This is a genomic window from Helicobacter saguini (genome assembly GCF_000762875.2).
GTDB lineage: Bacteria > Campylobacterota > Campylobacteria > Campylobacterales > Helicobacteraceae > Helicobacter_A > Helicobacter_A saguini.
The window spans coordinates 57,672-115,342 of the sequence record NZ_JRMP02000004.1; the positions used below are offsets into that span (position 1 = coordinate 57,672).

The following is a 57,671-nucleotide window of genomic DNA, read 5'->3' on the forward strand; positions in this document are numbered from 1 at the left end:
GCAATAGCTGCTTTAAACTCGGTCACGGTGTCCATCGCAGCGCTAACAAAGGGGATATTTAGCGGGATGTTTTTGGTTAGCATTGATTGCGTTGCGACTTCTTTTGGCAGGACTTCTGAGTAGGCTGGGATTAGCAGTATATCTTCGAATGTTAAACATTTTGCGATTAGATTCATGGCGTTACTCCTTGTGTTTTAGATTCTAAGATTCTACTAAATCTTTTTTAGAATCTAACTAATAAAACTATACCAATACCAAGAGGAGAATAGGGTCACAAAAATCATTCCTACGATTGTTAGGGCAAGACCGAATTTAAACATATCCATAGCTTTTACATCGCCTTGCGCAAACACGATAGCATTTGGCGGCGTAGAAATGGGTATCATAAATGAAAAACTCGCACAAATTGTGACTACAAGCATTAGCAAAATGCGTTGATTATCCCCTAAAAAGTGGCTAGTGGCGACATCAATTATAGGCAGGACAATGGCAATCAACGCAGTCGTGCTAAGGAAACTTGTCGCAATAACCGCGAAAATACACGCAAAAAACATAATGAGAATAAAAGGCATTCCGCGAAAAATCTCAAAAAACTTCGTAAATGCCCCGCCAAGCTCAGCCTGCGAAAACGCCATCGCAATGCAAAATCCAGCCCCAAACAAGAAAATAATCTCATAAGGTATGCTCTTAGTATCGCTCCAGTCAAGAAAGCCGATTTTAGGAATAAACATCATAAGCCCAAATGCGAGTAGCACGACATTTTCATTTAGCCCCAAGCCATTATAAATAGGCTTTATAGGCGAGTTTAAAAGCAGCAAGGCAAGGAGTGCGACGATAAAAACCAAAAGCCGCTTTTGCTCACCATTAATATGTATAGATTCAAACGCGCTCAAATTCAGCTCATGCCCTTTAATGTTAAGGCTTAGAATCTTAATCATCGCAAGCAACATCAAAATCGTAAGCGGCAACATCATAAAAATCCAAGTCGTAAAAGAGATTCCATGCAAGCCTTTGGAGCTTAAAAAGCCCAAATATATAAGGTTTGGCGGACTACCTATCGGGGTCGTAATACCGCTAATTGAAGCGCCAAAGGCAACGGCAAGTAAGAATCTTGTTTGTAAAAATTTGTCATTTGTAATGCTTAACGCCACAGGGAGCAAAAGCAGGGCAACGGTTGAGTTAGATAACGCCGTGCCAAGCACGACAGATGCCACGCCAAGACCGCTAATTACGCCTTGCGGTGTTTTGGGGAATTTGTCAATAAAAAATTTGGCGATGATTCTATGTAAGCCGATTTTTTCAGTCGCTGCTGCTATCATAAAGCCGCCTAAAAATAGGTAAATAATGGGGTGAGCATAGTTTGAAGTAGCCGCTTTTGTGTCGAGTATGCCAAAGCTAGGGAACAAAATGATGGGCAGGAGCGAAACTACACCCATCGGCAGGGCTTTATTAGTCCAAAGCGTGACTAAAAGGGCGATAATGCCGATAAGCACGGAAACCTTGAGACTTGCCTCAAGATAGAATCTAGCTAGTAAAAACGCGATTACACCTAGCAAAAACGCCACGCCTAAGCCTATCATAATTTTTAGCGTTTTATTTTCGTCCTTAATTTCGACGTTTTCTTTGTTTATTTCGGTGTTTTTTTCCTCGATTTGTTCGAGTTTTTCCTCCATTTTTTGTATTTTTGCTTTGTTAGATTCTATATTTTGGGCGTTTTTTGCGATATTTTCTTTATTTTGCGTGATATTTTGAGCGTGGATATTTAGCTTTTCTTTGTTTGCTTTGATAGATTCTATATGGTGGGAAATGTCGGTATTTGCGGCATTTTCTTTAGAATCTTGTAAAATATTAGAATCTGTGTTATTAGAATCTTGCGTATTTTTAGAATCTATTTTATTAAAATCTTGTGAAATGTTGGAATCTTGCGATGTAGATTCTATGTTATTTGAGATTGTATTATTAGAATCTTGCGTAGTTTTAGAATCTTCAGCCATAATTTTTCCTTAAATTTTTTGTGAAATTTTAATAGAAAATTGTTAGATTTTCTAAATAGATTCTGTAAATTTTGCATATAAACTACAAATAACAATTTTATGTTACAATACATTTTTTTAACACAAAAGGATTTAAATGACCCAAGTGCTTAGCTTTTTTCAAACAAGTGGGCTAATTACGCTAATTGTAATTGGTTGGCTCTCGATTTATATGATTTTTACGATTTGGATTTTTATTTATAAATGGTTCGTTATCCGCGCACTGCAAGATAGGGAAAATTACTCGCTTGAGCTGCTGCTTTCAAAGGATATTTCCGTGCCGCAAAGTGCGGTATTTAGCCGCTCCAAAGGGCATAATATCCTGTCAAAAGAAATGCTTGCTGTCTGGAAGGCGCAGATTCTAAAAAGTGCGAGTAGCGGGCTAACTTTCCTTAGCATTGTGAGTTCGACTGCGCCTTTTATCGGGCTTTTTGGGACGGTTATGGAGATTTTGGATGCGTTTGCGCACTTAGGACAGCAGGGGCAAGCGACTTTTGAGGTCATTGCGCCCATTATTTCTAAGGCGCTCGTTGCTACTGCGTGGGGGATTTTGTGTGCGATTCCTGCGTATTCATTTTATTTAATTTTAAAGCGGAAAATTGCGGTGCTTAGCGTTTGTTTGCAAGCTGAAGTCGATATTGCGTTGTCAGCAAATGAGGCAAAAAAGGATGGTTTCAAGGAGACGCAAAATGTGTTCCAAGACCAAAAAAACGACAACTTAGTATGGGGTGGAAAAGCGAATGGATGACTTAGAATTAGACGAAAAGCCCGAGCTAAATATCACGCCGCTTGTGGATATTATGCTTGTTTTGCTGGCGATTTTAATGGTGACAACGCCGGCTATCACATACAAAGAGGATATAAATCTGCCTGATGGCTCAAAGTCCCAAAAGGCGGAGCTAAACCCTATGATGAATGTGCGGATTGACAAAAATCGCGTGATTTACATTGATAAAGATGTGTATAATTACAAGGATTTTAGGGAGAATTTTCATCTGAAATCTAGCCGCTATGATAAAAGCAAGGCGGTGTATATTTACGCTGATAAGGGGCTATTATATGGCGATGTCGTGCCGATATTTGCAGAGCTTAAAAAGGCTGGTTTTAGCAAAGTCTCACTTGGCACGCAGTAGGGCGAATCTAAGATTCTAAAGAGTAAAAATGACAAAACAAGCCCTTGATAAATACTTACAAAATGCCACACCACGCGCGATTTTGCTTTATGGTGAATGTGAATTTTTGATAAATTTTTACGCACAAATTGTGCTTAATCGTTTGCAAGGTTTCGCTTTAGATTCTAATCAAAATTCAACGCAAGATTCTATAAAAGTTTCTACGCAAAATTTAGGGCAAAATTTCGCACAAGATTCTATAAAAGATTCTATGCAAAGTCCGCAAAATCCGCCCTTTAGAATGGATTTTACCTACAATCATTTTGAGGCGACTAACGCACTTGGCTTAAATAGCCTTTTTGGTGGGAAAAATGTGCTGCATTTGCGGCTTGATGATTTTAAGGCAGTCGCTTCAAAAAGTAGCAAAAGCGTAAAATCAAAGGCAAAGCCCAAAGAGGATTCTAATAAAAAATTTATCAGTAGTAGCGAAGTTAGCGAGCTTTTAGAGATTTTGGAACGCAATAAAAATAGCTTTTTGGTGGTTGAGTTTTTAAAAAATCCAAGCAATTCTGCGGCTGATTACGCTAAAAAATTTAAAGCTTTAAGCGCCCTTTTTAAGCCTACGCAAAACCTTAAGGATGTCCTTGAAATGCGATGTTTTGAGCCTTTTTATGAGGAGAAAATTAAGATTTTGACAAATCGCTCTAATGAGCTAAATTTGAGCTTTACACAGCCCTTGCTAGAACATTTGCTAAACGCCCAAAATGGCGATATTGCGATGGCTTTTGGCGAGCTAAATAAGTATGTTTATTACCCGCAAATCACGCATAAATTAATTGATTCGCTAAGCTATAATCTGGGCGCGTTAAAGATAGAATCTTTGCTAGATTCACTCTTTGATAAAAAGGGGCATTTAGTTATGATTTTAGAAACTCTAAGTGATGAAGGGTTAGATAATATGGAACTTTTACGCGAAATAAATCGATATTTTTATATTCTATTCAAACTTTACGCGCACTCAAAATCTTTTGGCAATATGAACGCCCTAGAAGTGCTAGGATACAAGCCGCCACCGCAGATTTTCAATGTGTGGAGCAGGCGAAGCTTAAAAATCAAAACGCAGACATATTTAGAGCTTTTTGACATCATAAATGAGTGGCGAGTAAAGCAAATGCGCGGCATAAACGCCACTCTCCCCTCCCTTATCGCCATCCAACAATTATTATAATGAATGAAGTAGTTATATTTTTTCATATCATTAACCACACAATTTTACAAAAAACCAAGTTTTTTATCCCCACCAAATTCGCCCTTTAGCTCTTTTGCTATTTCTTCTTCAAAATCAGCCTTGCTAAAAGTAGGATTCGCCCTTGTAGCGACCTTGTAGCAGGTATTTTCAATGATTAGTTTTATCTGCCCACCACTTAGCTCAAAACTCGCCAAAGTTTCCGCTAAAACCGCAGGAGATTCCACAAATTCCGCATTTTTAGGCAGGTGCAGATTCCATATTTTTACACGCGATTTAAAATCAGGCTTAAGAAACTTTATTTTATAATGAAAACGCCGCGAAAACGCGCTATCTAGGCTATCCACAAGGTTAGTCGTGGCTATCAAAATCCCATCAAATTTCTCAATTTGCTCTAAAAAAATATTTTGCATTTGATGATACATACGAGACGCGCTACTTGCCACATCGCTACGCGTGCCTAGTAGCTGGTCAGCCTCATCTAGTAGCAAAATAGGCTTTTGTCCCACACGTTGCGTGATTATGCGGTATTCATCAAAGATTTTCCGCACATTTTTTTCACTTTCCCCAACATACATACTTAGAATCTTGGAGCAATCAAGGCTTAAAATTTTCTGCTTCAAATCCTTCGCCAAAGCGTGTGCCGCACTCGTTTTCCCCGTGCCAGAATCCCCAAAAAGCAAAATCTTAGAATCAATCCCCGCATTTTCCTTTATCCCCCACGCACGCAGCCTTTTATGCACTTTTGGGTCTAAATGCTGCAGCAAAATCTCAAATCGCTCCCTTAAATCAGCGGGCAAAATGACAGAATCTAGCCCCTTTTTAGGCGTAATTAGCTCAAAAATTTCACTTCGCTCAACCTCATCTTCAAGCTTATTTTTACTCACATTTTTCTCAAAAATAAGCGAGTCAAGCACATTTTGTGGTATGCAAAACTCCTGCTCCATAAAAGAAAAATCCACATAAGAATCCGCTAACTGCACAAATCCATCCTTTAATAATCGCGATTTTTGGCTTAAAAGATTCTGTATCGTGATTTTTTCCTCCTCGCTGCTACCTAGCAAAATGATGTCTTGCAAACACAAGCCATACGCGCCTTTGTATTGCGCCTGTGCGAGTAATAGGAAAATTGATTTTTCATATTTATTGAAATTATTTTTACTAAAATATTCTAATATTTTGAATTTCTTTTTATTATTAGTTAGATTTTTAGTAATTATTTGCTCCAAATTGTCAATATAGGAATTACACGAGCTAGAAAGGTGCGAATTTAGCGCAATGCTAGGCGTTTTATTCCGCTGCAGCACGAGATTTATGTATTCCCACTCATCTTGCAAATATTCAAGCGAATTTTTGTATTCTTTCTCTTTAATCGGCGAAGTTAGAATCTGCCCATCATCAAGGATTTTTAGCAAATTGTTACCTAAAGTAACAATATTGTTTTTTAGTTCCAAAGAAGATTCTATCCTATTTATCGTGCGAAGCCAGCCTAAATCAATCAAACGTTTGATTTCTTTCAAATATGGCAAAGTCTCAAAACCACGTGCAAAATAGCACTTTTCAAGGAACATATCAATCTCAATATCGCCCTCACTTTCCATATAAAAATACACCATATCACGCAGCAAATTCGCCTCGTGCGGACTGCAATTTAGCATAGGAAAAATCCGTGACTTCGCCACATCATAACTCTCTAAAAAATCAATTAAAAAATTCACTTTTTATGCCTTTTGGTGCTTAGATTCTAAGATTCTACAAAAAATATGTGATGTTTTTGCAATTTTTGGTGCGTTTTTTATAAATTTTACGCAAATTTTTCACACAAATAATGCCAAAGAATCGCCCAAAAAGTAGTCGTTTGCATAGATTTTTTCGCCCTTTTTAAAACATAATTTTTCTTGCAATAGAATCTGGGCTTTTTTTGTATCACAAAGTGCGTAATTTACGCCTACTTCGCTACGAAAGCCTAAGAAAAGACTTTCAAAATTTATATCTTTTGTGCTTAAAAATTCTTTGTGTTTTAAAAGCGGATTTTTGATATAAGATTCTATATTTTTTAGCCCTGTGTAGCGTGTAGAATGGACTTGTTTTTTATTTTTTATAGAATCTAAATTAATAGAATCTAAGGTTATAGAATCTAATTTTTTAGAATCTAGGTTTTTAGAATCTTTAGAATCTAAGCTCTCAAATATGCCTTCTATCCTGCCGACCGCTGCCGCGCCTACGCCCAAATACTCATCCCCACGCCAATAGCTTAGGTTATGCTCGCACTTTTTTAAACGCGAATAATTTGAGACTTCATACTGAATAAAGCCATTTGCATGCAAAAAATCTCGCACAAAATAGCCAAAAGATTCTATATTTTGCTCTTTAGAATCTGCTTTAGAATCTATTTTAGAATCCTCTGTAAAATCTTTAGAATCTTGTGTAAATTTTGCCTTAGATTCTATATTTTGCAACATATTTTGCGGCACGTTTCCAAATAGCAAATCCACGCGATTAGAATCTCCAAACCGAGAATTAGAATCTAAACTCAACGAATACGCCGAAATGTGCGCTGGAGCGAGTTTCACCGCCTTTCCTAGCTCATTTTCAAGGCGAGAAAAATTATCAAGTTTGCAGTCATAAATTAAGTCAATGCTAAAATTTTCAATGCTCTCACGCGCGATATTTAGGGCGTTTGTAATATCTTTTGCGTTATGATTTCGCTCTAGCGCGCTAAGTTTATCACTAAAAAAACTTTGAATGCCCATGCTTAAGCGATTTAGCCCCATATTTTGCATATCATTTAGCCATTTTTTTGTTAGCAAATTTGGGTTAGATTCTATGCTAATCTCACAATTTATAGCAAGATGAGATTCTAAAATCTTAAAAATATTTTTATAAAACTTAGAATCTGCCATATTAGGCGTGCCACCACCGATAAATACGCTATTTATTTTTTTTAATTTTCCCAAATTTTGCATAAAATTTAGCTGATTTTTTAAGTCAATTTCTAATGCTTTAAAATAAGATTCTATCAAATGATTTTGATTAACTTGCGAGAAAAAGCCGCAATACCCGCACTTTGAATCGCAAAATGGAATGTGGATGTAGAGCAAAATCTAGCCTTTTGTATATGAAAAATATTTGTAAAAGCGTTATTCTAACAAAGTTTTTAGAATCTAAATTTAATTTTTAAATATTTTTTGCTATCCCTACCTTACCACCTTTAAGATTACTAGATTCTATTTTTGCTTCGAAAATTTCCTAAATTTTATGGATGGATAGAATCTTATTTTAAATATTTTCTTTTATCTATTCCCACCCTAAGATTCTATAAACATAGCATAATATGTGAAATCTTGCTTTATAGAATCTTGTGCATTTTGCATTTTTATATCCTTAAAATAAAATAGATTCCATAATCTTAGTTAAAAAGCTAAATGAATTTTAGGGGGTAAAAATTATAAAAATATTGTTAAAAATATGCTAGAATATTCGAATATAAAGTGAGTTTAATGCCGCATCTTATTACGCAAAAAACTTTATATGTCGTTACTAGGGGTTAAAGTGCGGTTTAATCATAACTTAGTAACTTTTTCTAATTCGATACTATACAATTTGTTACCTTTATTCATTCCATATAATGTTTCTTTCAATGTAATTAAGGCTTGAAATTCATCATTGTTTATCTTAAAATTAATACTATAACGTGGTATTTGCACTTTAGAATCTTTGTATTTCTTTAAGTTTTGCATTTTTGTATAGATTTAGAATCTGCTCTGCGGCGGCAAAATGCTCACTTTCATTGCAGCCATTTGCTTTTGATTTTTCTACTGCGGTCTCACTACTAAGTTTGCCTATATTTCCATAAGGTAGCATAGCCACTCGCCCATCATAGATATTTGCAATAGGCTTATTGACAAAAGGTCTCAATGTAGTTTTTAGATATTCTCGCCACTCGTATGGTTGTCTGTCGATGTTTTTTGTTGTTATTTCTATTTTATTTATAGAATCTTTATTCACGTTTTCATCCTTAAAGTTATAATATGACTTTGCGAACTACCTTCATTTGTATATGTATAATACGTGCTAGCATAGTTAGAATCTAAAGGCAGATTAGCCACGCTACTACTAACTCTCCTTACCTCATCTTTTCCTTGTCTATAAATATATTTTAAGGCGATATTAAAATCATAAATATTTTGTGATAAACCTATCATATATTCATTTACATAAGGCACTTTTAGTTGTGAAAATTTATTAAATTCTAGCCCAACACTTGCGATACAATTAGAATCTGTATCGCTAGAACACGCTCTATTAGAATCTAAAATACTATCAAAGCTAACATTTGGATTATCCCTTTTTAAACTAGATTCTAATTTTTTAAGTCCATCAGCCAAAGCATAAGCAAAGATATTTCTACCATAATATCTATTGATACCAAAGGTAAGCTGTGTTGCAAAGATTCCATTTTTATAATTATTATATGGAGCTTCATAGCTTAGTGCTACTTATTTGCCAGCTTTTTCTATCTATGTAGCCGAATAATATGCTTTAAAAAATGCGTTATAAATTTGTCTTTTTTGCGTTTGCATATCTGCATAATCTTGCGGGTCGGCTGGAGTTTGGAATAAATTGTTAGAATTTCTAGCTCCTCGTCTTAAAGGGATAAAGCTTTGCGTGGTATTAAATGCGGCTAATATGCCAAAGTTATCATTTATTTTAGATTCTATACTTGATTTTACTAAATGCTTTATAAATTGTGGTTGATTAGAGCTAGAAGTAGAGATTAGAAAATCTTGCAAGTTAGAATCTAAAAGATAGTAATTTGTCATAGAAATAGCTTTTGGCGTGGCATTTCCTTGCGTTATTTGATAGCTAATTTTAGCACCAAATTTTTTAGTAGGTCTTCTTGTAGTTGCCTCTATCACGCCACCATTAAAGCCACCAAAAGATGCAGAAATGTTAGAATCTTGCAGTGTTATAGAATCTAAAAGGCTAGTATCAATGGCTAAACCTTGACTTGCTGTGCCTGTATTAAGGCGATTGCCACCAGCTAGATTATTATATCCAGCACCCAAGTCATTATTTATATTCATACCATCTAGCATAAAAAGATTTTGATAATGCAGACCACCACTAATGGAGATATTAGCCGGGCTTATCTCGCCTGGGGTATTGCTACTTAGTTGAGAATTATCAAACTGAACGTTTGGTAGAATGCGTAAAAGTGAGCCTATATCGCCATTTCCGCTTGGATTAGATTCTATAATCTGTCTATTTATAACTGCAGGGCTACTTTGAAATTTATTTAAATCATTGTCACTGAAGGCTGTAATTGCATTTAGTTTGTAGGTTTTATTTGTGTTGTTAGAATCTATTTGTGTGTTTTGCGTGGCGTTAGAATCTTTTTCTTCAATAGTGGCTTTAGAATCTTGCAAGGCTTTAGATTCTATACTTTCTTTAGAATCTAAAACATTAAAACTAAAAAATATCGTTATATATATATATATATATATCTAAAAGCTATCATATCCTATCCTTTAATTTTAAAAATAAAAAGCAGTGAAATAATATCATAAATTTTAAGAATAAATACTATATTTTCTTACTATATTTTTTAAAAAGATAGAATATAGATTCCATTATTTCCCAAAGTTATCATAATTTAATATATTTATACCAAAAGTTATATAATTTATAATAATAAAACTTCCTAAAAATACTGCTAATTTTCTTAAAATAAGTGCGATATAAGGCATAAACAAAGAAGTAAATATAAAAGTTAGGATTTTTAGAATCTAAACAACATCTTTTGTAAAAAATTTGGCTTTTTGGGGCTAGTATTTGCATAAGATTCTATAAGTTTTATCATATTTTTCTTGCGAAAAAATAGCGCGGAATTAATCGCAGATAGCCGCCCTAAGTAAATATCCGCACCATTTTCAAGTAGCAATTTAGCGATATTTTCATAGCCTTTAAAACACACGCCAGATAAAGGCGAGAGATTTTTATCATTTAGCAAATTCACATCCGCGCCATATTTTAGCAGTAGCTCGCATGCCTCAAAATTGCCATTATACGCGGCTATCATCAAAAGCGTATTGCCCTTTTCGTTACGCAAATTCACATTTAATTTAGAATCTAAAAGCGTCTTTAAATCCTTTGTATTATTTTCTCTCGCACAAGTAAAAGCATAAACGCAAAGCTCCTGCAGCTTTTCTACCTCATCATTTGTAAGCTCCATTTTAGAATCTATATTGGAATCTTGTAAACCAGATTCTATAATTTTACCCTGTGTATTTGTAATATTTTGCATTTTATCCCCTTAAAACTTTTCTCATTATTATAGCAAAATATAGAATCTAGATTCCAAATTATAAAAATCCTAAAAGATTATATAGAATCTAATCTTAGATTCTAAGATAAGGATAGGGATGAAAAGGGTTTTGGTGTTGTGTGTGGCGATGTTTGTGGCGTGTGGTGATAAAGATTCTAAGGATGTGTCGCCTACGCAAAATACGCAAAGTCAAAATATAGAATCTAAACATATAGAATCTAAAAAGCCGCGTGTGATTTATGTAAAGCCGCAAGGTGAGTATAAATATTTTCCAAAGTCGCGAAATGATTTGGTGTATTTGCTAAATAAAACGCATAAGGTTAATGGTAAAAAGGTTTTTAGTATTCGGCTTAATGAAATTGATGTTAGCGGCGTGGTTGATATGAGTTATCTATTTGCCGACCCTAGTAAATGTGATGAAAGGGTTACTAAGGATTATAAAATAGATTCTATTGAATCTAACAAAGCAGATTCTATTGAATCTAATAATAACCTATCGCCCGCCCACCGCCCTACTATTGAGACGCCAAATATAGAATCTAACAATAACCTAAATATCGCTCACCATCCTTTTAAGGAAACAGATTCTATTGAATCTAAAATGCAAGATTCTAGATTCCATAATACGCAAAATTCGCACTCACAGATTTTGCATAAATCTATTCCCACCCAACCACCCATTTTTAAGATTAATGCAAAACCTGCGAGTGCGAATTTTGACAATGATTTATTGAGAACTGCTTATGATTTTAATAAAGCAGATTCTATAAAGTTAGCAAATATAGAATCTAAAGACCTATCGCCCACACCTACTAATAAACAAACGCCCACCATAGATTCTAAAAACCTATCGCCAAAGATAGAATCTAATTCAAAAAAATGCTCTTACACCGCTTCGCGTCGTATAAAGAGCGAAACTAACATTCTAGATTCTATAAACAACATAGAATCTCAAATCAATTACTACAAAGAACGTATAGCAGATTCTAAAGAATGCAGGGCGGATAAAGAAAAATTTATCCAAAAAATGCAAGAAATTATTGATAAAACAGATGGACGCGGAAACTGCAAATATTGCAATTATTACAAAACCGCTAGAAGTGATTTAAACCACAAGGCGATAAATGAACTATGCAATGAAAATTTACAAACTATAGAATCTAAAATCACCGCGTTGCAAAAGCAAATAGAAAAAATAGAAAAAACGTTACAAAAAGAGCTATATTTACTAGCCGCTTGGGATGTTAGCAATGTGCAAGATATGAGCTTTATGTTTTTAGGGCAGGGTATAAATCACATTAGCCTTAATCAATGGGATACAAAAAGTGTGCGATATATGCGCGGCATTTTTATGTGGAGTAATCTGCGTGGGGAACGCGATGATAATAACTTGGCGACTTGGGATACAGGGCAGGTTGTAGATATGAGTAGGGCTTTTAGCTTAAGTGAGTTTAATGGTAAAATTAGCCACTTTGATACAAAAAATGTGCGTGATATGAGCGATATGTTTTATATCAATCATAGCTTTAATCAGCCTTTAAATTCGTGGAATGTTGAGCGTGTGGAAAATATGAATAGTATGTTTGCTTTCGCACATAGCTTTAATCAGCCCTTAAATTCGTGGAATGTGGCTAATGTAAAAGATATGAGCGAGATGTTTGCCTATACACATAAGTTTAATCAGCCTTTGGATAAATGGAATGTAGCTAATGTAAAAAATATGTATTCTATGTTTAAAGATGCGCGTAAGTTTAATCAGCCGCTAAATTCGTGGAATGTGAGTAAGGTGAAAAATATGAGATATATGTTTGCTAATGCAAGTAAGTTTAATCAGCCCTTAGATAAATGGAATGTTAGCAATGTAAAAAATATGAATAGTATGTTTTATAAAGCAAGTAGTTTTAATCAAAATATACAATCTTGGGACGTAAGTCATGTGATAGATATGGGCGAGATGTTTGCCTATGCAAGTAGCTTTAATCAGCCGCTTGGTGCGTGGAATGTGGCTAATGTGCGTTATATGTATGATATGTTTAGCATGGCAGAAGCCTTTAATCAACCCTTAAATGCGTGGAATGTGAGTAATGTAGAATATATGGGCGGTATGTTTTCTTTTGCAACTAGCTTTAATCAGCCCTTAGATAAATGGAATGTGAGTAATGTAAAAGATATGATGTATATGTTTAGTAGGGCAAGTAGTTTTAATCAGCCCTTAGAATCTTGGAGTGTAAGTCGTGTGCAAGATATGTTTAGAATGTTTGCAAATGCAAAGTCTTTTAATCAAAACTTAGAATCTTGGGACGTATCTAATGTAAAAAATATGGAAATGATGTTTGAAAACACCGCAATGCAAACCCTACCAAAGTGGTATAAATGATTTTGTGGCTTAAAGGGGGGATTTAGATACTATAATTACAATTTAATTTTATTATAAGGATAAAAAATGTTTGCTAGATTTTGTGTGATATTATTTTGTGTATGTGTTCTAAGTGCGGAAGATTCCGCAAGTCTTAGTGATGATAAAGAAGATACTAAAGTGTCTTACACACTGCAAGAGGTCGAGCAAATGTGCGAGAATAAAAACGCTAGTGCTTGTGCGTCTCTTGGGCTGGAATATCTTTATGGGCTAAGCCTTAAGCAGGATGTAAAAAAGGCTTTAGACTATATGCAAAAGGCGTGTGATGGTGGCTTTGCACCTTCGTGTGGCACTCTTAGTGTTATGTATGAAAAAGGCACGGCAGACCCATATCTAAGCGATATGCCAACCATCAAAAAGGACTTGAAAAAAGCCTTTAAATTCGCGCAAAAAGGCTGCGATTTAAATAATATAGGTATGTGTGCTAGGCTAGGCGAGTATTATGCAAATGGCGAAGTCGTGGCTAAAGATTCTAAAAAATCAAAGGAATTTTTTAAAAAAGCGTGTGATTTAGGGTATAAAGAAATTTGTAATAAGGGGGAATAGAATCTAGATTCTATAAAACATTTTAACTTAAACTCTATATTTTTATGATAAGATGTTTGGCATTTTTATTTATTAGGAGAAAAGAGTGAAAAATAAGTTTTTGATGTGTGTGGTTGCGTTTTTATCGCTTTTTATTGTAGCGTGTAGCTCGAATAATCCAAAGGATGTCGCTATATCTTTTGTAGAAGAGATTTATAAGCACGGCGATAGCGAGGACGCTTTAAAATACCTTGCTTTGCCTAGTGATGAAGGCACTAAGTCATTGATGTTAGGCAAGATTTCTTAGCCACACAGCAAGTGCAGGAGAAAACAAAAGAGTGGGGCGGTGTGAAAAATATAGAAGTGGTAAGCGAGGATGTCAAAGAAAATACCGCAAATGTAAAGCTAAAAATCATATATGAAAATGGTAAGGAAATGCCTGAAAACATAAAACTTAAAAAAGTTAATGGGCAGTGGAAAATATCAATGTAGTTATGAAAATATGTTTGCTGCTTTGTTTTATATGCTCTAGCTTAAATGATTGCGCATTAAAAAGTATCGCTGCTTTTAAGGTTGGCGATATTATTTTGCGAGAGGGAAGCGACCTAGATAGCCTCTTAATAAAGCAAGTAATTAAGGATAAATACACGCACATAGGGCTAATCATATCCATAAATCCTTTGCAAATACTACACGCCACGACAAATGATAATCAAGCTAAGCAAAATCAAGTGATAATAAGTAGCTTTAATGAATATATTTCACACGCTAAAAGTGTGGCTGTGCGAAGGCTTAATTTGTCGCAAAATGCAAGGGAAAATATTGCCTTAGATTCTAAAAAATGGGTAGGAAAAGCCTTTGTATTAGAATCTAGGACTTTTGATTTTAGTAACGGCGATTTAGATTCTAAGTTTAAATCTTTAGATTCTAAAAGCGATGTAAATGCGCTTTATTGCACGACTTTATTAGAATCTATTTTGAGAAAATATACTAATATTACATTTAAATATACTTATGTGGATTTTCCACTTTTTCGTGGATATTACTTGTTGCCAAAGGCTTTTATGGAGCATTCTAGGGAAATTTTTAGCCTTGATATTGCTAGATGATTTGTTTTTAGAAATGTTATATGAGAATCTAGATTCTATAAATATTTTTCTATCTTAAAGAGTGATTGGGCACGAATAGATGAAAAAAATATTTAAAAATTAAAGCTAGATTTTATTTTTACTTTACAAATTTCCTAACGCCGCTCACCGCCCCTTTAAAAATATTTTATAGAATCTAGATTCTATCCTTTCCCAAAGTTACCATAATTTAATATATTTATGCCAAAAGTTATAGAATTTATAATGATAAAACTACCTAAAAATGCAAAAATACTAACTTTCCCTGCTATGAGTGCGACATAAGGCACAAAGCAGCAAAGAAAGCCAAAATATATAATAAGGATACCAAAAGCAAAGTTTATGTTAAACATTTCAAGGAAATTTAGCGACCAAGATAAAATTATAAAAATTATAATATATGAAAATATCCCTATATAGATTCTATAACTTTTTATGCTAAAAGTTTGCGAAATGCTAGCTATTAAAAATATACAAAATATTAAAATTACACAAGAAATTATAATAGCCACATAGCCACTAAAATTAGTAATAAAATTCGCCACAAAAAGCAAAAAAATAGCCGCACAAATGCCTATCACACTAATAGAAATAACCCTAAAAAGCCCCCTAAAAAATCCACTAAAATCAGCCTTAAATTCCTTTTTTAAATCCAAATTTTCAAAATCTATATAATCTTTATTTTTAGAATCTTTCAAGCTTTTCCTTTGAATGTAGATTCTGTAATTTTATCTTGTAAAAGTTGGGATTTATAGAATCTAGATTCTATAAATATTTTTGACCTATCGCCCACCCACCACCCTTTTTAAAAAAACGTGGATAGAATCTAGATTCTATAATTTTGTATCATTCCTAAATTCCTTGACTTTTGGGTATTAAAATATTAAAATATGTGTGTTTTTGTAATGTTGAGACTAACGGACACCCCCATGCCCTTAGTTCCATAACATTGCAAAAAATCGCTAAGGATTTTAGCATGGGGGAATCATAACTTAGCGATATTTTTTAGCTCGATACTATATATACGATTTCCTTTATTTTTACCATATAATGTTTCTTTTAAAGTTATTAAAATTTGAATTTTTTTGCCATTTAGTTTCAATATAGCGATATAACGTGGAATCAAAATATCAACTTTATCATTTTTTAAATCAAGCTGAATCTCTTTAAGTCTCGCATTTTTATATAAATTTAGAATCTGCTCTGCTGCTGCAATGTGCTCGTTATCATTAAATCCATTCGCTGCACTTTTATCCATCGCAGTATCGCTACTTATTTTGCTAACGCCTTTTTTAGTCAATATAGCCACGCGTCCATCGTGCTTATTTCTAATGGGTTTATTGATAAAAGGTTCTAAATTAGCATGCAAAATTTCACGCAACTGCGGACGTGTTTTAACATTATTTGTCGTTTGAATTTCTAGTAATTTATTAGAATCTTTTGCCACATTTTACCTTTTTTAGAATCTAGATTCTATCTTTGTATAGTCGCAGGGAGTTTAGGACGACACAAAGCGAGCTAAGGCTCATAAAAAGGGCGGCAAAAAGTGGGATTACTTGTCCGCTTAAAGCGAAAGGAATTGCTAAAGTGTTGTAGGCTAGGCTCATTACTAGGTTTTGCTTTATGCGATTAAATGTTAGCTTTGAGATTTTAAAGGCTTTTTGCAATGTGTCGAGTTTATCGTCCAAAATTATCACATCGCTTTGATTTATGCTAATATCACTGCCGCTGCCCATTGCGATGGCGACTTGTGCGTATTTTAATGCGAGTGAATCATTTAGTCCATCGCCTATCATTACGACATTGTTTTTTATTTTTTTGGAATCTTTATTAATAATAGGGCTTTGGTTTTTAGATTCTATGTTAGAAATATGGGGCGTTTGGTTTTTAGAATCTAGATTCTGTGATTTGTTGGAATCTTGCGTGTTAGATTCTATATTTTTTGTATCAAATGCAAACGCAGGATTTGCATTTTTCACGTCCAAAGTCCCACCACGCCCTCCCACTAAAGAATGTGAAAAATTCAAATCCTGCGTTTGCCCTCCAGCCACGCCATTAGATTCTGTGGAATTTATAGAATCTTTACTATTTTGAAAATCCGCCCTTTGAATCTGCCTTGAATCCAAAGTCCCGCCCATTCCCTCCCTTTGAATATTTAAGGCAGATTCAAAGGGCGAATTTTCTTTAGATTCTATGATTTTTTTCACAATTTCTGCTTTTTGCAATGGCGTCACTTCCGCGTAAAATTCATTTATCCCTAACTCATTTGCTAGACTTCCAACGACTTGAAATCTATCGCCACTTAGCATAATTAAGCGCTTTTTATTTTTTTTAAGATAATTTATAAGTGATTTTGCATTTTCTTTTATGCAATCTTGCAGGTAGAAAATATGCGTGATTTTAAAACTAGATTCTATAGAATCTTTTACAAAACTCTCGCTTCCACCTATAATTTCAATATTATCGATATTTGCGATAAAGCCCTTGCCTTGAATGATTTTAAAACTATCATTATTAGATTCTATAAAATCTTTAGAATCTCCAAAATACTCCAAAATCGCCTTTGCAATAATATGCGGATTTTTTTTCATCGCTTTTATAATTATCTTACGCATTTTAGATTCACTCAAATTCTTAGAATCTTTCATCGCGATATAGAATCTTGTCGCATTTTGCAAATTAGATTCCATAGAATCTTGTTTAGATTGCCACGCTTCACTCGCAATGACAGAATCTACAACCTGCATTTTGCCTTGCGTTAAAGTGCCTGTTTTATCGAATACCACGACATTTACACGCGATAAAGATTCTAAAAACGCAGCCTTTGTGAAAATTATTCCATTTTTAAACGCCACATTTAAGCCAACCACAGACGCAATAGGCGTAGCCAAAGCCAAAGCGCAAGGACACGCAATTACAATTACACTAACAGCGATTAACAAAGAATACTCAAAACCGCTATGCAGAGTGAAAAAATAAAAAAGAAACGCCACCGCAGCGATACTTAAAACGATTTTACTAAAAGTGCCAGAGATTCTAAAAGCAAAGTTAGCAATCGGCGGCGTGCTAAATTCGCTATCTTTCAACAAAGTCGCTAATTTGCTCAAACTAGATTCACTAAACTCACGCTCCACACGATAAACCACCGCGTGATTTAGGGCAATCGCGCCACTTAAAACACTATCTCCAGCGACTAGATTTAGCGGCAAGGCTTCACCATTAATATTTGAATAATCAAAACTACCGATTTTAGATTCTAAAATGCCATCGCAGCTTAGAATTTCCCCAGGCATTACTAGCAATTTATCGCCCACTTTTACGTCACTAACTGAAATCAAGCTACCATTCACAAGACGCGCTTCTAAGGGCATTATGGCGTTTAGTTTCAATAGATTATCACTTGCTTTTTTGCGGCTTAGTAGCTCTAAAAATTTCGCACTTAACACAAATAAAATAATCATACACACGCTCTCAAAATATGTATGCCCACTGCCGCTTAGCCACGCAAAAATGGAGTAGCAATACACAAGCGTTGTGCCAGAAATCACAAGCGTCTCCATTCCTATCACGCCATTTTTAGCCCCCTTAAACGCCTGTTTATAAAACCCACTAGCGCAAAAGAAAAGCACCGGCGTAGCAAGCAAGAAACTCGCAAGATTAAGGATATTACTAGAAATCGCGTCAATCCCACTAAAAAGCCCCATATACTGCCCGACATTCACCCACATAATATTCATCGTGCAGAAAATCGCCACGACAAGCTTAATGTAGTATTTATTATTGCGTTTCGTGGTCGTGGTTTCCTTGTCATTTGCGTCATAGATAATTGCGTTGTAGCCGATATTTTGGATAGTTTGCACGATTTGTTTAAGGCTAATTTCATCATCATAAAACTGCACTTTTGCCTTAAAAGTTGTGTAATTTATCGCGACAGATTCTATGCCATTTAGTGAATTTAGAATTTGCTCATTAAGCCACACACACGCCGCACACATCGCACCATCAAGGATAAAATGGACTTCTTTTAGATTATTTTTATTAGCAATTTCTTTTATATATTTTTGTTTAAAATTGATAGAATCATAATTTATATCGTTGATGGATTCTGTAACTTTTTTTGTTTGTAGTTGCGTATTTCCTAACTTTGTATAAAAAGATTCTAAATTATTTTCTTTTAATAAATCATAGGCTAATTCACAACCATTACAACAAAAATAAAGCACCTGCTTAGATTCTAACAATGGAGATTCTAAAGAGCCAGATTCTAACAACCCCCCTTTCAATGAGGAATTTTCCACAACCACGCGTTTTAAAACCCCCAAATCATACTCTTGCTTACAATGCGAACACGCCACTTTTCCCATAATATAAAATCCAAAAATACAAAAATTGTTTCGAAATTATAATATCAAACACAAAAATTACGCATTAATATCAATAAAAAAAGTAATGAAAATAAAAAAACATTGTAAAATATAGAATCTAGATTCTATCCACTCTAAAAGTTGGGTGGTGGGTAGGCGAGTAGGCAATTTGCAAAAAACTAGGCAAATTTGGTAAGCCAAATAGAATCTAATTTTAAATATTTTTCTTTTTATCTATTCTCGCCCAGCCACCCTTAAGGTAGAAAAATATTTGAATAGAATCTAGAATCTAAAACGCAAGATAAAAGGAGAAAATATGCAAAAGGACAAACAAGAAGCAGTGCAAATTAGCCTTAAGGACAGATATTTCAATCGTGAGCTAAGTTGGCTGCGGTTTAATACGCGTGTGCTAAATGAGGCTAAAAATACCAAACTACCGCTTTTAGAGCGACTAAAATTTTTAGCGATTTATAGCACGAACTTAGATGAGTTTTATATGATACGCGTGGCTGGATTGCAGCGACTTTTTGCTAATGGCGTGATAGAATCTGGCGCAGATAAACTAAGCCCTTTAGAGCAGCTAAGTGAAATCCGTGAGTATATAAATAAGGAACGTGCAGTGCTTGAAGGGCTTTATAACGACATCAAAAAGAGCCTTGCTAAAGAAAAGCTAATCTTGCGTAATTTTGAGAATCTAGATTCTAACGCGAAGCAGGAAATGTATAAATATTTCAAAAATTATTTGTATCCTGTGATTGTGCCGATTGTGGTTGATTCTGTCCATCCATTTCCGCATTTGAATAATTTGAGTTTTGCCATTGCGCTTATGCTAAAAAATAAAGAGAGTGGGGAAATAAAGTATGGAATGGTTAGAATCCCGCGTGTATTGAAGCGATTTGTGCGGGTAAATCATGATTCTTTTGTCTTTACAGAGAGCATTGTGGGGGAATTTGCCGGGGAGCTTTTTGAGGGGTATGAAACCTTGGCGTATGCACCATTTCGCGTTACTAGAAATGCGGATATGGAGATTGAAGAAGAGGAAGCCGATGACTTTATCGTGCTAATGAGCGAGGGCTTAAGGGCGCGTAAAAAAGGCGAGGTGGTGCGACTTGAAATAGGAATCGCAAGTAAAGAGGCTGAATATGAGAAGCTACTAAACTTTGTCAATTCGCAGTTAAATGTGAGAAAAGAGGATATTTATGAGTATAAAGTCCCGCTTGGATTTAACGCATTTTGGGAATTAGTTGGCTTGAAAGAATATGCGTATTTAAGTTCGCCGCAGTATGTCGCAAAGATTCTGCCACCGCTAGAAGATGCGCCAAATATTTTTGACGTGATTGATAAAGGCGATGTGCTTTTGTTTCAGCCTTATGAGAGCTTTGAGCCAGTGGTGGATTTCATTCGTCAGGCGGCTAAAGACCCGGATGTTTTATCGATAAGAATGACGCTTTATCGTGTGGGGAAAAATTCGCCGATTGTAAAGGCTTTGACTGAAGCAGCGGAAAATAAGCAGGTTACGGCTTTGGTGGAGCTTAAGGCGCGATTTGATGAGGAAAATAACTTGCACTGGGCAAGGGCTTTAGAATCTGCTGGAGCGCATGTGATTTATGGTATCCCAAACCTGAAAGTCCATGCCAAAATCGCATTAGTGATAAAGCGAAGTGGCGATAGGCTGCATGAATATGTGCATTTGAGTTCGGGTAACTACAATGCGGCGACTGCGAAAATCTACACAGATGTTAGCCTATTTACCGCTAATCCTGCGTTTGCAAAAGATGCGGTGAAGTTCTTTCATTCTTTAAGCACCGGCAGTTCTAAACACGCGCGACTTGATACGCTATATACCGCGCCAACGCAGATAAAAGAGCAGCTTTTGAAACTCATTGAAGAAGAAGCCGCACACAAAGAGCAAGGGCGAATAATTTTAAAAGCAAATGCGTGCGTGGATATTGATGTGATAAATGCGCTATATAAAGCATCTCAAGCTGGTGTGAAAATTGATTTGATAATACGTGGCGTGTGCTGTCTTCGTCCGGGGCTAAAGGGCTTGAGTGAAAATATCCATGTGTATAGCATTATCGGTAAATACCTAGAACACGCTAGAATCTATTATTTTAAACACGCAAAAGAGAGCATTTACTTTGCGTCCGCAGATATTATGCCGCGAAATTTGGAGCGTAGAGTTGAGCTTTTAACCCCTGCTTTAGAAAAAAATGTCGCTGATAAGCTAATGCAAATTATCACGCTGCAGCTAAATGATACCTTGCAACGCTATGAACTTAAAAGCGATGGCGAATACTACAAAGTCCCACCAAAAGATGGCGGCTTAAACTCGCAAGAAGCCTTTGAAAAAATGACCACGCAAATAAGCAACGCAAATAAAAAGGCAAATGAAAAGATGAAACGTCTAGTAACACGTATGATGGGCGAGTCGTAAGATTTTAGATTCCTTGCTATAATCTTAAGTAATTAGCCCAAAATGAATTGCTAGAATTTTAATATTGGAAATCTTACAGCAAAATAGAGTTACAAAATGTGAAGTCTTGGATTTTAAACCCCTACTCAAACAACACATCGCTTTGTTTTTTGTCGGTTGAATCCCAGTAGGGGTCTTGTTTATATCCGCAGGCATAAAAGCTAAAAATTAGTCCAAATATTACAAAACCTTTTAGAATCTTTGATAAAATACTCATTATGAAAACCTTTAAAGATTTATTAAATTCAACGCAATTTACACAAAGAATGGTAAATTATGGTTACTGCACGAATAAATTAATGAATTTTATACTAAATTCTAATGCTTTGCAACCACTTTTACACTTTCTACCTTTGAGCGTGAAAAATAATGTCCTTGCAATTTTTCCATCAAAACGCAATAAAAATGAGATTCTAATCTGCCTAAAATCCCAGCCAGCCTGCGTTGAGTTTAACAAATATCATGCAAAAGAAATGATAAATCTAATCCAAACAAATAGATTTTTACCGCCAAATCTAAAAACCTACACAAAAATTACAGCTTATGTCCCTACAAATCGTTTATACACATCAAAAATAGTGCAAATAAGACCAGAGAAAAAACTTATTGAAAGTGCACGGGGTAACTTTAGAAACTTAGCAACTGATGCTAAAATCCACGCTATATTTGAAGAAATAAGGCAAGTGGCAATTACAAATCAAAGAAAATTAGAGCGGCTAAATAGCCAAAAAATAGATTCTAATCCTATCGATTATAAATTCCAAAAAACACGCAGATGAAAATTTTAGCAATAATCGGCGCTACTTGCAGCGGCAAATCAGCCCTTGCACTAAATCTAGCAAGCAAGATTAATGCTTATATTTTCTCCATAGATTCACTAAGTATTTATAAGGAAATAAATATTGCTTCAGCCAAGCCTACTAAAGCCGAGCTAGATTCTATAAAACACTTTGCAATAGATGTGTTAAGTCCCGTTGAAAGCGTAAATGCGGGGGTTTTTATAAGGCTTTTAGATAATGCTATAACAGAGTGTAAAAAAGATTCTAAAAACTTAGTTATTGTCGGTGGCTCAAGCTTTTATCTTAAATCAATCATACAAGGCTTAAGCAATATAGATTCTATAAACATAGAATCTAAATTTATAAATAAGAGTTTAAGTGAAAAATATGTAATATTACAGAATCTAGATTCTATATTTGCCGCTAAAATCTCGCAAAATGATACATATAGAATAAATAAAGCACTAAGCATATTTGAAGCCACAGGCAAGATTCCAAGTGTGTATTTTAAAGAAAATCCACCAAAGCCCTTTCCGCATAAAATCGATATTTATAACCTGCAAATACCACGAGACGTGCTAATAGAAAGGATAAATAAAAGAACAAAATCTATGATAAAACAAGGCTTAATAGATGAAGCAAAATATATCTTAGAATCTTATGGAGATTCTATACAGCCTTTTAAATCCATAGGGCTAAAAGAGTGTCTTTTATATTTTAAAGGTCAAATAAATCTTAGCGAGCTAGAATCAATGATAGCAATTCACACAAGGCAACTAGCAAAAAGGCAGAGCACATTTAATAAAACGCAATTTGAAAATATAGTGCAAATAGATTCTAACATAGAATCTATTTTAAAAAAAATAACATAAATATTTAGGGAACGCAAAATGCTTTACCATTGCTAATTAAGGATAAAAAAACTTTTAAGGATAAAGTTATGGCTATTGATTTAGGCGATGTGACAGGCTCTACAGCCGCAAGGGAAAAGAAAAAGGAAAGCACGCAGATTGCAAATGGGCTTGATAAAGATGCGTTTATGAAGCTATTTTTAGAGCAGCTAAAAAATCAAGACCCCACTTCTCCTATGGAGACGGATAAAATCATCACTCAAACCGCGCAACTAACGCAAGTGGAAATGCAAGAAGAAAATAAAAAGACGATGAAAGAAGTAGCCGCTGCGATGAAAGCAAGCCAGGATACAAATAAAGCCTTGCAAGATTTTCAAAAAGAGATGAAAAAGAGCCTTGAAATCTTAAATATGGGTATGGAGGAAAATACTCACGCTACTTCGCAGGGCGCGAAGGCAAATAGCCTAAATGCGGTCTCAATGATAGGTAAAATCGCTGAAACTGATATAATGGGGCTAAATGTCAATGGCAGTGGGGAAAATCATTTTAGCCTTTATTTTGACAACAAGATTAATGCGAGTCAAGGTTCGCCCATCGTTGAGATTCTAAACCCAAATCGCGAAGTGGTTAAGACGATTTCACTAGCTGATAAAGACGGACAGCAAGGCTATATTGAGTTTAGATGGGATGGCAAGGATACTAAGGGCAACATCGTAGAGCCGGGCAGCTATCAAGTGCGCGCGTTTTATAATCTAAATCCAGAAACGCGTCAATATGATGAAACGCGTATCGGTCGTGGCGAGGTGCAAAGCATAATTTACGACAAGGGAGTGCCGCTAATGCGACTAGGCGATAATATCGTGCCTGTGCAAAGTGCGCTAGAGTTTTACCCGCGTGGCGAGCTAGCTAGCAAAAGTGTGGAATCCATTAAGGCTGATGCGAGCAAGGCTAGTGCGTATGAGGATGATTTGAAAACGCAGAATTTGAGTGAAAAATATGAGAAAATAATTAGCGATAGAGAGGAGCGACTAGCTGCAGAAGCGGAGGCTAATAAAGATGAGGAAACACTGCAGCGTGAGGCTTTGGAGCGCGAAAAAGAGCAAAAAGCAAAAGAGATGAAAAAATACGCAAAAATGCTAGATAGCGCAGAAAAGGGCAAGCAGCTGGATAAGGGTGAGCTAGATAAGCTTGATAAATTAGCTGGGGGCTTAAACGCTAAGTCGGCGGATTCTAAGTCGGCTAATTTAAATTCGTTGTTGCAAGGTTCTAACGCTTTGCAGGGTTCTAGCGGGGCAAATAATCCTTTTACACAAGGCTTTAGCGAAGCAAATGGGCTAGATTCTAATGCGTTAGGAAATTCTAACGCCTTTGGTAATAACGCTTTAGGCAACGCAGATTCTAACCCTTTTGGTAATAATAATATAGAATCTACTTCGGTTTCAAATCCTTTTGCTAATGCAGATTCTAGCGTAAATAGCACTTTTGGTAATCTAAATCCAAACCTTGCAAATAACGCAAATCGCTCATCAGATTCAATCCTTGCAAATCCATTTGGCGATGCAAGTAACCCCTTTGATGGTCACATCCAAAGTTCAAACCCCCCAACCCTTGACATCATGGGCTAACCCTACAAATATTCCATAAACACAGAATCCAGATTCTAAAATGCTTTAATATTTTCATTTATTCACTTTGATTTTGCAAAACTTGGATTCTATAGATTTGTTTTGTGTATTATAAAACTACATATTTTTTAAATTCTAATATTCTATCCCTTCTTTTTTTAGGCGTTCGCGTAAATAGCGCATTTGGATATTTTTATCAAAGCACCATTTTGGCGCGATTAGGGTGTCATCGTGTGCGCCCGCACTCACACGCTGCACGACCACATTTGGCGGTATCATTTTTAGGCTACGCGCGATTGCCTCGCCGTAAACTTCAAGCGTTATGGGCGTGTATTCGCCGCGTTTATACATTCGTGCGAGTGCTGTGCCTTCCACCACATAAAGCGGGTGGATTTTTAGTGAATCTACGCCGTAGTCAAGTATCGTGCGTAGCGAGTTTATCATCATTTCTACGCTCTCACCGGGCAGTCCATAGATTAGGTGGGCGCACACTTTGATGCCGCGTTTGCGTGTGTTGGCGAAAAGTTCGCGCACGCCTTGCATTGTGTGTCCGCGGTTTGTGATTTTGAGCGTCTCTTCGTAGATTGATTGAATGCCGTATTCTAGCCAGATTTCCTTGCCTTTTTTGACAAATTCGCCTAAAAAATCTAGTAGTTTAGAATCTACGCAATCAACGCGCGTGCCGATGCTAATCCCCACGACATTAGGCAGCTCTAATGCCCTTGTGTAAAGGGTTTTGAGCGTGTCAAAGGGCGCGTAAGTATTCGTAAAACTTTGAAAATACACAAGGTATTTTGCGATACCAAATTTATTTTTGTGATACTGCGAATGGTAGGCAAACTGCGTCTCTAACTCGCTTAGCTGCTTGTCTAAAAGTGGGTTGTGAGTGAGCTTGAAATTCATTGTAATGCGGGGGAGTTTTTTATTTTTTTTGTTTTCGATAATAGGGTGGTGGGTGGGCGATAGGATATTAGAATTTACGTTATTTTTTTGAAAATTAGATTCTATATTTTCTAACTTTTCATTATAATATTTATGATTTTTAGAATCTAGATTCTGTATATTATTAGAATCTTTAAACTTAGATTCTGTATTTTTATAATTTATAGAATCTTGTGCGTTTTCTAATTTAGATTCTATATTTTCTAACTTTTCTTTAGAATCTTTAGTATTTTTAGAAACTTGCAAGTTAGATTCTATATTATTAGGATTTTTAGAATCTTTTTTTATAGAATCTTGCGAATTTTGTAACTTAGATTTTATACTAGATTCTATATTTTGTAATTTTTCTTTAGAATCTGTAGAATCTAGATTCTGTTGCAAATTAGATTCTGTATTCTTAAAATCACTAGATTCTAATTTTCCTAACTTTTCTTTAGAATCTTGCTTCTTTTTCATAACTAAAGATGGCGAAAAGCTCTCATTTTTGCAATAAATGCAGCCGCCCTTAGCCACGCTACCATCGATATTAGGACAGGTAAATCCACTTAGAGAAATAGGGATTTTCCGCACCCTAAACCCAAATCTTTGCTTAAAATATCGCCCAACCGTCAGCATAACTTTCACCTTAAAATCCTTGCATTTTCATTATAAAATGGAAATTTTATCATTTATAATTTAATTATGCAAAAAGGATATAAAAAATACCTATTTTTTTTCGCTACTTTTCTTACTATTCTCCAGCGTATCATAAATTTTTTGTGAAAGTTCGTTGAATAAAAGTTCGACCTGACCGCTTAGTGATGGGTCGATATTTTTCATTAAATCTTGCATTTTTTTCTGTTTTATATTTTCTACAATGTCCTTATTTCCGCTATTGTTTTTTTCTTTTTTAGAATCTTTGTGCTTTTTTTCAAACTTTTGCAAATGCTCAATATCCTTTTGAAAAATCTCAGCTTGCTTGGCATTCACACGGCTATAAAACTCGTGCAGCTGGGAAAACATCTCATACACACTGCAAGGAATTATCAAATCCTGCCCGATAATGCAAATGGGCAAATGCGTGTATTTCTCGCGCAGCACGGCAATATCCGTGATGATAAAGTCGGCTTCATCAATGCTGCTTAAATGCCCTTTGAGATAAAAGCTGAAAGCAAGAGATAAAAACATATTATTACATATCAAATGAATGCGAACATCATCGCTTTCCATTCTTGCTAATTTTTGCATTTTTTTCCTTTAAAATTATAAAAATTAAAACTACAAAATTTTTTAAATTATCTTTTTTAGTATTCTACCTTGCTAAGATAAAGCCCACATGCTGGGGCTAATTCACGCACGCAGATTCTATCATTCACATCCATTTTATTATCAATTTGTTTTTGCAAATTTTGTAGCGAAATTTTACCCAAACTATACGCAAAAGCCGCAAATAACATCATTCTAACCTGACTTCTAAGAAAGCCATTTGCCCTAATTTGAATGATATGACAGGGCAAATTATATACTTTTTTAGTCAAAATTTTAGCAGAAAAAATCTCGCGGATATTGTCCTTTGTCTCGCTCCCATTTTTCTTAAAAAGTGAGAAATCATGCACGCCAACAAACGCATTTAACGCTTCTTTTATTTTTTTTATTTCGCCAAATTTCACTTTTGCAATGTAGTTTGTGTAAAAAGGTAACAAATTTTCTTTAGTAAAAATGTAGGTGTAAGTGCGCGATTTTGCACAAAATCTAGCATGAAAAGTTGGCGGAACTTCATAAATTTTTCTAATTTTTATATGCGGATATAGTTTTTCATTTAGCAATTTTTGCATTTTTTCTAAGGGCATTTTATGGGGTTTAAGTTGGGAAATTTGTAAGTTTTTAGCCTTTTTCTTAGGATTATAATAAGCATAAAAATTTATCACTTGAAAAGTTGCATGAACGTCTTTATCCGTCCTACCAGCCGCGATAATATGTGTATTTATCCCTATTTTTTTTAAAGTATTAGTTATAAAATCTTGAATGCTTGGCAAATTAGATTCTATATTTTGTAACTTTTTAGAATCTAAATTATGATTTTTAGAATCTTGCGTAGCAAACCCACAAAATTGTGAGCCATCATAAGCTATCACACACATTATATTTCTTACATTTTCCATGTTTTACATTTCTTCTATGCGAATCATAAATGGGGGGGAGAGAACTTCTGGTAGGTTTTGCAAGGCTTTTAGGGCTTTTTGAATCTGCTTTTCATTGCAAGTGTGCGTTGCAAATAATAATAGCGCGGTTTTGATATTTTTAGAATCTAAATTAGTAGAATCTTGGTGGAGTTGAGAATCTATATTTTTAGAATCTTTGCAACTCTTAGAATCTTGGTGGAGTTTAGAATCTAGATTCTTAGAATTTTTAGAAATATGAGAATTTGTGATATTAGAATCTTGACATAGACTAGAATCTAAATTTTTAGAATCTATTTTCTTAGAATCTTTACAACTACGAGAATTTACAATCTTAAAATCTTGGTAATGTTTAGAATCTAAATTACTAGAATCTTTACAAAGTTTAGAATCTATATTTTTAGAATCCTGTGAAATTTTTCCATCCAAATTATTATGATTTTTAGAATTTTTAGAATCTAAATTCTCGCAATCTTGTGAAACTTCAAAGCCTAAATTATTACAATTTTTAGAACTTTTAGAATCTACTAAAATGCTATCTTCACTTTTTTGCATTAAAGATTCTATAGAGATTTTTTCGCGCGCCAAAATGCTAGTAATTTTTGCTAAAACGCCCAGCCCATCGGCAACGCTTAGTCTTATATAATACTTGCAAGTGATATTTTCCTTAGAATCTAGCCGCACTTTTTCACTCTCAAAAGTATCGACATAGCCTAGCATTGGCGAAGTCTTGCTACGCGCAATCTCCATAATATCGCTCACCACAGAACTCGCAGTCGCCGCACCCCCAGCCCCTGCGCCATAATACAGGCTCTCACCGACCTTATCACCAACCACGCTTAACGCATTCATCGCGCCATTGACTTTAGCCAGCATACAATCTTTGGGAATGAGTGTCAAATGCACGCGCAAACTAAGCTTATTGCCGATTTTCTTAGCAATGCCTAAAAGCTTAATTTCATAATCATAGTCTTTTGCAAATTCTATATCTGCTAACTTTATACCCTCAATACCTTCAATTAATATATCTTGCACTTTCGCATCAATTCTATATGCAAGGCTTGCCAAAATCAAAAGTTTATGCGCACTATCGCTGCCATTTATATCCAAAGTTGGGTCCGCCTCGGCGTAGCCTAGCTTTTGCGCCTCTTTTAGAGCGACCTCAAAGCTAGCATTTTCGCTACTCATCTTACTCAAAATGTAGTTGCTCGTGCCATTCATAATGCCACGAATGCTTAAAATGTGGTTAGCACAAAGCCCATCACGCAAGATTCTAATAATAGGAATGCCACCGCACACAGACGCCTCAAAGCCTATCTGTGGCGGGGTTTTTTCTTTTTTTTCGCTTAAATTTTTCGCTTTTTTAGAATCTAAATTCGCTTTAGATTCAATATTTTTAGAATCTAGTTTCGCCCTAAAATCCTTAGAATCCTTAGAATCCTTAGAATCCCTAGCCGATTTTTTCAAAAACTCCTCTTGCATTTTTTTTTCCAACCGCTCCAGCTCATGCCTGTGATACGCAAGCATCGCCTTATTCGCCGTAACCAAGCTTTTACCGCTTTTCAAAGCCTTTAAAGCGATTTCATAAGGCAATTCAACGCCACCGATTAGCTCGACTATCATATCGATGCTTTCGTCATTCAAAGCGTCCTCAATGTTCGTGCTTAAGGGAATAGTTGTTTTTTTATTTTTGATATTTCGCGCTATGGCTAGTTTTGGCACGATTTCTACGCCTGTCCTTGCTCTTATTATGTCTTTGTTTTCTTGCAAGATTTCAATTACGCTGCGACCGACCACGCCCACGCCTAAGATTGCGACATTCATTTGCTTCATTTTTCCACCCTTTACAAAAGCATAATTATAGAATCTTTATTTTAAGATTATATAATTTCGTTTAAATTTTAAATGTGGATTTGAAATGTGGCGAGAAATTCAGGGCTTTTTTATCGTGTTTATAGGACTTGTTTTTTTTATTTCTTGTAGTAGTGAAGATTCGAAAAATAGCGAACCTTTATCTAATATAGATTCTAAAAATACTAATTTTTTAAATAATAACTTAGATAATATAGAATCTAATAAGACGCAAGATTCTAATATTTCTAATATTTTGGCTGAATATAAAACGCCAAGCGATATAGAATCTTTTGCAAAAAAATATGCTGAATTTAAAGGGCTAGATTCTCAAAAAGATGTAAAAATAGATTCTAAAAATGATAAAAATCAAGAAAGTTCTAAAAATCCTAACTTAGAAATTTCTAAAGTTACGCAAGATTTAGACAAAGAATTTCTCTTTTTACGAGAAAAATATAAAGATAATGAAAATGCCCTAAATGATTTAAAAAAATGCTGTGGCTGTATTAAGCCTGATTGCTCTGCCTTGCAAATAAATAATGAATATTTCTACGCTACAAGCGATATTTTGGAGGCTTTTACTAGCAGTATTTTAGATAAAAATACGCAGATTCTAAGCAATGTGGAAGTCCTGCAAGACTATGATTATGTGCTAAAAAGTAAGCAAACAACAACCATTGATTTAATCGCTTTAAACCCGCAAAATAGCGAGTTTAGCTATATAAAATTTGAGTGGCTAAATTCACAAGATTCTATAGAATCTAGCCCGAATACGCTTAGAATTACACTTAGCCCAAAGGAAAATATTTGCGCCCCGCAACAATACAATGTGATAAGCACTTTTAGCCAAATAAAAGGTGTGCGCGAAAATGAAATAAAAAATAAAAATACTGAATCTAGCGAAGATTCTAAGCCTTTAGATTCTATAAATAGCACATCAAGAAAGCAGAAAAAATTAGATTCTATAGAATCTAGCGACAAAGTTATGGATACTTTTCTTACCGCGCAACCTAGCAAGTTTTATGGCGTGAAAACTACGCAATACAAGGAAAAACTGCCTACTTTTCTTTATCCAGCGGATTTAGTATATTTTGTGCGACAAAGCTGTGCGTGTGCGATGAGTTTAGGGAATATTGCAAATCTTAGTAATGAAGTGGTCTCAAATGTGGAAATTAGCGAGTTTAAGCTAGATTCTAAAATGCTAGATTCTAATGCGATGTCTTTTGAGAGTAATATAGAGAAAAGTTCTAAAAATCCTAACTTAGAAAATTTCAAAGTTCCAAAAGATTATTACAAATTTTTACCAGCAAATATAAAATATTGCGATGATTTAGAATCTAAAAGGGCAAGTTTTTGGGAAAAATATATGCAAGATTCCCGCGTTATAAAAATCTTACAAAATGAGCAAAAAATGTATAAGCAGGAGTTTCAAAATGACGAAGATTTGGATACTAAAAATTCTAAAGATTCTAATAATTTGCAAGATTCAAAAGATTCTAAAAAAGTTATAGAATCTAAGAGCGAAGATTCTAAAAAAGATTCAAAAAATTCTAAAACTCCCAAAGATTCCACAGAATCTAAAAGCAAAGATTCTATAGAATCTAATCTATCCATCAAGTTAAAATCTAATTTTTCCGTCATGTTGAGCGATAGCGAAACATCTACCTTTTTTCTATTAGATTTTATAGAATCTAAAAGTAAAGATTCCAAAACTTTTATAGAATCTAACATCTCAAAAGGCTAAGTTTTATGCAATCATTCACTTTTCAATTAATGCGTTGATTTTATCCATAAAGTCGAAAGGGTCGACAAGCGTGCCATTTACCATCATACTAAGGTGCAGGTGCGGGGCGCTACTACGACCCGTGTTACCACTTTTTGCAACAATCTGCCCCTTTTTGACCTTATCGCCCACTTTCACATTAAACTCGCTTAAATGATAATACATACTAAAAACGCCCTCGCCATGGCTCACAATCACCGAGCCACCCGCCAAATACCGCTCCTTAGCCAGCACCACCACGCCATCATTTACCGCAAACACGCTAGTGCCAACCACAGCGCGCATATCAGTGCCCGCATGATAGCTCTTTATCGCGCCATCATTATACACGCGCGCGCCGCCAAAAGGGCTAGAAATATCGATTTTCTCAAGCGGCAGTCCAAACTTTTCGCGCCAATATCGCGTCTTATCATAAGTGTTATAAATCTTATTTGCCTCGTCAAGCTCGGCTTTTATGCGTTTGCTAGCGGCGTTATCAGGCGTGACCTTGCTCTTGTCCTGTATCTTTATTTTTTCTTTTTTATACTCGCCCTGCTTAATTTCTAGCGTGATATTATCGCCTAGATTTAGGCTTTTTGGCTTCTCATAATAGCTAATTGACACAAATGCGATTTTTTTCTCAGAATCTGTAGGATGGGCTACCCATCGGTATGTTTTTTTATTTAATTTTAGATTCTGCGGATTTTTATCACTTGTAACGGCAATGAAAGTTGCACCATTTACGACTTCGTTTTTTATTTTTTTCTGCGTTTTTATCTCTTTCGTTGCGTTTTGAGCTAATGTTATAGAATCTTTTTTGCTAGATTCTATGTTGTCATTAAAATTTATTATAGAATCTGCTTTCGCTAGATTCACAAAAACTATAAATATCGATATAAATACTATTAAAAAATTAGATTTTTTCATATTTTGGCTTTCTTTTTTTGTTGTTTTTAAAGATGTCATTATAGCATTTTTTTATGGAAATATTATGTTTTTTGGAATTTTTGAGAATCTAGATTCTATAAAATATTTTTTCACCTTAAGGGTGGTAGGGCGAGAATAGATAAGAATAAAAATATTTAAAACTTAATATTAGATTCTATATTTGCTTTGCAAATTGCCTAAACGCCCACCCACCACCCTTTTTTAAGAAATCATAGAACTAGATTCTAAAAATCTTTTAAAATTGTTCAGTTTAATGTGTGTAATACAAGTATAAATATTGTGTGGTTTGAAAAGATTGTGCGAAATTTTCCCACAAATCTTAAAAAACCATAAAAATTTCACAAAACCCCTTGACAGACAAAAAAAAAAAAAGCTATAATGTTACCTTAATTTTAAGCGTCCATTAAAGCTTTTTTAGGCTTTAAGTGTTGGCTTAATTTTAAGTTTTCTTTAAAGCTTTTTTAGGCTTTAAGTGTTAGTTTAATTTTAAGCATCCATTAAAGCTTTTTAGGTTTTAAATGTTGGTTTAATTTTAAGTTTTCATTTAAGCTTTTTAGGTTTTAAGTGTTGGTTTAATTTTAAGCGTCCATTAAAGCTTTTTTAGGTTTTAAGTGTTGGCTTAATTTTAAGTTTTCATTTAAGCTTTTTTAGGTTTTGAATGTTGGCTTAATTTTAAGCTTTTTTAAGCTTTAAATGTTAGTTTGATTCTAAACTTTTTTAGAGTTTTAAATGTTAGCTTAATCTTAAACATCCATTAAAGCTTTGTTTGGGGGTTTTAAAATTTTTAAATTTCACATTTTTAAGGAGAGAATATGAGTAATGAGACAAATTCAAGGCTAACCATTTTGCAAATAGCACAAAAGGTGCTAGAGCATATACCATATCCGCTTACATCTATGGGCATTTACGAGCATGCAAAAGATAGGGGCTTAAATGTAGGTGGCAAGACGCCTTGGCAGAGTATAGGCGCTAGAATCTATGTGGATATAAGGGATAATAAAGATACTCCATTTATGTTTGCAAGTAAGAATCCTAGGACATTTGGCTAAAATCTCGCGCTAACGAGCTAGAAGGGAAATCGCAAGAATATATCGATGATTTGCTAGAAAAAGATGAGATAAATAGGGAAGAAAAGGTCACAGGACATAGGTCTTATACTGAGTTTAAAGAAGCTGATTTGCACCCTTTGCTAGTGGCATTTTTGGATGCTAATGAGAATTTTAGGCTGCATTGCAAGACAATCATTCATAATAAATGCGTTAAACGCGCCAAAGGAGAGACTGAGTGGAATCATCCTGATATTGTAGGTGTGCATTTCCCTTTTGATGATGATTTGTGCAAAGATACTTTGGCATTTCTTAAGAATAGCAATCTTTTAGATTATAAAATCTATTCTTTTGAGATAAAAAAGTCTATATCGTTTGCGGATGTTAAAGAATATTATTTCCAAGCGGTAAGTAATTCTAGCTTTGCGCATTTTGGATATTTGGTCGTGTATGTGAATATTGATGATGATGTGCTAAAAGAGCTAAGGCGGCTTAATAATCTTTTTGGTATAGGTGTAATACAGCTTGAGAGTAATGTATTTGATTCTACAATATTGCTACCTGCTAGGGAAAATAAGCTAGATATAGCCACGCTAGATATGCTGACAACGAGTTGCCCTTGCTTTAAGGAATTTATACAAGATATAAATGACTACATAAAGGCAAAAGCACAGAATCTACACGCTAAAACACATTTTGACAAAGTGCTAAGCGAAGAGGAAATACTCCAACATATCACCGATAAAAAGATGGCTAAATAATATGTGCGTAGCGATACTAAAGCCTAAGGGCAAGGATATAAGCGATAAGCAGTTGGAGTTGGGTTATGAAGCAAACTCGCATGGTGCGGGCTTTGCGTATTCATTTGAAAATAGGCTAGTTGTAAAAAAGGGCTATTTTGATATTGATGAGTTTATTAAAGAGATTAGGGCGGTGCAAGAATCTTGTGATAATCCTACTATGATAATCCATTTTCGCCTTGCATCGCATGGCGTAATTAATGTGCAAAATTGCCATCCATTTAATGTAAGTGAGAATCTAGCCGTGATACATAATGGCATAATGCCCCAGCCTTTCTCCACTATGGCTAGTCGCAATAGCACTCATAGCGATACATACTACTTTGTGGAAAAGTATCTCAAAGCACTTTATGCAAAGGATTCTAAGTTTTTTTTGGATTCTAATGTGATGGTGGATATTGCTAAGCAAATTGAGCGAAAAGGGCGCGGTAATAAGCTTTGCTTCCTTGATAATGCTGGGGAATATTCTATTATTAATGAGAATCTAGGCTTTTTTGAAAATGGCGTGTGGTTTAGTAATGATTCATGCAGGGTTGCTAACTAAATTAACACGCATTTAGTAATTTATATTTTCTTTGAAAGGACACACAATGTTTAAGTTTTTAGTTTTGTTTAGTTTGTTTGTTTTCTTTTTGTTTGGTGGCGAGTCAAATGACGTAGAGAGTAAAACTTTGCCAGAGGGTTTAAAGAAAGTTCAGGCTTTGTATTTAGAGGGTAATGTTGATGATTCGTTATACTCAGTGGTTTCTAAATATGCTTTAAGCAATGGTTTAGTCATTCTTACGGATTCTGGCAGTATGCATATTTCTGATATTGTCGGTTATAAAGAGACTTTAACACCTAGAGCTTGTTATGTTAAAGATGGATATTATTTTAACGATTTCACTTCCCGTTCATATTTGCTACCGAAATATGCGGATTGTATATCTAAAAACGATAAGGACGCTAAACCTTATGTAGATAAGATAGTGCAGATTCTTGAAACTGAAAAAGATGTAATTTCAAAAAATAAGTTAGATAATGAGTTGTTTTACTATAAAGGTGATTATAATTATGTGGAATTTAACACTGATGATGACGCTAAAATGTTTTCTGATTTTACTTTAGGCACTACTAGTGATTGTAAGGAGAGTGTTAAGATTGATTACCCTTTTAGTCTTAAACAAGATTACATAATGATTCCTAAGTGTGAAGGTTATGTTCTTACTCGTGCAGAGAGATTTAAAAGAGCTTTAAGTATCCTTGAGTTTAATATCAAAAGAGCTAAGTTAAAAGATTAATAGAGTTTTAACTTAGCTATAAATAGATTTAGATTTTATTGTTAAAATTTATTATAGAATCTTGTTTGTTTTTATAGAATCTTTTTTATGTTATAGAATCTTCTTTTTTATAGAATCTTGTTGATGTTTTAGAATCTACAATGCCAAGATTCACTAAATTTATAATCTTACAGAATCTAAAATCTTAAATACAACTAATTTTATAAAATTTCGTATTTTTTAGCATAAAATTTATAGAATCTATTTTTAACAATACAACTATTATTTAAAAAATTACACATTTTTTGAGTTAGATTCTAAAAATTTAAAATTTTATATACAAATTGTATATAAAAATCTTGCATTATTTAAAAAATTGTGATACGATTAGTGTTATGATTTTTTGCAATGGATTAGATTCTATAAATCTTTTAAAGGCATTTGGGATAAAATAAAAATCCTAAACGCTCACCCACCGCCCTTTTAAATAAATCTATAGAATCTAATTCGCAAAAATCATAATCTCAAAAAAAGGATTTATCATGGAATCTTTAAATGCGGTCAATACTTTTTTTATTTTGTTCTGCTCAATTTTGGTGCTACTTATGACGCCATCCCTTGCGATGTTTTACTCTGGTATGGTGCGGCATAAAAATACGCTAAACACGATTATGAATTGTTTTATTGTGTTTGGAATCATCACGCTTCAGTGGGTAATCATCGGCTTTAGCCTTGCCTTTGGAAATGATAGCGGCGGCGGTATTGTCGGCGATTTGACGCATTTGTGGCTAAATAATACAAGTGGTGTTAATGATTCTGGTGTGCCTAATATTTTGTTTGCGGTGTTTCAAATGATGTTTGCCATCATCGCAGCCGCGATAATCACGGGAAGCTTGGTCGGTCGCGTTAAGCTTGGCGTGTTAATTGTCTTTCTTATTTTTTGGAGTACATTCGTGTATGATATTTTAGCGCACATGATTTGGGGGAGTGATGGCTTTTTGGCGGCACGTGGGAGCTTAGATTTTGCCGGTGGCGGCGTGGTTCATATTAGCTCTGGTGTGGCTGGATTAATTGGTGCGATTTTGGTTGGGGCGCGAAAACATGTCGAGCCAAATGCCGGTGCGCACTCGATTCCTTATGCCTTTTTGGGTGCGATTTTGCTATTTATCGGCTGGTTAGGATTTAATGCTGGTAGTGCCGGAGCGCTAGATTCTATCGCGGTAAATGCCTTTGTGGTAAGCATTCTCTCGGCTGCTAGCGGCTTTCTAGTCTGGGTTATCATTGAGTGGATTCAGCATAAGCGTCCTACCGTGCTAGGAGGGCTAAGCGGCTTGGTGGCTGGGCTTGTTGGCATTACGCCTGCGTGCGGGTATGTCGGCATTAGTGCGAGTATCATAATCGGCGTGATGAGCGCGTTTCTGTGCTATTTTGGCATTAGTTTTATTAAGTATAAATTGAAGTGTGATGACTCGCTTGATGCCTTTGGGCTGCATGGCATAGGTGGCGTGTGGGGCGGCATTGCGACAGGTCTTTTTGCTAGTTCTGCTATAAATCCGGGCACGACAGGTGAGGGGACTTTGGGTGAAGGATTTTTCATAAACGGGTCGTATTCATTGCTTTTAGAGCAACTTTTTGCGATTGTGGTTTGCGTTGCGTTATCTGCGGTGGTTAGCTTTGTGATATTTAAGGTGATTGCGTTATTTACCGACTTGCGAGTGGATGAGAGCGTGGAAAAAGAAGGGCTAGATTCTATATTACATGGCGAGGAAGCCTACAGCCTCCGCACATAAGAAATTTATCACTTTTTGTGATTGTCTACGACAAAGTGCCGATTTCTTCGCCCATTTTAACCACATCATTTGCGAGCTTTGTAAAATTCGCCTTTGCAATCAAAACGATTGTCGAGCCCATTTCAAATGTGCCGATTTCATCGCCTGCCTTAAGCTTAAAAGGGCTCTCATACACCCGCACAAAATCGCCCAAACTCGCATTACTTTGGATTTTTTCATCAAACAAAAAGCGCATTTTACCGACATTTAGCGCGCCCACCGCGACATAAAACGCAATGCTATTGTTGTGAGTAAGCCGCATTTTTAGCACCACACGCTCATTCACATTATAAAGGCTATCATTTTTGCGTAAAGATGGGAAATTCACAGGCAGCAAACGACCGCTAAAATACCTAGATTCCAAGATTTCCACATCACAAGGCGCGTGATAATGATGATAATCTTTTGGCGAAAGATAAAGATTTATGTAGCTATAATCGTTTAGATTCGCAACATCTTTAGAATCTACATTGTTAATATTTGTAACATTTTGCGCGTTTTTAAGATTTAAGCCAAGCAAAGTTGCCACATCATAGCTTTTTCCTTTGATTTGCAGGGCTTTATTATCTTCCACCCTGCCAGATTCTATAATTAGTGAATCTGTGGGGCTAACTAGATTATAATCTTTAGAATCTATCTTGCGTGGGATACGCAAAGAGCGCGTAAATAGGGCATTTAAGCTATCATAAGTCTTCACATTATCAAACTCGCTTAAGTCAATCTTAAAAAGTCTCACATAAAATTTATTAATAAAAATTTGAACTGATTTTGGGAATTTATAGTTTGCCAAGATTCCAAAAAGTCGTGAAAATTTGTTACTAAAATACACATTTGCTCCTTTTGTATGTTACGATTTTAAACACTAAATTTACTAAGATTTCGCTAATTATAGCAAAAAATATTATTTAATTGCTTTTTAAAATCCTGCGTTTTTTCTTTAAAATTTTGCTTTGTAAAATATGCTAAATTCAATGTTTCAATATTACTATAAGATTCTATAAAATTATCAATTTCCTTATTTTTATCACCAAACATTACAATTTTTAGAATCTTAATTTTTCTAACCTTAAGAGATTCATAACTTAGCAAAATATGATTAATACTACCCAAATAATACCCACCAACCAAAATCACATCGCATCTATTTTGCGAAATAAAATCAATCATGCATTTTTTAGAATCTAGCGGGCTAAAAAGCCCACCAGCAAGCTCAATGACAAGGTTTTTAGATTCTGGAATCTTTAGCTTTAAGCCATTATACTCAATATTTTCGCGCATTTTAGCAATGTGCGGACTAGCCGCAGTTTTTAATGTAATACCATTTGGAAAAATATTAGATTCTATATTTTGTAACTTTTTAGGCTTAAAGTTAGAATTAATATGTATTTTTTTATCATTTAAATTAGAAATATTAGAATTTTTAGAATCTAGATTCTGTATTTTTGTCTTATTAAAGTTAGGATTTTTAGAATCTAAATTAGATTCTATATTGTGCAAAATTTTAGAATCTTTAGAATCTTGCAAAATCTTAGAATCTAGATTCACTAAATCTTTAGAATCTAATAACTTTTTTACCCCAAAATCACTACAATTACTAACTATATCAAATACAAAATCTCTATCTTGCGGACTTCCAGCCTGCACCAACTTAAAATAATCATAGCCAAATAACGCACAAATAGCGGCACTCACATGCGTTTTCCCCACATCAGTATGACACCCCGCAATAAAAACCTGCATCACATCTCACTTTTTATATGTTGCGTTGGTCTTATGTGTAATTTTATCGTGTTGATTTCATTGCAAATATGGCAGCGATATGCGTAAAATGGGCTGTTTCCACCGCACGCACTACAATTATAAATGAACTCTAAGTCACCTTTTATGTGCGAATATAAATTCAAAAGCTGCAAACTCTCTAGTGCAAAATTATCAATTTCAACATATTCCTTAATGTAGCCCTTCGCCCTGTAAATATTTAAAAGATTAGAATCTTTAGCGATAAATTCAAATGGAATCTCATGTTTTTGAAACTGCCAAAGCACGTCTATATAAGGCTTTATATTTTTTTTCTCTAAAATCTTTTGCCAAAAAAGACCTGTATTATAGATTCTAAAATGCCTTAAAATTAATCCGTGCAATGTAGAATCTAAGTCATACATTTCAAGCAATTTTTCTTGCTGTTCTACTAACTTTATTTTATGATTATTTATAATTATCATAGTTTTTAGATAGTTTTTATTATGATATATTGAGTTTTTCTTATTCTCAAAGTTAGGATTTTCATTATATAACTCTTCTATGCAATTTAGCGCATCAAGTGCTTCATTGTATTGTTTCAAATTTTCACATGTATAAATATAATTGTATAAAATCGTAACATTATGTGGATAATTTCGCAAAATTTCCGTAAAAATCTCCTTGCTTCGCTCCAAAAATCCCGCCTTATAATAACACTCGCCTAAAGATTCTAAAATCTGTATTTTTTCTTTTGTGTTTTTAATGTATTCATTTAATGTGCGGTAAATGGCGATTGCCTGCTCGTTATTACCAACCTTTGCATAAGTATCAGCAATAAGCATTAGCGGTGGCACAGGATTGTCGGTATAGTCAATAAAGTTTTTTATATTTTCGTTTAAATCAATATTTTCAAAATTTTTACTAATATTATTTAGGGCTTCTTTTCTGCGTTTTTTCGTATGAGTTTTTTTTATAGAATCTAAAAACGCAATCAGCAAAATAATCAAAACCAACGCCAAAATCCCAAATATAGGATTTCTATAAATCTCCACAAAATTAAAAAAATTATTCATAACATTCCCTGAAATTTAGATTCTAAAATCATACTACAATATATTTTAAATATTTATATAACGGAATCTTATAGCTAATAAATATCATATTTCAATACAAAAGTGCTATTTTTGACATCAAAAGAGTTAAAAGAAAATTTTTGTGTTTTTAGATTTGTTAAAAAAAGAAGAATATTTTGTAAATTTATATCTTTAGAATCTTTTTTTAGACGTAAAAAATCATTTACTAAAATGTGTAAAATAGCTCCACGATATAGTTTTGAAAAATGACTAATCACTTTATTGTCTTTATAAAATTCAAAAAAAATATTATTTTGTTTTGGAGTAAAAATTTTTGTGTAAATATTTGCACGTAAATCAATTATTACATCATCTTTGCTGTTAAGATGTTTTGCTAAAAATGATTCTAATATAGAATAGAAAGGTTTATAAATATCTTTTAGTGTCAAGCCATTTACTTTACATCCTTGTTTGAGCTTATAAAAAGGTATGTAATCGCTTGCCAAGATAACACCAAAAAGATTGCTAAAAATGTAAGTTTTTTTCAAAATAATTTCTTGTGATATAGAATCTAATTTTTCAAAATTAATCTCTTTGAATGCCACGCCACCATATAATCTAATAGCTTGTATTAAAGTGTTCTTCTCTAGTGATAAATGCAATATATTTGCAGATTTTTCATTAAAATTATTACTACCATAAATTTCTTTTAGTAAGATTCTATCATTCTTGTTTATAATTTTTTCTAAGCAATTATTATATAATTTAATAGTATTTTGTCTGTGTGTAAGTAAATTTTTATTGTTTTTTATCCATAAAGATTCTAAATAGTCTAATTTATTAGAATCTAAACTTATATTTTTATCATTGTGAGTATCTATATTTTTATCTTCACTGGGACTTAAAAATATTACATAACCCATAATTTTTCCTTTATGATTATTTACATAAAATATTAAATCAAATAATAACAAGATAATAGTATAATTGCAAAAATTTTAGGAGATAAAATGAGCGATTTTGACAAGTTAAAAAATATGAATTTAGATGATGTAAGAAATATTACAAAGATTTCTGAGCAAAGATTACAAGATATTATTAATAAAAATTTTAAAGATATTGATAAGACTAGAGCACATGGATTTATCAAAATTTTAGAGCGGGATTTGCACCTTGACCTACGTGAATGGGTACAAGAATATGAATATTTTTTGAAAAATGGGACAACCGAAAATTTTACACCAAATATAGAATCTAGCTTAGATTATAAAGATTCTGTAAAGAATGAAAATAGTCTTCCTCAGGTAAAAACTAGCACCTATAATGATTTTAAACCAAAAGATTCTAAAGAAAAAAAATCCACAAATATCAACAATATTGAAATTAGCACGCTCAAGGCTAAGAAAAGCTACAAGGCAAATGTTTTGCTTATTGCAGGGGGATTTTTTGTGCTTATCGTAGTGTTTTTTGCGTATTTTATGAATATATCTACCGAATCTAATACTAAGGAAATAGCTAAAGTTAATGAAACACAAAAGCAAGAGATAGAAGATATAGTCACGCAAAGATATCCAAAAGTATCACTAGGTAATGCCTTAAGTGGCGAAGATTCTGTAGAATCTAATGTGGATTCTAACAATGTAGAATCTACTACGAGTGTCGATACTTCGTCTTCTACAAAGCAGAATATTGCAAAGAGTGGAAAACTAATTATTCAAGCCAAAAAGCAAGTGTGGTTTGCGTGGGTTGATTTAACTACTAAAAAAGGTGGAAATACGTTTCTAACAAGTCCTGATAGAATCCATGAGCTAGATTCTAATAATCCAATTGCGTTTCACTTTGGTAATGGACTTTTAAATATAAATGTCGATGGTAAAAACTATGAATATAATGATGGTAAGGTTATGTATTTACTTTACAAGCCAGGAAGTGGTTTTCAAAACATCGACAGAAAAGAATATAACTCACTAACTAGCACTACTTCAAAAGCACAATCATCGCAGACACAAGAATAAATTAGCTATAAGATAGAATCTAGGTTTTATAGCTATTTTAAGTAGAGCATTACTTAGGTTTATAAAATTTTAGATTCTAATTTTTGAGCCATCTCTTATATTTTTTGTCTACATATTTTGGCTTTATAACAACTAGTTCAGGCAAATCGTAGCTATGATTCTTGCGAATGTATTTAGTAATTTTTTTAAGCCTTTTAGAATCTAGTTTGCAAGTTAACATATACTCCTTTTGCTTTTCTAATTTGTTTTCCCAACGATAAAAAGTTTTTATCTTGCTTACTTGCACACAAGCGGCTAATCTTTTTTCTATTAGATTTTGTGCTATATCGTATGCCTCTTGTCTATCATCAAACGTTGTATATAAAATCAACATATATATCTCTCACACAACAAGTGGCACTTGCAAGCCATCATATAGCGACTTATACACGCTTTCACCACATAAAATCCGTGCTAGCTCCAAGCCAAAAAGAATCGCCGTAGCAGGACCAGCAGATGTAACAACATTGCCATTTACCACCACAGCCTTATTCACACGCGTCCCGCTTATGCCACTCTCACAGCCCGGATAGCAGGTAAAGTTGCCACTTATCACACCAGCCTTATTTAGCACGATAGGAGACGCGCAAATAGCCGCGACAAGCTTCCCGCTCTTATGCAAACCCTGCAGTATTTTTATCACAGATTCACTATTGCTAAGATTTTGCATACCTTCATAACCGCCCGGCAGTGCAATGCCATCAAGCAACTTAGAATCTATCTTGCTTAAGTCCGTGTCCGCCTTTATCACAAAGCCATTCGCACCTTTTACAAGTAAATCACTATTTAAACTAGCTACGATTACTTCCACGCCAGCACGGCGTAAGACATCCGCAGTGCCGATAAACTCGGCTTCTTCAAAGCCTTGTGCTAATGGTATCAATACTTTTTTCATAATGCTTCCTTTTTAAGATTCTATAAAATAAGATTCTATCAAAATGGTGGAGTGTAGGGGGTTCGAACCCCTGACCTCAACGCTGCCAGCGTTGCGCTCTCCCAACTGAGCTAACACCCCATTTGTGTGCCTTTACGTTAAAATTATAGAATCTAATCCCTTAAACCTACCTTATAAACACGATTTTAGACCTGCTTCGCACGCGCTCAAAATACTCGCTCAAAATCTTTTCTTGATTACTTGCGATTAGCTTTTGTGCGATGTAGTTTTTCGCCTGATTGAAATCGACCTCTTTTGTGTCAAGCTTTTTATTAATAAAAAAAACAACATAGCCTCCATCGCCTGTTTCTAGAATCTGTGTGAAAGAATTTTGCGGCGTAACAAGCATCACATCAGCAATTTGCGCATTCAAAGATTCTATATCAATAGTATCATCCTCGCTCACCACGCCATTTGGCAGCTCTTTTGGCTTTTTATTTGTCTGTGTAATCGCCTCCAAACTCTCACGATTATTACTCACAAACTTGCTAACCGCCACGCTTTTAGGGATGATAAACTCCTCTTTATGCTCGTTGTAATATTTCCGCAGCTCATCTTCTTGCCCGACATTGCTTGAAAATAAAATCTTTCGCATTAACTCCTGCGTTAGAATCTGCTCTTTTAACTTCTCTCTATACTCGCTCAAGTTCATCCCCTCCTTGCTAACCGCGGCGTAAAACTGCTCTAAACTCATGTGATTTTGCTGGGCAATTTGGCTAATTTGTGCGTCAATCTGGCTCTCAGTTATATCGATTTTAAGGCGTTTTATCTCATCTTGCCGCAGCTTTTCCATTATCAAAAAATCAGTGGCGCGGATTCTATCAGTATTCAACAACTTTTGGGTTTTTTGAATGGAGTAAAGCGTGATAGGCTCGCCATTCACAAACAACGCAATGCCACCGACAATATTTTGCTTTTTATTTTGGCTTTGCGTGTTTGCTATCGCATTTGGCGTGTTAGATTCTGTGTTTTTAGAATCTTCTACCCCAAAAAGTAATGAAAAACATAATAAAATTAATACAAATATTTTCACGTTAAATTCTTTCAAATAAGATAAAGATAGATTCTATAAAAAAAATATGAATTTTTGGAAATTTTTAAATATCATTAAAGATTCTAATACCTTTTAACAGGATATGGGTCGCGGTTATTTACCGTGGCGCGTTGATGCCAGTATGGGTATGGGAGCTTTGTTTGGCTGGCTTTATCTAGCATTTCGATATGTTTAGAATCTAGCGTGATTTCGGCGGCTTTCAGGTTAGATTCTAATTGCATTACATTTCGCGCACCGATTACAAGGCTACTCACACTAGGACGCGTTAGCACCCACGCAAGAGAGATTTGCGCGATGCTATGCCCCGTATCACGCGATATAGATTCTAACACATCGGTAATATCATAAAGCTTATTCATATCCACATCCCACGCGCCATCAGTGCTAAGGCGAGAGCCCTCCACGTCGCGTTTTGTGCGCGTGATTTTGCCACTTAGCATTGAGCCACTTAAGGGACTCCACACAAGCGTGCCGACACCTTCCTCCACACCTAGCGGCATTAGCTCATTTTCAAACTCACGCGCGGCTAATGAATAATACGCCTGATGCACGGATGGGCGAAGTAGGTTGTATTTGTCTGCCACACTAAGCATTTTCATCAAATGCCAAGCCGAATAATTACTCACGCCAAAGTATCGAATCTTGCCCGCTTTCACAAGGTCATTTAGAGCCTGCAGTGCCTCAATATGCGGCGTTTTAGCGTCATAGCAGTGCAGATGATAAAGGTCGATGTAGTCAATCTGCAAACGTTTGAGCGAAGCATCCACACTTTTTAGAATCTTAGCGCGTGAAGTGCCGATGTCATTAGGATTATCACTCATCCACATACCCGTTTTGGTGCTAAGGAAAAACTCCTCGCGTTTGTAGTCTTTGAGCGCCTCGCCCAAAATAATCTCACTATCGCCAAGCGAGTAGCAATCCGCGGTATCAAAGGCGTTAAAGCCCATATCCATGCTAAGTTTGATTAGCTCTTTTGCCTCGAAAACCTGCGTGCTGCCCCATTTTTTAAAAAGCTCAGTGCTACCTGCAAAAGTCGCAGTTCCTAGCATCATACAAGGTATCATCTCGCCATTTGTGCCTAATTGTCGATATTTCATGTGTGTCCTTTTAGTAAATTTTGTGTATTTTAGAATCTAGATTCTATTTGAATGCAAGAGCAGAATGGTTTTAAACATTTCTGTAATAATCTTAAGCTTTCTTTAAGCTTTTGAAAGTATAGCATAATTTTCAAAAACATATATCTATATATACACAAAATTTATGTTGTAGCTGTAGGTGTTATTGTTTATTTTTATTGTTTGAATAAGACAGACAAAAAAGATTAAAAATGGAAAATTTTAGAGAGTATATACCCTATTTCTGGTTGGGTGCTTTTGCTTCATTTTGTTCTATCTATGGAAAGTTTCAAAAAGAATAACAAGTTATAGAATAATGATAAGTGAAAGGATTTTATAAGTAAGATTTTAAGTGTTGCTAATATTTTAAAAAATCATCTTAGAATCATAGTTACAAAAAATTTGTATGAATTTACAAAATTTTTGAATTTTTTTGTGAAATTCTGCAAATCGCAAGGCTTTTAGAAAAAATTTTAAAAAGTCAAGCAAGGAAAATAAAAAATTAGCCAACGAAATTAGTGATAAAATTGCGAATGGAGAAGTTTTAGATAGCTCATATAATAATCAAGAATTGAAAGATTTTATGGAGTGCCACATAAAATCCTATTTTACTTTTGATTTATAAAACATTTGATGATATTTTTAGTATTAGTGTGCGTTAATATAGGGAGTCTTAATGATTTATTTAAGTAAAAGGATACTAAAATTTCTAGATTCTATAATCGCAAATAAAGATTCTAACACACAAAATCTAAACACAAATTATGCCCTGCGAAAATTACTTGGGACTAAACTTATTTAAATTTTAAATTAAAAATTGCAATATTTAGAATCTTTCCAGCTCTTGGCAGGATAATTTACATGATTGAGAGACGACCTAGCTAAGGAGATACCTTTGATGTCGGCAGATGCCTTTTATAGAATCTAGATTCTATATTTTTCTAGCTTTGCAAAAGTTATTCATGCCGAGTTGGAAATAGCGGTGTGTTAGGAGTTTTAAGCCCTTTGTGGCGTTTATAATTTCGCGTAAATCGCGATGTGCATAGTAGCGTTTGTGGTCGCGTATTTCATCTTCGCTTACGATTTTTAGTTTGTAGCTTAGGAATTCTAGCACGGGTTTTGCGGCGTGGCTTGGCACGGTTAGGAGCAAGATTCCGCCTGGTTTCAGCACTCGTGCGATTTCAGCTAGCATTTCGCTTGGGTGGTTTAAATGCTCTAGGACGGCTAGCAAGGTTACGATGTCAAAGCTCTCATTTTTGAATGGTAAATGCACGTGTTTTTCTATCATTTTGTTAGAATCTTGGGAATTAGATTCTATAACATTATTAGAATCTTTAGTATTTTGGGAATTAAAAAGGGTGCTAGATTCTAAAATTTTTGCAAGTTTTGGGTTTAGATTCTGAAAATCAAGGTTTGTATTCTTAGAATCTAGGCTAAAATGCAACTTAGAATCTTTAGAATCTAGGTGCTTTACCCCCCCCCCCCCCCGTATTATTTGCATCTTTGCTTTCAAAAAAATAACTAAAAGTAGCGATTTTATCGGTGTTTATAGCGGGTGCTTTAAAATCAATGCCTACGCCAAAATCTATATTTGGCTCAATTTCTTTAAGCAAACGCGCTTCCCAGCCACAGCCGATGTCAAGCAAAATAGGATTTTCAAACTCCTTTATAGAATCTAGCACGCGACTAAGTCTCATTTTCCGCAAAAGCGGCTCTAAAATTGCTTCTTTCATTTTTTCTCCAAATATTCTAAAATATGTAACTTACTTTTTTATATTCATCACAAGTGTAAAACGTGTAATTTCAATCACATAAAGCCAAAAAATATGCCCAAAAAATTCACTCAAATGCTCCTGCAGCGGCTGATTTAACGCACTTGGCACAACACCTAAAAGCGGCATAATAATAATGTGAAACAAAATAAAAATTATGATTCCATACAACGCGGCTTTTTTAAGCATCAAATGCGGCTCTTTTGTCACATAACGCACATAAATAAACGCACACGCCACGCTAAAACTAAAATGCACGATGAAACTTACAAGCGGCAGGGCATGTCCGCTAAAAGTGTAGGTCAAATGTGTAAAATCGTAACTAAACCCAAAAAGCTCAAGCAAAGCCTGCGGTGGATTAGTCAAATCACGCTCAAACGTGCGAGGCGGGAACATCACTTCCCAGCCAAGCTTTATAACCCCGCCGATAATCCCAGAAATTATAGCTATGAAAATACTATCTTTTAGTGATAAAAAATTATGATTTTTAGAATCTAGATTCTGTGCTGACATAATATTTCCTAATATTTTAAATATTTACAAAATGTAGAATAAAATGGTATATAATAAATGTCAATTTTTAGAATCTTTTGTCGTGTCGCATTTATGGAATCTTATTTGCTTACACACGCACAAAAGGACTTCACTAAAAGGATTTAATATGAAAATTGATAGCGCAAACACGATGGCAAGCCTAAGCAATAGCAAGGCAAGCGAGCTTGTAAATAGCCTTAAAAGCAAGGTTGGCAAGGCAGATTCTAGCGATAAGGCACTGCGGGAGCAAACCGATAAATTTGAGGCGATTTTTATCAAAACTTTGCTTGATACTTCGCTAAATCTTGACAATCCGCTTTATCCAAAGCAGCCTGGTAGCGACATTTACAACTCGATGTTTAAAGAGCAACTAGCCGAAAATCTAAGCGGTAGCTTTGGTTACAGCGAACTTCTTTTCAACTACCTAAAAGACCAACAAAAGCTTAAGGGGTAAATCAAAAGTTATGAAATTTAGAATTTTATAGAATCTAGATTCTATAAATCACAAAAGGCAAAAGAATGAATAACAAACATCGATTTATTTCGCTAATTTTTTTCGCATTAATACTAATTATTTGGGAATACATCGCACAAAGTGGGCTAGTCTCGCCCTTGCTTTTGCCATCAATTAGCGATATTTACGCCGCATTTATCGAGCTTTGCACGGAGGGGTATCGCGAACACACATTGCTTGAAAATGTCGCTATAAGCCTGCAGCGCGTGTTGATAGCATTCGCCCTTGCCGCAGTGGTAGGCATTTCACTTGGAATCTTAAGCGGCATAAATGGCTATGTGCGCGCGATTTTAGAGCCTTTAATTGACTTTTTGCGACCTTTGCCGCCACTTGGCTACTACTTTTTGCTAATTTTGTGGTTTGGCATTGATGAGGAGTCAAAAATCATTTTGCTTTTCCTAAGTGCGTTGCCACCGATATTTATCGCGTCTTTTCGCGGGATAAATCGCATAAAAAAGGACTATATAAATTCGGCTTTGAGTATGGGCGCATCGCGATTTCAGCTTTTCTTTTTTGTGCTTTTTCCGGCGTCTTTGAGCGATATTTTTACGGGGCTACGAATTGCCATTGGCACGTGCTATGCGACACTTGTGGCGGCTGAGATGGTCGCGTCTAATAGCGGTTTGGGGCGACTTGTGATTGATGCGAGTAGCTTTAATCAAACCGATATTTTGTTTGTCGGCGTGATTTTGATTGGGCTAACAGGCGTGATTTTGGATAGAATCTTGGCATTTGTGAAAGATAGGGTGATACATTGGGAGGGGAAGGTGTGAGAAGATTTGCTTATTAAATCTAAATAAAATCATAAAATTTAAATCAGTTTTAAAATTAAAAAAAATATCAAATATTTTTTTTAATGTGCGGTTAAATCAAACCCAGCGGCTAGTTGCCTTAGGGCTTCTCTATACTCTTCGATTTCTGGCAATTCTTTGCTTAGGTCTTCTTTGCCACTTTCGTGTTGTTCTTTTGCGATTTCATAAAACTCATCTACTTCAACCTTAAAAGCATTGATAACATCCATGAATTTAGATACTTCAGCTAATGTTTCCATAATATCTTTGCCATCTACATCTAGATTCTCTAAATCTTTTTGTATATTATCTATTTTTTCGGCTATTGCTTGCAGCTTTGCCCTTACTTCGCTATTTGCTTCTACAACTTCTGTTGCCACTTCAAATTTTTTCATATTTACTCCTTAAAAAAACAAACATTATACTACATTTATAGCAAGTTTTATGCAAATTTTCTCCCAAAAAGATTCCATATTTTTTAAGATTACACAATAGATTCCATAACACATAAATTTCATTCTTTTTTAACAAGATTTGATTTTAAAATGCTAGAATCATAACTTTAAATTCTTTCTAAATAGATTCTATAAAACATAGAATCTTAGGAGTTATTTTGGACTATCACTCGGTTAGCATGGTTATTTTAGCCATTGTGTTGATTTTTTTGAATGCGTTTTTTGTGTTATCGGAGTTTGCGTTGGTGAAAGTGCGTAAGAGCCGACTAGAAGAGCTTGTAAAGCAAAATAATAATGTTGCGCGACTTGCCCTTAAAATGTCAAATTCCCTTGATAGCTATCTGTCCGCCACGCAGCTTGGCATTACGCTTAGCTCCCTGGCACTTGGCTGGTGTGGGAGCTATATTACGGCGTTAATCTTGCATGGAATGCACGCGATTTTCACTACAAATGCCCAGCTACTTGATAGCATTAGCCTTGTTATTTCATTTAGTTTGGTGACGCTTTTGCATGTGATTTTAGGCGAGATTGTGCCAAAATCTGTAGCGATTGCTAAAAGTGAGAGCGCCGCCCTTGCCATTGCCCGTCCGCTGTATCTTTTTTGGCTTATATTTTTTCCGATTATTAAGTTTTTTGATTTTAGTTCTATGCTATTTTTGAAACTGCTAAAGGTAGAGCATCACGCTGATGTGCATAGCGATGAGGAGCTTAAGATTATCGTTGGAGAGAGCCTTAAAGGCGGCGTTTTAGATTCTATCGAGGGCGAGATTATAAAAAATGCGGTAGATTTTAGCGATACTTTAGCGCGCGAGGTAATGACGCCTAGAAAGGATATGATATGCCTTGATAAGACGCTTAGCTATGAAAAAAACATTGAGATTCTAATCAGTGGCGAGCATCACACGCGCTATCCATATTGTGATGGGAGTAAGGATAATATTATCGGTATCATACATATCCGCGATGTCCTTGCAGCGCACATTCGTAATAATTATAAGCCCATTGATAGCTTTGATGATTTTGTGAAAAAAATGCTGATTGTAGGCGAGGGGGCTTCTATATCGCAGGTGCTTTTGAAGATGAATAAAAAAAAGGTGGATACTGCCCTTGTCATTGATGAGTATGGCGGGACGGCTGGGATGCTTACATCACAAGATATTATGAATGAGATTATCGGCAGCATCGTAAATGATACGACTAAAAATAGCGGGATAAAAAAGGTGGATGATAGGACTTATGAGGTCGATGGTAAGGTTGATTTAGAGACGATTAAAAGCGTGACAAATTTCGAGTATGACGAAGATTCTACACAGGTAACTATCGGTGGCTATGTATTGAATCTTTTTGGTGATATGCCTAGTGTGGGCGATATTGTGAGTGATACATATTGTCAATATGAGGTATTAGCGATTGAAGACACAAGGATAAAGAAGCTTAGGATTTTGATTACAGGATAGAATCTTTGCAATTTAGATTCTATAAAATATGCTAGATTCTATAAAAAAAGTTCTAAAAAAATCAAATTTATAGAATCTAATTTTGAAAATATAGAATTTTTGTGTATAATCACTATTATTTTTTTACAAAGGAAACAAAATGAAAAAATTGTCAGTTAGTTTATGTGGTTTATTGTTATGTGGGTCGTTGGCTCACGCAGCTGGACATGGATTTGTTGGGGCAAATCTTGGTGTTTGGGGTCAATATAGCGTTCTTAATATCGGTGTTTTGGGTGGATACCATTACTATTTACCCGGTAGTATGCAAACAAGTGGATTAAGACAGGGTATTCGTGGATATGGTGCGGTAAATTGGGCTGTGCTTACTAGTGCATTCTTTCATGTTGGCGTGGATTATACGATTGATTTTACTCCAAAAAGTAGATATGTTTGGGGTGCATTTGGTGGGTTTTCGCTCGGTGGTATTGCGGGTTCAGGTGGTGGCTTTGGCTATTCTGTAAATGTTGGTGGCTCACTTGAAATGCATAATCGCCACAGATTTGAACTATCTCTAGGCTGGGGCTATCAATTTATGAATCTTAGATATATTTTTAAGCTCTAAAATACTAAAACTTTTATATACACTTAATGCAACAAATCTTTAATACGGCCAGTTGGATTCTACCGCATCAGTTGTTGGCTTTTTAGTCGTTGTATCGCTAATTTTACCCACGCTAACAATAGAAATCTTAGAATCTGAGATGTATTTAGATTCTATAGTATTGTCGCGCTGAATGTCATAAGGGCGTATCACACCGCTAATTTGCAGGATTTGCTTCTCGCCATTTATCAGCATTTCTTGCTTTCCATAGATAAAGTAATTCCCATTTTCCATCACCTTTAAGATTCTGGCAGTGATTGTCAAAGTTAGATTTTGAGCCTGCGAATAAGTGCCACCACCTTGAAAATTTGTCGTGTTATTTGGCTTATTCAAAGTGTAATTCACCTGGTCGTTCAAATAGGCTGTATTTGCTTGCTGCTGGGCATCTTGACCATTATATGCAATGGTTGGTGGGGTCACATTTCCACCACTACTACCGCCATATTTTTTATCGATTTTAAAATCGTTAGTGATACTCTCTTTTACATTTATTGTAATTAAGTCATCCACTCTCATAGCCCGTCTATCCGCAAATAGCGGTCTCTCACCCTGTCCAAACAAAGAACCCGGACGCTGAAACTCAGGCACAGGGTCTTTTGAAGGCATATCATTGACATAATCAGGCGGATTCATATCAATCTCTGGCTCATATCCTAGCAACAAAATAGGCAAAAATATCGCAAATGTAAGCTTTTTCATACTAATCCTTTAGTAAAAGTTGGTATAATTCCTTACGCTTTTTAAGCAAAATATATTCCCAAAAGGACAAATATGAGTATTCGTGCGAAATTAAAAGATGATATTAAGGATGCGATGAAAAATAAGGATGCGGCGCGGCGGGATGCGTTGAGAGTGCTAGATGCGGCATTAAAGCAAGTTGAGGTTGATAAGCGAATTACGCTTAGTGATGAGGATTGTATCGACATTTTGAAGACGGCATTAAAGCAGCGTGAGGACGCTTTGGAGTCGTATAAAAATGCGGGACGTAGCGACTTGGCGGATAAAGAAAGCTATGAAATCTCGCTAATTATGGAGTATTTACCGGCTCAATTAAGTGATAGTGAGTTAGAATCTAAATTGAAAGAGATAATCGTGCAAGTTAATGCAAAAGATTCTAAAGATTTAGGCAAGGTTATGGGCGCAGCAAAAGTGTTAAGCAATGTAGCCACAGGGAAGCGAATAAGTGAAATGGCAAAGAAATTATTAAGCTAGATTCTATAATTTTTAGTTTCATTGAGCTTTGAATTTTGGGGGCATCAAAAATTAACACTAAATCAACATTAGAATTTTCATTATCTTGAAAATGGAAGTTGCATTATTATGTATAAAAGATTTTTTTGCATAGAATCTTTGACTTATTAAAGGAGAAAATATGGGCTTAAGAAATAGCGTGGCAAAGCGGCTTGTGCGGCTTGGATTAAGGCTAAATAAGGGAAATATGGCAAATATTGAAAGGTTTATACAGGATGTGCTATATAAAAGTGGTATAGGCTCTGGCGGTGGGATTGAATCTAGCGGTAAAAAGGTGGTTTTAAGCCTCTTAGACAAGCTAGATTCTAAGAATATCTATGATAAACAAACAGATTCTAACGATACCAAAAATATGAATTTTGAGAAAACAGATTCTAAAAATTTGGGTGATTTTAGTGAAAATCATAAGCCCATTGTGATTTTTGACGTGGGTGCAAATATCGGCAAATATACGCAAATGTGCGTGGAATTTATAGAATCTAAAAAGTTAGCTAATATAGAATCTAATCTAAAACAAGATTCTAAAATTACTAATTTTAATATAGCAAATGTTAGAAATACGGGGGGGGGGCAAATAGCTTCCTAGATTCTCATAAGAATTTAGAATCTAATCACTCCCTAGATTCTAATAAGACTTTAGAATCTAATCTCCCTTTAGATTCTAAAAATATAGAATCTAACTTAAAAAATAAAAAACAAGCCTTTGAAATACACGCTTTTGAGCCTTCAATTCATACATTTAAAATCTTAGAATCTAACACAAAAAAGCTGCTGCAAAATATAGATTCTAAAAATTGCACCATTTTAGATTCCATAAATAGCGAGATTTTAGAAACTAATGATATAAAAATCACGCTAAATAACTGCGGCTTAGGGCTGCAAAATGAGACCTTGACTCTGTATTATGACAGCATTGCCTCTGGGCTTTCTAGCCTTGCTAGGCGGCGTTTGGAGCATTTCAATATTGATTTTAGTATGAGTGAGCGTGTGCAGATTAGAAGCCTTGATAACTATTGTGCGGCATTTGGGATTACGCATATTCATTTGCTAAAAATTGATGTGGAGGGCTTTGAGCTAAATGTGCTAAATGGCGCGCGCGAGATGTTTAAACGCGGAGCTATTGATATTGTGACCTTTGAGTTTGGCGGGTGCAATATTGATACGCGGACATATTTTCAGGATTTTTGGTATTTTTTCAAAGAGCAAAAATATCAAATTTATAGAATCTTACCAAATGAAAAGTTATATAAAATAGAACAATATAAAGAATTATATGAACAATTTGTAACTACGAATTATATCGCACTTAGGCAAGATTTTAGAATCTAGATTCTATACGCTCTTATAAAAGGGTGGTGCGTGGGCGACTAGGCAATTTGTGAAGCGAAATTATAGAATCTAGATTTTAAATAGAATCTAAAATCTTAGATTCTAACGTTATGGAGATATAGAATTATTAACAACTATACGTCGAGATGAATTCAAATGGGTGGGGGCGACCTTCCCATGGCCAGATTTCAGTCTCAAACTTAAATGCCTTATACACTTGCAAAAACTCTTCGCTAAAGACATTCCCCTGCTTCAAATACTCTTTATTTGCGAGCATTTCCTCAATGGCACTTCGCAATGTATGCGGCAGTTGTTTAATGCCTTTTGCCCTAATTTCATCAAGGCTTAACTCAAACAAATTTATATCCATAGGTTTGCCCGGGTCAATCTTATTTCTAATACCATCAAGCCCTGCCATAAATAAACTTGCAAACGCCAAATACGGATTACTCGAGCTATCTGGGAATCTAAACTCCATTCGCTTCGCCTTTTCACCCTGATTATATGGAATCCTAACTGATGCAGAGCGATTTTGCGCGCTATAAGTTAGAATGCTAGGCGCTTCAAATCCGGGTATCAAGCGTTTATAAGAGTTTGTGCTAGCATTTGTAAATGCCGCCACACTTCGCGCATTTTTCAAAACGCCACCTAAAAAGTGCAACGCAGTTTCACTCAAGCCCTGATAGCCATCGCCTGCAAAGCGATTTTTCCCATCTTTCCATATACTAATATGCACGTGCATACCGCTGCCATTATCGCCATACAAAGGCTTTGGCATAAATGTCGCCGTCTTGCCATTTAGGTGCGAGACCATTTTGACGACATACTTTAGCTTTTGCACATTATCAGCCGCTGCTAGCATATCGCCAAATCGCACGCCGATTTCACACTGCCCTTGCGCTACCTCGTGATGCACGACAAAAGTCTCTAAGCCCACTTGATTTAGCACTTTCACAATCTCAGCGCGAATATCTACTAGCGTATCCACAGGCGCGACAGGAAAGTAGCCGCCTTTTGTGCCTGGACGATGCCCGACATTTGTGCCGCCTTCGTAACTTCTATCGCGATTCCACTCGCCCTCTTCGGTATCCACTTCGTAGTATTGACAATTTATAGAATCTCGCATCTTAATACTATCGAAAATAAAAAACTCATTTTCAGGACCAAAATACGCCGCATCGCCGATACCTAAATCCACCATGTGCTTCATCGCACGTTTCACAATGCTACGCGGACATTTCTCATAAGGCTGATTTTTATAAATATCCCAAATATCGCAAAACACGACCACGGTGGTATCCGCAGTAAATGGGTCAATAAAATATCTAACCAAATCAGGGATTAAAATCATATCCGATTTATTAATAGGCTGCCACGCCGCAAGACTGCTACCATCAAAAGGGATACCATTAATAAACAAATTCTCATCAACCGCTGCAATGGAGAAGCTAATGTGATGCCAAGTTCCCTTAATATCAGTGAATCTAAAATCTACAAACTCGACTTCATTCTCATCGCAAAGTGCGAAAAACTCTTTGATTTGCTCGCTTTTTTCCTTGCTAACACTCTTTGTGTTGTCGTTTTTACTTGCCGCTACACTTGCTGTTGTTTTTTTCTTTTCAGCCATGTTATCACTCCTTAAAATTTGAATACTACAAGTATAACACATTTTTGCAAATATTGATTAAAAAAAGTAAAAAAATTAAATACAAATTGTATTTTATACTTTTTGTAACTTTTTATTCTCGCTTCTCTCTTTTAGATTCTATCGCATTTATCGAAGTTTTATTAGATTCTATATTTTAGAATCTAAACACGATTTTATAGAATCTAAAATACGAATTGTGTATAAATTATGTAAAATTTAGGAATTAGATTCTATAGTCTTTTTACAATCACTGCAAATTAATACATCTTTTTTATTCTTTGGCTTGTAAAGAATGCCGCCGCACTCGCATTTCCTTACAGGTTCGCCATTTAGCAAAAAGTTGCATTTTGGATAATTGCTACATCCATAAAAAACGCCCCGTTTTGAGTGCCGCTCAATTAAGTCGCCACCACACTTTGGACACTTTACAGCCGCTGTTTTTGGCTTAACCAAAGGCTTTGCATTTTTGCATTTTGGATAGCCGCTACATGCTAAAAATTTCCCATTTCGCCCCATTTTTACTACCATATCTGCGCCGCATTTTTCGCATTTTTCACCACTAGATTCTAAATCATCTTTAGAATCTCGCTTCACATATTTACAAGTAGGATAGTTAGAACACGCGACAAACTCGCCATATCGCCCATTTCTAAGCACTAGCTCGCTCCCACACTGCGGACACATTTCACCTGTTGGCTTGGCTATTTTTTGCGACTCGATATTTGCTTTTCCACTCTCAATTTGCTTGATAAAAGGCTCATAAAAGTCCCACAGCACCTTTTGCCAGTCATTTTTACGCTCGGCTATAGAATCTAGCTTCGTCTCTAACGCTGCGCTAAACCCACTATCCACAATCTCATTAAAGTTTTTTTCTAGCATTTCAATTACGTTAAATGCCACGTCTTGTGCGACCAGCTTCTTATCGACATTTTCGACATAATGCCTATCAATTAGCAGTTTGATAGTTGGCGCATAAGTGCTAGGACGCCCAATTCCTAAGCTCTCAAGCGTCTTAATTAGCCCAGCCTCGCTAAAGTGCGGTGGTGGCTCAGTTACCTTTTTTATATCCAAGATTCTATCAAAGCTAATATCCTGCCCAAGTGTGAAATTTGGTAACAATTTATCCTTTTCATTATTTCCCATAATGGCGTAAAATCCATCAAAAACTAGCTTCCTACCATTGATTTTAAACTCGCTCTTGCAATCTCTCCCCACAACACTCACACTAAGGCTCTCAAATATCGCATCATTCATTTGAGACGCAATAAAGCGATTAAAAATTAATGTGTAAAGTTTTAGCTCATCATCTTTTAAAAAAGCCTTTGCGATTTGCGGGGTAAAGTTTAGGTTTGTCGGGCGAATGGCTTCGTGTGCCTCTTGCGCACTCTTTTGCTTTGTAGCATAAATCTTTGCCTTTGGCGGTAAATACTCTGGTTTAAAATTATCTTTTATAAAATCTCGCGCCGCTGAAAGTGCCTCTTTTGCGATATTCAAACTATCGGTTCGCATATAAGTGATAATCCCTGAAATGCCATTATTTGTTTTCACGCCCTCATAAAGTCGCTGGGCGATACTCATCGTGCGTGTGGGCGAAAAGCCTAGCAGATTCGATGCGGATTGTTGCAAGGTCGAAGTCATAAAAGGCGGCTTAGTCTTAGTCACACTTTCCTTATTATTTATAGAATCTACTTTGTAGGAATCTTTTCTTAGATTCTGTAATATAGAATCTACTTCGCTTTTATCCTGTAAAACAAGCTTTTCAATTTTTTTATTTCCATATTTTACTAAGTCAAAAATTAGTTTATTTTCGTCTTTAGATTCTGTATTTTTCG

General features: G+C 35.2%; 56 protein-coding genes, 1 tRNA gene and 6 pseudogenes (1 of these 63 only partly in view). 27 read left to right on the forward strand and 36 right to left on the reverse strand.

Going from position 1 to position 57,671, the window contains the following annotated elements:
* Together guaB and LS64_RS03380 are read right to left on the reverse strand one after the other, a co-directional pair.
* Positions 1 to 176: the 5' end (the start) of an IMP dehydrogenase gene (gene guaB / locus LS64_RS03375; RefSeq protein WP_034572146.1), read on the reverse strand. Its footprint begins 1,270 nt before the window's first position; 176 of the gene's 1,446 nt are visible here — the first part of the coding sequence; the start codon lies at positions 174 to 176; the stop codon falls past the left edge of the window.
* Between the two features lie 54 nt (positions 177 to 230).
* The gene (locus tag LS64_RS03380) at positions 231 to 1,994 is read right to left on the reverse strand and encodes an SLC13 family permease (protein ID WP_081948326.1); all 1,764 of its coding nucleotides are present in this window, start codon (positions 1,992 to 1,994) and stop codon (positions 231 to 233) included.
* A 136-nt stretch (positions 1,995 to 2,130) separates the two neighbouring features.
* Here LS64_RS03380 and LS64_RS03385 point away from each other — a divergent pair, with 136 nt between their 5' ends.
* The 3 genes from LS64_RS03385 to LS64_RS03395 are packed head-to-tail and all read left to right on the forward strand — an operon-like array spanning position 2,131 to position 4,373.
* A complete protein-coding gene (locus tag LS64_RS03385) occupies positions 2,131 to 2,781 on the forward strand; it encodes a MotA/TolQ/ExbB proton channel family protein (RefSeq protein WP_034572143.1) in 651 nt (216 codons plus the stop codon).
* Complete coding sequence (locus LS64_RS03390; protein WP_034572140.1) at positions 2,774 to 3,166, forward strand: biopolymer transporter ExbD; 393 nt, start codon at positions 2,774 to 2,776, stop codon at positions 3,164 to 3,166. Before LS64_RS03385 ends, LS64_RS03390 begins: the two co-directional genes overlap by 8 nt.
* Before the next feature lie 28 nt (positions 3,167 to 3,194).
* Positions 3,195 to 4,373: a hypothetical protein gene (locus LS64_RS03395; protein ID WP_034572137.1), complete on the forward strand. Its 1,179-nt coding sequence runs from the start codon at positions 3,195 to 3,197 to the stop codon at positions 4,371 to 4,373.
* 44 nt (positions 4,374 to 4,417) lie between these two features.
* Here the strand turns inward: LS64_RS03395 and LS64_RS03400 are convergent, their stop codons facing one another.
* The 6 genes from LS64_RS03400 to LS64_RS03425 all read right to left on the reverse strand — a co-directional run bounded on the left by LS64_RS03400 (position 4,418) and on the right by LS64_RS03425 (position 10,698).
* The gene (locus LS64_RS03400) at positions 4,418 to 6,109 is read right to left on the reverse strand and encodes an ATP-binding protein (RefSeq protein WP_034572133.1); all 1,692 of its coding nucleotides are present in this window, start codon (positions 6,107 to 6,109) and stop codon (positions 4,418 to 4,420) included.
* 99 nt (positions 6,110 to 6,208) lie between these two features.
* Positions 6,209 to 7,492 (reverse strand): coproporphyrinogen-III oxidase family protein, encoded by a 1,284-nt coding sequence (locus tag LS64_RS03405; RefSeq protein WP_202391498.1) that lies wholly within the window; start codon positions 7,490 to 7,492, stop codon positions 6,209 to 6,211.
* Positions 7,493 to 8,099: 607 nt separating this feature from the next.
* A complete protein-coding gene (locus LS64_RS03410; RefSeq protein WP_034573660.1) occupies positions 8,100 to 8,399 on the reverse strand; it encodes a hypothetical protein in 300 nt (99 codons plus the stop codon).
* Positions 8,396 to 8,779, reverse strand: coding sequence for a hypothetical protein (locus LS64_RS03415; protein ID WP_034573662.1), 384 nt, complete (start codon positions 8,777 to 8,779; stop codon positions 8,396 to 8,398). The genes LS64_RS03410 and LS64_RS03415 overlap by 4 nt, the downstream gene beginning before the upstream one ends.
* A 132-nt stretch (positions 8,780 to 8,911) precedes the next feature.
* The gene (locus LS64_RS03420; RefSeq protein WP_034573665.1) at positions 8,912 to 9,820 is read right to left on the reverse strand and encodes a TonB-dependent receptor plug domain-containing protein; all 909 of its coding nucleotides are present in this window, start codon (positions 9,818 to 9,820) and stop codon (positions 8,912 to 8,914) included.
* A gap of 353 nt (positions 9,821 to 10,173) precedes the next feature.
* Complete coding sequence (locus LS64_RS03425) at positions 10,174 to 10,698, reverse strand: ankyrin repeat domain-containing protein (RefSeq protein ID WP_118949170.1); 525 nt, start codon at positions 10,696 to 10,698, stop codon at positions 10,174 to 10,176.
* 118 nt (positions 10,699 to 10,816) lie between these two features.
* Here LS64_RS03425 and LS64_RS03430 point away from each other — a divergent pair, with 118 nt between their 5' ends.
* The 5 genes from LS64_RS03430 to LS64_RS03450 all read left to right on the forward strand — a co-directional run bounded on the left by LS64_RS03430 (position 10,817) and on the right by LS64_RS03450 (position 14,769).
* Entirely contained in the window at positions 10,817 to 13,096 is a 2,280-nt protein-coding gene (locus tag LS64_RS03430; RefSeq protein ID WP_052062409.1) for a BspA family leucine-rich repeat surface protein, read from the forward strand.
* A gap of 66 nt (positions 13,097 to 13,162) precedes the next feature.
* Positions 13,163 to 13,681: a tetratricopeptide repeat protein gene (locus LS64_RS03435; protein WP_052062410.1), complete on the forward strand. Its 519-nt coding sequence runs from the start codon at positions 13,163 to 13,165 to the stop codon at positions 13,679 to 13,681.
* An 85-nt stretch (positions 13,682 to 13,766) separates the two neighbouring features.
* Complete coding sequence (locus LS64_RS03440; protein ID WP_052062411.1) at positions 13,767 to 13,967, forward strand: nuclear transport factor 2 family protein; 201 nt, start codon at positions 13,767 to 13,769, stop codon at positions 13,965 to 13,967.
* Between the two features lie 11 nt (positions 13,968 to 13,978).
* Positions 13,979 to 14,152, forward strand: a complete 174-nt coding sequence (locus LS64_RS03445; RefSeq protein WP_160659299.1) for a DUF4878 domain-containing protein — start codon at positions 13,979 to 13,981, stop codon at positions 14,150 to 14,152.
* Positions 14,153 to 14,154: 2 nt separating this feature from the next.
* On the forward strand, positions 14,155 to 14,769 hold the full coding sequence (locus LS64_RS03450; RefSeq protein WP_034571128.1) for a C40 family peptidase: 615 nt from the start codon (positions 14,155 to 14,157) through the stop codon (positions 14,767 to 14,769).
* Between the two features lie 182 nt (positions 14,770 to 14,951).
* Here the strand turns inward: LS64_RS03450 and LS64_RS03455 are convergent, their stop codons facing one another.
* The 3 genes from LS64_RS03455 to LS64_RS13080 form a co-directional block, all read right to left on the reverse strand.
* Entirely contained in the window at positions 14,952 to 15,485 is a 534-nt protein-coding gene (locus LS64_RS03455; protein ID WP_034571131.1) for a hypothetical protein, read from the reverse strand.
* A 287-nt stretch (positions 15,486 to 15,772) separates the two neighbouring features.
* The gene (locus tag LS64_RS03460) at positions 15,773 to 16,234 is read right to left on the reverse strand and encodes an LPD3 domain-containing protein (protein ID WP_052062412.1); all 462 of its coding nucleotides are present in this window, start codon (positions 16,232 to 16,234) and stop codon (positions 15,773 to 15,775) included.
* 19 nt (positions 16,235 to 16,253) lie between these two features.
* On the reverse strand, positions 16,254 to 19,151 hold the full coding sequence (locus tag LS64_RS13080) for a heavy metal translocating P-type ATPase (RefSeq protein WP_052062413.1): 2,898 nt from the start codon (positions 19,149 to 19,151) through the stop codon (positions 16,254 to 16,256).
* Positions 19,152 to 19,467: 316 nt separating this feature from the next.
* Here LS64_RS13080 and LS64_RS03475 point away from each other — a divergent pair, with 316 nt between their 5' ends.
* Positions 19,468 to 21,588: an RNA degradosome polyphosphate kinase gene (locus LS64_RS03475; RefSeq protein ID WP_052062414.1), complete on the forward strand. Its 2,121-nt coding sequence runs from the start codon at positions 19,468 to 19,470 to the stop codon at positions 21,586 to 21,588.
* Positions 21,589 to 21,709: 121 nt separating this feature from the next.
* On the opposite strand, the gene LS64_RS13555 is transcribed toward LS64_RS03475, so the two are convergent.
* A complete protein-coding gene (locus LS64_RS13555; protein ID WP_272916619.1) occupies positions 21,710 to 21,844 on the reverse strand; it encodes a hypothetical protein in 135 nt (44 codons plus the stop codon).
* Position 21,845: 1 nt separating this feature from the next.
* Here LS64_RS13555 and LS64_RS03480 point away from each other — a divergent pair, with 1 nt between their 5' ends.
* From LS64_RS03480 to flgD, 3 genes are all read left to right on the forward strand, one after another.
* A complete protein-coding gene (locus tag LS64_RS03480; protein ID WP_034571134.1) occupies positions 21,846 to 22,406 on the forward strand; it encodes a hypothetical protein in 561 nt (186 codons plus the stop codon).
* Complete coding sequence (gene miaA, locus LS64_RS03485; protein ID WP_034571137.1) at positions 22,403 to 23,278, forward strand: tRNA (adenosine(37)-N6)-dimethylallyltransferase MiaA; 876 nt, start codon at positions 22,403 to 22,405, stop codon at positions 23,276 to 23,278. Before LS64_RS03480 ends, miaA begins: the two co-directional genes overlap by 4 nt.
* Before the next feature lie 68 nt (positions 23,279 to 23,346).
* The gene (gene flgD / locus LS64_RS13775) at positions 23,347 to 24,882 is read left to right on the forward strand and encodes a flagellar hook assembly protein FlgD (RefSeq protein WP_081948290.1); all 1,536 of its coding nucleotides are present in this window, start codon (positions 23,347 to 23,349) and stop codon (positions 24,880 to 24,882) included.
* Positions 24,883 to 25,017: 135 nt separating this feature from the next.
* Here the strand turns inward: flgD and mnmL are convergent.
* The 6 genes and pseudogenes from mnmL to LS64_RS13090 all read right to left on the reverse strand — a co-directional run.
* Positions 25,018 to 25,794: pseudogene (gene mnmL, locus LS64_RS14080) on the reverse strand (tRNA modification radical SAM protein MnmL/YtqA); the annotation flags it as partial.
* A gap of 474 nt (positions 25,795 to 26,268) precedes the next feature.
* Positions 26,269 to 26,439: pseudogene (locus LS64_RS03500) on the reverse strand (TIGR01212 family radical SAM protein); the annotation flags it as partial.
* A 90-nt stretch (positions 26,440 to 26,529) separates the two neighbouring features.
* A complete protein-coding gene (locus LS64_RS03505; protein ID WP_034571140.1) occupies positions 26,530 to 27,051 on the reverse strand; it encodes a hypothetical protein in 522 nt (173 codons plus the stop codon).
* Between the two features lie 56 nt (positions 27,052 to 27,107).
* On the reverse strand, positions 27,108 to 27,965 hold the full coding sequence (gene truA / locus LS64_RS03510) for a tRNA pseudouridine(38-40) synthase TruA (protein WP_034571142.1): 858 nt from the start codon (positions 27,963 to 27,965) through the stop codon (positions 27,108 to 27,110).
* Between the two features lie 564 nt (positions 27,966 to 28,529).
* Positions 28,530 to 29,465 (reverse strand): annotated as a pseudogene (locus LS64_RS03515) (homoserine dehydrogenase); the annotation flags it as partial.
* A 3-nt stretch (positions 29,466 to 29,468) separates the two neighbouring features.
* Positions 29,469 to 29,816 (reverse strand): annotated as a pseudogene (locus LS64_RS13090) (homoserine dehydrogenase); the annotation flags it as partial.
* Between the two features lie 85 nt (positions 29,817 to 29,901).
* On the opposite strand from LS64_RS13090, the gene LS64_RS03520 reads away from it, so the two are divergent.
* A complete protein-coding gene (locus tag LS64_RS03520; RefSeq protein WP_034573909.1) occupies positions 29,902 to 31,578 on the forward strand; it encodes a hypothetical protein in 1,677 nt (558 codons plus the stop codon).
* Between the two features lie 15 nt (positions 31,579 to 31,593).
* Here the strand turns inward: LS64_RS03520 and pgp3 are convergent, their stop codons facing one another.
* Positions 31,594 to 32,523 (reverse strand): peptidoglycan metallopeptidase Pgp3, encoded by a 930-nt coding sequence (pgp3, locus tag LS64_RS03525; RefSeq protein ID WP_081948518.1) that lies wholly within the window; start codon positions 32,521 to 32,523, stop codon positions 31,594 to 31,596.
* 833 nt (positions 32,524 to 33,356) lie between these two features.
* Here pgp3 and LS64_RS13095 point away from each other — a divergent pair.
* The 5 genes from LS64_RS13095 to LS64_RS03545 all read left to right on the forward strand — a co-directional run bounded on the left by LS64_RS13095 (position 33,357) and on the right by LS64_RS03545 (position 37,439).
* Positions 33,357 to 33,593, forward strand: coding sequence for a winged helix-turn-helix domain-containing protein (locus tag LS64_RS13095; RefSeq protein ID WP_052062730.1), 237 nt, complete (start codon positions 33,357 to 33,359; stop codon positions 33,591 to 33,593).
* Positions 33,594 to 33,643: 50 nt separating this feature from the next.
* Positions 33,644 to 34,351 (forward strand): hypothetical protein, encoded by a 708-nt coding sequence (locus tag LS64_RS03530; RefSeq protein ID WP_052062729.1) that lies wholly within the window; start codon positions 33,644 to 33,646, stop codon positions 34,349 to 34,351.
* Position 34,352: 1 nt separating this feature from the next.
* Entirely contained in the window at positions 34,353 to 34,934 is a 582-nt protein-coding gene (locus tag LS64_RS03535) for a hypothetical protein (RefSeq protein WP_034573906.1), read from the forward strand.
* 46 nt (positions 34,935 to 34,980) lie between these two features.
* Complete coding sequence (locus LS64_RS03540) at positions 34,981 to 35,670, forward strand: hypothetical protein (RefSeq protein ID WP_034573901.1); 690 nt, start codon at positions 34,981 to 34,983, stop codon at positions 35,668 to 35,670.
* Between the two features lie 521 nt (positions 35,671 to 36,191).
* Positions 36,192 to 37,439, forward strand: a complete 1,248-nt coding sequence (locus tag LS64_RS03545) for an ammonium transporter (protein ID WP_034573898.1) — start codon at positions 36,192 to 36,194, stop codon at positions 37,437 to 37,439.
* A 25-nt stretch (positions 37,440 to 37,464) separates the two neighbouring features.
* On the opposite strand, the gene LS64_RS03550 is transcribed toward LS64_RS03545, so the two are convergent.
* From LS64_RS03550 to yaaA, 5 genes and pseudogenes are all read right to left on the reverse strand, one after another.
* Complete coding sequence (locus LS64_RS03550; protein ID WP_034573894.1) at positions 37,465 to 38,307, reverse strand: phosphatidylserine decarboxylase; 843 nt, start codon at positions 38,305 to 38,307, stop codon at positions 37,465 to 37,467.
* 53 nt (positions 38,308 to 38,360) lie between these two features.
* Positions 38,361 to 39,023, reverse strand: a complete 663-nt coding sequence (locus LS64_RS03555; protein ID WP_238699463.1) for a dethiobiotin synthase — start codon at positions 39,021 to 39,023, stop codon at positions 38,361 to 38,363.
* Between the two features lie 60 nt (positions 39,024 to 39,083).
* Positions 39,084 to 39,218: pseudogene (locus tag LS64_RS13100) on the reverse strand (AAA family ATPase); the annotation flags it as partial.
* A complete protein-coding gene (locus LS64_RS03560) occupies positions 39,218 to 40,291 on the reverse strand; it encodes a tetratricopeptide repeat protein (RefSeq protein ID WP_052062727.1) in 1,074 nt (357 codons plus the stop codon). The pseudogene LS64_RS13100 and the gene LS64_RS03560, both read right to left, overlap by 1 nt.
* 74 nt (positions 40,292 to 40,365) lie before the next feature.
* A complete protein-coding gene (gene yaaA, locus LS64_RS03565; RefSeq protein ID WP_052062726.1) occupies positions 40,366 to 41,214 on the reverse strand; it encodes a peroxide stress protein YaaA in 849 nt (282 codons plus the stop codon).
* A gap of 87 nt (positions 41,215 to 41,301) precedes the next feature.
* Here yaaA and LS64_RS03570 point away from each other — a divergent pair, with 87 nt between their 5' ends.
* Positions 41,302 to 42,306 (forward strand): helix-turn-helix domain-containing protein, encoded by a 1,005-nt coding sequence (locus tag LS64_RS03570; protein ID WP_034573891.1) that lies wholly within the window; start codon positions 41,302 to 41,304, stop codon positions 42,304 to 42,306.
* Between the two features lie 76 nt (positions 42,307 to 42,382).
* Here the strand turns inward: LS64_RS03570 and cutA are convergent, their stop codons facing one another.
* From cutA to LS64_RS03595, 5 genes are all read right to left on the reverse strand, one after another.
* Positions 42,383 to 42,679 carry a divalent-cation tolerance protein CutA gene (gene cutA / locus LS64_RS03575; protein WP_034573888.1) on the reverse strand — a complete coding sequence of 99 codons (297 nt, stop codon included), beginning with the start codon at positions 42,677 to 42,679 and terminating at the stop codon, positions 42,383 to 42,385.
* A 9-nt stretch (positions 42,680 to 42,688) separates the two neighbouring features.
* Complete coding sequence (locus LS64_RS03580) at positions 42,689 to 43,243, reverse strand: DJ-1 family glyoxalase III (RefSeq protein WP_238699464.1); 555 nt, start codon at positions 43,241 to 43,243, stop codon at positions 42,689 to 42,691.
* A gap of 41 nt (positions 43,244 to 43,284) precedes the next feature.
* A tRNA-Ala gene (locus LS64_RS03585) sits at positions 43,285 to 43,360 on the reverse strand.
* 46 nt (positions 43,361 to 43,406) lie between these two features.
* Positions 43,407 to 44,312: a peptidyl-prolyl cis-trans isomerase gene (locus LS64_RS03590; protein ID WP_034573882.1), complete on the reverse strand. Its 906-nt coding sequence runs from the start codon at positions 44,310 to 44,312 to the stop codon at positions 43,407 to 43,409.
* Positions 44,313 to 44,395: 83 nt separating this feature from the next.
* Positions 44,396 to 45,430: an aldo/keto reductase gene (locus tag LS64_RS03595; RefSeq protein WP_034573879.1), complete on the reverse strand. Its 1,035-nt coding sequence runs from the start codon at positions 45,428 to 45,430 to the stop codon at positions 44,396 to 44,398.
* A 694-nt stretch (positions 45,431 to 46,124) separates the two neighbouring features.
* Between LS64_RS03595 and LS64_RS13560 the strand changes: the two genes are divergently transcribed.
* Entirely contained in the window at positions 46,125 to 46,250 is a 126-nt protein-coding gene (locus tag LS64_RS13560) for a hypothetical protein (RefSeq protein ID WP_272916618.1), read from the forward strand.
* 129 nt (positions 46,251 to 46,379) lie between these two features.
* On the opposite strand, the gene LS64_RS03600 is transcribed toward LS64_RS13560, so the two are convergent.
* From LS64_RS03600 to LS64_RS03610, 3 genes are read right to left on the reverse strand one after another with little or no spacing between them, the layout of a single operon-like run.
* Entirely contained in the window at positions 46,380 to 46,949 is a 570-nt protein-coding gene (locus tag LS64_RS03600; protein ID WP_118988394.1) for a class I SAM-dependent methyltransferase, read from the reverse strand.
* On the reverse strand, positions 46,903 to 47,181 hold the full coding sequence (locus tag LS64_RS03605; RefSeq protein ID WP_237416235.1) for a hypothetical protein: 279 nt from the start codon (positions 47,179 to 47,181) through the stop codon (positions 46,903 to 46,905). The genes LS64_RS03600 and LS64_RS03605 overlap by 47 nt, the downstream gene beginning before the upstream one ends.
* A gap of 30 nt (positions 47,182 to 47,211) precedes the next feature.
* The gene (locus tag LS64_RS03610) at positions 47,212 to 47,733 is read right to left on the reverse strand and encodes a DUF1440 domain-containing protein (RefSeq protein ID WP_052062590.1); all 522 of its coding nucleotides are present in this window, start codon (positions 47,731 to 47,733) and stop codon (positions 47,212 to 47,214) included.
* A 148-nt stretch (positions 47,734 to 47,881) separates the two neighbouring features.
* On the opposite strand from LS64_RS03610, the gene LS64_RS03615 reads away from it, so the two are divergent.
* The gene (locus LS64_RS03615; protein WP_034572899.1) at positions 47,882 to 48,208 is read left to right on the forward strand and encodes a hypothetical protein; all 327 of its coding nucleotides are present in this window, start codon (positions 47,882 to 47,884) and stop codon (positions 48,206 to 48,208) included.
* 65 nt (positions 48,209 to 48,273) lie between these two features.
* Positions 48,274 to 49,041, forward strand: a complete 768-nt coding sequence (locus tag LS64_RS03620; RefSeq protein WP_034572901.1) for an ABC transporter permease — start codon at positions 48,274 to 48,276, stop codon at positions 49,039 to 49,041.
* An 80-nt stretch (positions 49,042 to 49,121) separates the two neighbouring features.
* On the opposite strand, the gene LS64_RS03625 is transcribed toward LS64_RS03620, so the two are convergent.
* Positions 49,122 to 49,454: a hypothetical protein gene (locus LS64_RS03625; RefSeq protein ID WP_034572903.1), complete on the reverse strand. Its 333-nt coding sequence runs from the start codon at positions 49,452 to 49,454 to the stop codon at positions 49,122 to 49,124.
* Between the two features lie 239 nt (positions 49,455 to 49,693).
* Between LS64_RS03625 and LS64_RS03630 the strand changes: the two genes are divergently transcribed.
* Together LS64_RS03630 and LS64_RS03635 are read left to right on the forward strand one after the other, a co-directional pair.
* Entirely contained in the window at positions 49,694 to 50,971 is a 1,278-nt protein-coding gene (locus tag LS64_RS03630) for a hemolysin family protein (RefSeq protein ID WP_034572905.1), read from the forward strand.
* A gap of 139 nt (positions 50,972 to 51,110) precedes the next feature.
* Positions 51,111 to 51,572, forward strand: coding sequence for a hypothetical protein (locus LS64_RS03635; protein WP_034572907.1), 462 nt, complete (start codon positions 51,111 to 51,113; stop codon positions 51,570 to 51,572).
* Positions 51,573 to 51,611: 39 nt separating this feature from the next.
* On the opposite strand, the gene flgH is transcribed toward LS64_RS03635, so the two are convergent.
* Complete coding sequence (flgH, locus tag LS64_RS03640; protein ID WP_034572910.1) at positions 51,612 to 52,310, reverse strand: flagellar basal body L-ring protein FlgH; 699 nt, start codon at positions 52,308 to 52,310, stop codon at positions 51,612 to 51,614.
* Positions 52,311 to 52,382: 72 nt separating this feature from the next.
* Between flgH and LS64_RS03645 the strand changes: the two genes are divergently transcribed.
* The 3 genes from LS64_RS03645 (at position 52,383) to LS64_RS03655 (ending at position 54,191) form a co-directional block, all read left to right on the forward strand.
* Positions 52,383 to 52,823, forward strand: a complete 441-nt coding sequence (locus LS64_RS03645) for a GatB/YqeY domain-containing protein (RefSeq protein ID WP_034572912.1) — start codon at positions 52,383 to 52,385, stop codon at positions 52,821 to 52,823.
* Between the two features lie 160 nt (positions 52,824 to 52,983).
* Positions 52,984 to 53,448, forward strand: a complete 465-nt coding sequence (locus tag LS64_RS03650; RefSeq protein WP_034572915.1) for a hypothetical protein — start codon at positions 52,984 to 52,986, stop codon at positions 53,446 to 53,448.
* A gap of 158 nt (positions 53,449 to 53,606) precedes the next feature.
* Complete coding sequence (locus LS64_RS03655; protein ID WP_238699465.1) at positions 53,607 to 54,191, forward strand: FkbM family methyltransferase; 585 nt, start codon at positions 53,607 to 53,609, stop codon at positions 54,189 to 54,191.
* A 127-nt stretch (positions 54,192 to 54,318) separates the two neighbouring features.
* Here LS64_RS03655 and glnA read toward each other — a convergent pair whose 3' ends face one another.
* The gene (gene glnA, locus LS64_RS03660; RefSeq protein ID WP_052062592.1) at positions 54,319 to 55,818 is read right to left on the reverse strand and encodes a type I glutamate--ammonia ligase; all 1,500 of its coding nucleotides are present in this window, start codon (positions 55,816 to 55,818) and stop codon (positions 54,319 to 54,321) included.
* Between the two features lie 237 nt (positions 55,819 to 56,055).
* Positions 56,056 to 57,666 (reverse strand): annotated as a pseudogene (topA, locus tag LS64_RS13785) (type I DNA topoisomerase); the annotation flags it as partial.
* Between the last annotated feature and the right edge of the window lie 5 nt (positions 57,667 to 57,671).

Excerpts from the sequence above, each read along its gene's own strand:
- LS64_RS03380 (WP_081948326.1), bottom strand. The coding sequence starts at position 1,994 with ATGGCTGAAGATTCTAAAACTACGCAAGATTCTAATAATACAATCTCA.
- LS64_RS03385 (WP_034572143.1), top strand. The coding sequence starts at position 2,131 with ATGACCCAAGTGCTTAGCTTTTTTCAAACAAGTGGGCTAATTACGCTA.
- LS64_RS03390 (WP_034572140.1), top strand. The coding sequence starts at position 2,774 with ATGGATGACTTAGAATTAGACGAAAAGCCCGAGCTAAATATCACGCCG.
- LS64_RS03395 (WP_034572137.1), top strand. The coding sequence starts at position 3,195 with ATGACAAAACAAGCCCTTGATAAATACTTACAAAATGCCACACCACGC.
- LS64_RS03425 (WP_118949170.1), bottom strand. The coding sequence starts at position 10,698 with ATGCAAAATATTACAAATACACAGGGTAAAATTATAGAATCTGGTTTA.
- LS64_RS03430 (WP_052062409.1), top strand. The coding sequence starts at position 10,817 with ATGAAAAGGGTTTTGGTGTTGTGTGTGGCGATGTTTGTGGCGTGTGGT.
- LS64_RS03435 (WP_052062410.1), top strand. The coding sequence starts at position 13,163 with ATGTTTGCTAGATTTTGTGTGATATTATTTTGTGTATGTGTTCTAAGT.
- LS64_RS03450 (WP_034571128.1), top strand. The coding sequence starts at position 14,155 with ATGAAAATATGTTTGCTGCTTTGTTTTATATGCTCTAGCTTAAATGAT.
- LS64_RS13080 (WP_052062413.1), bottom strand. The coding sequence starts at position 19,151 with ATGGGAAAAGTGGCGTGTTCGCATTGTAAGCAAGAGTATGATTTGGGG.
- LS64_RS03475 (WP_052062414.1), top strand. The coding sequence starts at position 19,468 with ATGCAAAAGGACAAACAAGAAGCAGTGCAAATTAGCCTTAAGGACAGA.
- LS64_RS13555 (WP_272916619.1), bottom strand. The coding sequence starts at position 21,844 with ATGAGTATTTTATCAAAGATTCTAAAAGGTTTTGTAATATTTGGACTA.
- LS64_RS03480 (WP_034571134.1), top strand. The coding sequence starts at position 21,846 with ATGAAAACCTTTAAAGATTTATTAAATTCAACGCAATTTACACAAAGA.
- miaA (WP_034571137.1), top strand. The coding sequence starts at position 22,403 with ATGAAAATTTTAGCAATAATCGGCGCTACTTGCAGCGGCAAATCAGCC.
- flgD (WP_081948290.1), top strand. The coding sequence starts at position 23,347 with ATGGCTATTGATTTAGGCGATGTGACAGGCTCTACAGCCGCAAGGGAA.
- LS64_RS03505 (WP_034571140.1), bottom strand. The coding sequence starts at position 27,051 with ATGCAAAAATTAGCAAGAATGGAAAGCGATGATGTTCGCATTCATTTG.
- truA (WP_034571142.1), bottom strand. The coding sequence starts at position 27,965 with ATGGAAAATGTAAGAAATATAATGTGTGTGATAGCTTATGATGGCTCA.
- LS64_RS03520 (WP_034573909.1), top strand. The coding sequence starts at position 29,902 with ATGTGGCGAGAAATTCAGGGCTTTTTTATCGTGTTTATAGGACTTGTT.
- pgp3 (WP_081948518.1), bottom strand. The coding sequence starts at position 32,523 with ATGAAAAAATCTAATTTTTTAATAGTATTTATATCGATATTTATAGTT.
- LS64_RS13095 (WP_052062730.1), top strand. The coding sequence starts at position 33,357 with ATGAGTAATGAGACAAATTCAAGGCTAACCATTTTGCAAATAGCACAA.
- LS64_RS03535 (WP_034573906.1), top strand. The coding sequence starts at position 34,353 with ATGTGCGTAGCGATACTAAAGCCTAAGGGCAAGGATATAAGCGATAAG.
- LS64_RS03540 (WP_034573901.1), top strand. The coding sequence starts at position 34,981 with ATGTTTAAGTTTTTAGTTTTGTTTAGTTTGTTTGTTTTCTTTTTGTTT.
- LS64_RS03545 (WP_034573898.1), top strand. The coding sequence starts at position 36,192 with ATGGAATCTTTAAATGCGGTCAATACTTTTTTTATTTTGTTCTGCTCA.
- LS64_RS03560 (WP_052062727.1), bottom strand. The coding sequence starts at position 40,291 with ATGAATAATTTTTTTAATTTTGTGGAGATTTATAGAAATCCTATATTT.
- yaaA (WP_052062726.1), bottom strand. The coding sequence starts at position 41,214 with ATGGGTTATGTAATATTTTTAAGTCCCAGTGAAGATAAAAATATAGAT.
- LS64_RS03570 (WP_034573891.1), top strand. The coding sequence starts at position 41,302 with ATGAGCGATTTTGACAAGTTAAAAAATATGAATTTAGATGATGTAAGA.
- cutA (WP_034573888.1), bottom strand. The coding sequence starts at position 42,679 with ATGTTGATTTTATATACAACGTTTGATGATAGACAAGAGGCATACGAT.
- LS64_RS03595 (WP_034573879.1), bottom strand. The coding sequence starts at position 45,430 with ATGAAATATCGACAATTAGGCACAAATGGCGAGATGATACCTTGTATG.
- LS64_RS13560 (WP_272916618.1), top strand. The coding sequence starts at position 46,125 with ATGATTTATTTAAGTAAAAGGATACTAAAATTTCTAGATTCTATAATC.
- LS64_RS03600 (WP_118988394.1), bottom strand. The coding sequence starts at position 46,949 with ATGCAAATAATACGGGGGGGGGGGGGGGTAAAGCACCTAGATTCTAAA.
- LS64_RS03605 (WP_237416235.1), bottom strand. The coding sequence starts at position 47,181 with ATGAAAGAAGCAATTTTAGAGCCGCTTTTGCGGAAAATGAGACTTAGT.
- LS64_RS03610 (WP_052062590.1), bottom strand. The coding sequence starts at position 47,733 with ATGTCAGCACAGAATCTAGATTCTAAAAATCATAATTTTTTATCACTA.
- LS64_RS03615 (WP_034572899.1), top strand. The coding sequence starts at position 47,882 with ATGAAAATTGATAGCGCAAACACGATGGCAAGCCTAAGCAATAGCAAG.
- LS64_RS03620 (WP_034572901.1), top strand. The coding sequence starts at position 48,274 with ATGAATAACAAACATCGATTTATTTCGCTAATTTTTTTCGCATTAATA.
- LS64_RS03625 (WP_034572903.1), bottom strand. The coding sequence starts at position 49,454 with ATGAAAAAATTTGAAGTGGCAACAGAAGTTGTAGAAGCAAATAGCGAA.
- LS64_RS03630 (WP_034572905.1), top strand. The coding sequence starts at position 49,694 with ATGGTTATTTTAGCCATTGTGTTGATTTTTTTGAATGCGTTTTTTGTG.
- LS64_RS03635 (WP_034572907.1), top strand. The coding sequence starts at position 51,111 with ATGAAAAAATTGTCAGTTAGTTTATGTGGTTTATTGTTATGTGGGTCG.
- flgH (WP_034572910.1), bottom strand. The coding sequence starts at position 52,310 with ATGAAAAAGCTTACATTTGCGATATTTTTGCCTATTTTGTTGCTAGGA.
- LS64_RS03645 (WP_034572912.1), top strand. The coding sequence starts at position 52,383 with ATGAGTATTCGTGCGAAATTAAAAGATGATATTAAGGATGCGATGAAA.
- LS64_RS03650 (WP_034572915.1), top strand. The coding sequence starts at position 52,984 with ATGGGCTTAAGAAATAGCGTGGCAAAGCGGCTTGTGCGGCTTGGATTA.
- glnA (WP_052062592.1), bottom strand. The coding sequence starts at position 55,818 with ATGGCTGAAAAGAAAAAAACAACAGCAAGTGTAGCGGCAAGTAAAAAC.